We start from the raw sequence: 42587 nt of genomic DNA on the forward strand, positions 1-42587 counted from the left end.
AAAGCGGCCGTCGCCTGAGATGTTGACCGCCCAGACGGTACCAGGGACCGCGCGGGCCCAAAGTTCGGTGCCGTCCTGATCGAAGGCACGGAGCAACCAAGAGGTGCCAAGGACAAAACTCTCGCCATCCGGGTGAATGGCAAGGCTGCGGGAGGTCTCGTAGCGTTCAAGTGGCAAAACGGTGCCGTTCAGACTGGGAGCATAACTGTTCAACCAATTCTCAACGGGCAGGCTGTCTTGCTCCGGAGGAAGAACGCGTCCGTCCTGATCCGGGGGAAGCATCTTGAGAGCGGCGATGTCAAAACGGCGGCGGTCTGTCTGACCAAAGATATGCGGGCCGAATTCCACCACCATGCCATCCTCGGAGACGGCGAAGTTGCCCATCTGACCGCGTGGATCAATCTGGCGGGGCTTGACCTGCCAGCGCGCAGATCCATCCGCTGCAATCACACCGAGCCAGGGGTCTTGAGAGGCCGTCAGCACGGCGCCTTCGGGCAGGGGCTTGAGGCTCATGATCGTACCTTTCCCCGCATTCAGCACCCGGCGCGGCCCCATGCCGCCGTCGCCCCAGGTAACAATTGCCCCCCCGCTACCATTGTTATAGCGCCCGCCCGCATAAAGCGTGCTGCCATCCGCCGACCAGGTGACAAAGGCGATATTCCCACCGCTGAGACCGCTCGTCTCTAGCGCTGGGAGCACCGCCAGTGTGGTGCCATCATAGAACCGCAGCTCTGGTGTATCGTTGAACCCAACCGCGACACGGCCATCTACGGGATGAAACGCCAGGCCAAATGGGCGCGGCAGATTCGTCTTCATCGCCTGCAACAGCGTCCCATCCGCTGCGTACAACCGGAGCTTGCCGTCATAGCTGGTTGTGGCCACGCGACCACCCGGCCCGAAGGCCACGCCATGGCTTCGATCTCCATAGTCCTGATCGCTCCAGGCCAGGTCCCAGGTCCCGCCCACTGCCTTGTCGTAGACCCGAATGCCGTTTCCCCCTCCCAGCGATGCCGCCAATCGTTTGCCATTAGGCGAAAAGGCCAGGTGAAGGACCACCTGCGGCAACCCAACCAGCCGATGGATCATGGCGCCGTCCTTCCGGTTGAAGAGGTAAATGTGTTGGTCGCCGGTTCTCATCCACCCCCCGGCGGCGATGGTCTGCCCATCCGGGCTGAGCGCCACCGCATAGACCTTGCCCACTTGACCTGGACCGACAGGCATACGAATGACACGCTCCAGCGCGCCATCCTCTAGCGACCAGACCCGCACCGTCTTGTCATGCGATCCGGTCACCGCATATTGCCCCCCTGCATCCACATCGGCCCGAATGATTGGCGCCACATGATGCCCCGGATCCAGGACCAGCACCGGGCGGTTGTAAAGCCCCGCTCCCTCGGCAAGCACCCCCGACATAGGACAGAGGACGCAGAAGAGAGCCGTGAGACCGATCAGGGTTGAATGGAGCCAAAGGCGGGCCATTTCGTGTCCTCCAACGCATTGCGGATGTTTTCACGACGGGTGTCGTCCTGATCCTCTTTCTTACTCCAGATCGACACAGCTGCCTCAATCAAGCTGCCGATTGTGCCTCCAATGACATCACCAATACCGCCCTTGGTTCCGTCTTCGTCGGCCGGTAACAGCTTCTCTGCTTTAGCGCAGTAGACGCGCCGCGCGGTCGTCGCTTCAGCGATCCGCTCCACGACGGTCTGCATGGCCAGGTCTTCCTCATCCTCAATCAAGGCCACCTGCAGATTTACAACAAGCCCATTATGTGAGGCACGCGCCGCCTCATACTCCCGCTCGGCCGCGATCAAGGCCGCCGTGTCGTCCGCCGGGGTGAGCTGTTTAATCACACGTGTGCAGGCCTCTGCCGTGAGCCTTTCGCGGGTAAGCAACTCGGTCGCTTCGGGCCATGCCATCTCGTTTTCTGTCTGGGCATTGAGCGGCGTGCTTGCCAGTGCGAGGGCAAGAATGATTGCGATGCGATTCATATACGGTCCTTTCACATGCCGCTTGCGAAGATGTCTCCGGTGAAGCGAGTTTCGATGGTGGGGGTTTGAAGACCGCTCGTCATCGCATGCAGGCGGCGGCCAACATAGTCGGTGAGTTCACCGATGCTCAGCATACCATTTCCATCGTCGTCACCCTCCTGGAACGCTTCGAGCACGGCTTCGGTGAAAGCGCCGTTTTCCCATTCCGAAGACTCACGGGAGACTTGTGTGGCGTCCGACGAGGCCAGCACGGTGACGTTGCGCCGGGCCAACTTCTGCAATACGCCGTGCGGGGTGCCCAGTGACTGACCGGCGCCCGTAGCTGCGCCTGAGCTGCAGGTGTCGAGCAGGAGCAGCACCCGTCCAACCTTGGACAGGGTCATGATCTTGGTCTGAAGTTCCGTGCCCGAGATCGCGCTACGTGACAGCCGGTTTGGCGTGGCGATGTCAACGCCGTGGGGCAGGAGGTAATATTCCTCACCGATAACAACACCGTGGCCCGAGAAGGCAATGACGGCAATATCATTGCCGTCTGGTGCCGACGCCATGCGCCGTGCAATTGCATCAAGCTGATCCAGGATCGTGACGGCCGTTGCCTCTTCATCGCGCAGTGTCACCTGATGGCCTTGTCGATAGGGCCAGTCGCCTTGGCCCTTGAGGGCGGCGGCAATATCCGCCGCATCGTCATCGGCCCAGTTGAGGTTGATCTGCGTGGCTTTCTCTCCATAGTCCGCGATCCCGACCGAGAGCACATGCAGTTGTGCGCCCGGGGCAAACCCGCCGGTGAGCTTGCGGAAATCCTCGATCCGTTTGGCTTGATTTGCCGCGTGCACCGCATCGGGCGTGCCGCCCAGCGGCAGGACGCGCCGGATTACATCGGGCACGAAACTGTCTCTGATATCACCAGCCTCCAACACCTGAGGCACCTGATCCCAGCCGAGATTGACCACCCAGCGCAAAGCATGACGGGCCCGCAGGGTCGAGGCATAGCGGCCCTCAGGCTCCCAGACGACCCAGTTCTCGCCATCGGGATACGGGAAAAGCGCAAGCAGCTCGATCCCGTCCTCCATCCGGTGCCAGCGGATCGTTCCATCGCCATAAGCAGCAATGACAAAACGACCATCACCTGAGATGTTAACCGCCCAGGCGACGCTAGGGCCTGGGCGGGCCCAAAGTTCGGTACCGTCCTGATCGAACATGCGGAGAGTCCAATCGGCGCCAAGGACAAAGCGCGCGCCATCGGGATGGATGGCAAGGCTGCGGGAGAACTCGTAGGGCTCAAGCAGCAGGATGGCGCCGTTCAGACTGGGCGTACGTCTGTCCTCCCAATTCTCGACCAGCAGGCTGTCTTGATCCGGAGGGTGAACGCGCCCATCCTGATCCGGGGGAAGCATCTTGAGAGCGGCGATGTCAAAACGGCGGCGGTCTGTTTCGCCCCAATATTCCGGCCCAAATTCCACAACCATACCGTCCTCGGAGACCGCAAAGTTGCTCATCTGCCCACGCGGATCGAACGTTTCGGGAACCATTTGCCAGCGCATAGACCCATCCGCTGCGATCACGCCAAGCCATGGATCGGCCGAGGCCGCCAGAACGGCGCCATCGGGCATGGGCTTGAGGCTCATGACTGTATTGTCCCCAGCCGACAATACCTGGCGCGAACCCATGCCGCCATGGCCCCAGGCCAGGACAGGACTCCCGCCGCCATCATCATAGCGCCCGCCCGCATAAAGTGTGCTGCCATCCGCAGACCAAGAGACTTCCGAAATGTCCCCAAAGTCGAGGTCGCTTGTGTCTGGCGCAGGCAATTTCTCCAGTGTTTCACCATCATAGATTCGCAGCTCTGTTGAGCCGCTGAACCCAACCGCGATGCGGCCGTCCATCGGGTGAAACGCCAAGCTAAAGGGTTCGGGCAGATCCGCCTCGATCGAGTTCAACAGCGTCCCATCCGCCGTGTAGAGCCGGAGCTTGCCGTCATAGCTGGTTGTGGCCACGCGACCACCCGGCCCGAAGGCCACGCCATTGCTTCGATCTCCATAGTCCTGATCGCTCCAGGCCAGGTCCCAGGTCCCGTCCACTGCCTTGTCGTAGACCCGAATGCCGTTTCCCCCTCCCAGCGATGCCGCCAATCGTTTGCCATTAGGCGCAAAGGCTAGATGATTGATCACATTCGGCTGCCCATCCAGTCGTTGGATCATGGCGCCGTCTTTCCGGTTGAAGAGGTAGATGTGTTGGTCACCGGTTCTCATCCAACCCCCGGCCGCGATGGTCTGCCCATCCGGGCTGAGCGCAACGGCATAGACCTTGCCAACATCCCCCGGTCCGACCGGCATGCGAATGACCCGCTCCAGCGTGTCATCAACCAGCGACCAGACCCGCACCGTCTTGTCATACGATCCGGTCACCGCATAGCGCCCCGCCGCATCCACGTCCGCGCGTCTGATCGGCGCCACATGATGCCCCGGATCCAGGACCAGCACCGGGCGGTTGTAAAGCCCCGCCTCCTGCGCTAGTGCCCCTGATAGGGGGCTGAGGGAGACCACGAGAACAATGCAATGTATAAATTTGCGCATCTCAAAACTCGTCAAACGTAATAATAATGGCGATAGACTAGCATAAATGCGGTATGAACGCTATTCATTGCGCCCTTAAGCCGACATGACGGAGGCCATGAAACTGAACAACTGTTTCAAAGACTGAAGGTCTGTCGGCGCAGCTTTTATTTCTCGAAATGCCGGAAGTGTTGAACCGCGCTTTCCTAAACTCCGCGCTCAGTGTGGGTATGAATCATTATGGTACGAAAAAGTGTTACCAGGCCTCAATTGTCGACCTGCGCTCATAAGATCGCGTCTGTGGGAACGACTACCATTTTGAGGGTTTGTGGCTGCTGGATACGCGCCATTCAGTTGCGACTAGGCGGTCAGAAGCACTGGCGGCGCAAAACTCGCTGTGCGCTCGCTGAGAGGCCGGCAGCAGGTGTCATCGGGCTGTGCAGCGAGTTAGAGGCCCGAAGACTTCGTAGCCGCTGAGAGGCGCTTACATCGCCTCTCCCGGAGTGGCATTTGCGCTTACGTTGGAGTTTGCCGCCGGCCCTGCTGAACCATCTGGCACATCATTGCTCTTTCCAAGCCTATTCTCCTCGGGGTATTCACCCATGAACGACACATGCGTGAAACTGAGTGTTCCGCACTCAAGTTCAGGTAATCAAAAAAATTAAAAAAGTTCTTTCCTCGGGACGACCGGCTCTGCTCGGCTGTGCCAACCTGTGCTCATCACCAACTGACTGAGTATGAAAATGACCCGACCTGCCGACAAGACACCAGCAACTTGCACATGCGGGGCAGAGCTGCCCGAGTACGCGGATCGCCAGACCTTGGCCAGAATTGTGTCGTCGCGCTACTTCCCAGTAACTGCGCGTACGATCCGTACATGGCCATTGACGGTTTGGCGCCCCAACAAGAAGGCCGTACACAAAGTCGCGGAAGTCTTGGCGCACGCTGAGCAGAAGATGAGAGAAGCTCCTGTATCGCGCCAAGGGCGCTAAATACAGGGCGTCAAAAAAACGCACGAGAGGCCGTTCAGCTATGCGTTGGACGGCCTTTTCACGTCACACTAGGCATCGCCCAACTCGGCCACCAGTTCTTCCAATGACGTTTGCTGGAGCATCGCGTTGGGATTGCCCGAGACCAAGGTTTCAAGATCATATCGCGTCAGTTCCGTCAGTTGGCGTTCTTTCGGGGCCTGAACTGATTCTGGGCGCTTGGGCGCGACCCAGCCCAGCCGGTCGAGGACGTCACGGGCAGCCTGCAGTCTGACTGACGCTGGGGCGGTTTCTGACATCATAACATCGCGCAAGACGCCCACGGCACTGGGGCCAAGGGCTTTGATCTGATCGTCCATGGCCGCGCGGATCATTTCCACAACGCCCACGTCGCGCAGCCATCTATAGCCCATGCTATGAGCCGACGACTTGGGAACACCGGCCATCAGCGCGGCTTGGGTGGCATTGCCACTTTGGACATATGCTTGTGCAAACGCCTGCCTCTTACCCCAATCAACTTTTGCCACGTTAGCCCCTATTCCTTGTTCTCACGTGGACTAAGCCTAAACCACCTAGTCGGCATGTTCGTCCCAGACTTGGTCTTCAATCCTCAACCTCGATCATAGTCTAGGGCGCTTCGCGTAGCTCCAACGGAGCGGAGCGCCCGTTCGGCTCCACGTCGCATATTGATGATGGCCAAGCCTTTGCCCCAGTCACCCATTTGAATATCGTAGTACCGTTGAAACCAGAGGCTACATGGCCGCGCATTCTACGCCGCTCCCTATTGTGACGGTCGAGTCGTGTAACCCTACTACCAAAGGCAGATGTGTGGACGCGCAAGTTGAGCCTTGCAAACGCATCGACATGGAAGGTGTGGCTTTCGCGGTTCAACCTTATTAAATCAACATATAGTGCATTGATAACCTTGACGTACTAAAAATGAGTAGTTACGCCTGACGTCGGCGTCGAGGACGCAAGACGGACGAACGACTTAGTTGAGGACGACTTGAGGCCGAAGCTGCGATGTAGCGCCTGCGGCGCTACGCAGCAGACGATGACCTATGATTGAATAGGTCATCGGTAAGCCGACGTCAGGCGTTTACAGAAATTTTTTAAATTCCTCCCCTTGTGAGACTGTGCGCCTTGGCACCCATGGTGTCCGATGCTTCCACCGTTGCCTACTCTGCTGTAGCAATCTCTGATTGCCCGTAGTCTGAAAAACCTGCCGCTCATCGTCCTCGCGTCGGGGAGGTAGACTATTCTGCGGGAGTCCCTTGGGCGGGGCGACCACCCCCCCCCCCGGGGGGGCATTAGAGAAATGCACCTTTTGACGCTGTCACTGGCATCAGGTCATCGCCAGCAGCAGTATGCTCCAAGTACCGCAACACATTGCTATCGCTTATCTCACATTACGAGGCTGAGCATTCATCCGGAAATACTCCGTAAAACCTCACTTTCCGCGCAGTCGTGCAGAATTTGCGCGGGTTAATCTGATGTTTTAATTGAAAAAAGTGGTGAGCCGTGCAGGATTCGAACCTGCGACCCACTGATTAAAAGTCAGTTGCTCTACCAACTGAGCTAACGGCCCACTCTTTTGTTGGATCTCTTCGACCCGCAGCGCTCTCTAGACCAAATTCCCGACTGGGTTCAAGGCCCTTTTCTGCGCCTCGTTTCGCCTTAGCCCGAAAGTTTCCGGCGACCCGATAGGCGGCCTAATTAGGGAGAGCCGCCGAAGGGGTCAACCCCTTTTTTGAGGAATCTTCGGGACAGGGTGGATTCATTCGAAGCGCGGCGCTATATGCCCGCCATGCAACGCTTTCGCGAAACCGGTTTGCCCTTCATGAAGATGCATGGGCTGGGCAATGACTTTGTCATTGTCGATGCACGCGCGCAATCCGTCGATGTCACGCCGGCTCTGGCGCAGGCAATTGGGCATCGGCAATTCGGGGTTGGGTTCGATCAGCTGGCGATCATCACGAACGGTGACGCTGATGCGCATCTGGTGTTCTATAATTCTGACGGTTCAACCTCTGCCGCCTGTGGAAATGCAACACGCTGCATTGCCCGTCATCTGATGGATGAGGCAGGTAAGTCCAGCCTCACGCTGTCGACGGAACGCGGCATCCTGTTTGCCGAAGACGCCGGAGAGGGGCTGACGTCCGTCAACATGGGCCAGCCTCAGCTTGTTTGGCGGGAAATCCCACTGGCCGAAGACGTGGAAACGCTGGAACTGCCAATCGAAGGCGCTCCTACGGCAACCGGGATGGGAAACCCGCACTGCACATTTTTTGTCGAAGACGCCGAATCGGTCCCGCTGGAGCAGTTTGGCGCGCGCTATGAATATCATCCGCTGTATCCCGAACGTACCAACGTGCAGGTGGCGCAGATCATCGGCCCGGACCACATCCGTATGCGTGTCTGGGAGCGCGGCGTGGGCGTTACCCTTGCCTCAGGGTCTTCATCCTGCGCGACGGCGGTTGCAGCGGCCCGGCGCGGCCTGACGGGGCGCAAAGTTCAGATCGAACTTGATGGCGGGACGATCTGGATCGACTGGCGCGAGGACGGTGTCTGGATGACCGGCCCGACATGTCATGTGTTCAGCGGAACTCTGACACCTGAATTTCTGGGGGCAGGGGAATGAAGCCTCCGAAATTCACCACGCTTGGATGTCGCCTGAACGCTTATGAGACCGAGGCGATGAAGGAACTGTCGCAACAGGCGGGTCTTAGCGATGCGGTGATCGTAAACACCTGCGCGGTGACGTCCGAAGCGGTCCGTAAGGCCCGCCAGGAAATCCGCAAGCTTCGGCGTGAGAATCCGGACGCGCGCCTGATCGTCACCGGTTGCGCGGCGCAAACCGAACCCGAGACCTTTGCGCAAATGGACGAGGTGGACGCGGTCATCGGCAATTCCGAGAAGATGCGACCCGAGACGTGGAAAGGCATGGCCGCAGATTTCATAGGTGAGACCGAGGCGGTGCAAGTTGACGATATCATGTCCGTCACCGAAACCGCAGGTCATCTGATCGACGGCTTCGGCACTCGCTCGCGCGCCTATGTTCAGGTTCAGAACGGATGTGATCACCGCTGTACCTTCTGCATCATTCCTTATGGCCGTGGGAACTCTCGCAGTGTTCCGGCAGGGATCGTCGTGGATCAGATCAAACGCCTTGTGGAAAAAGGGTATAACGAGGTTGTGCTGACCGGGGTTGACCTGACCTCGTGGGGGGCCGACCTGCCTGCGCAGCCCAAACTTGGCGATCTGGTTATGCGAATTTTGAAACTGGTTCCGGACCTGCCGCGTCTGCGCATCAGCTCGATCGATTCGATCGAAGTGGATGAGAACCTGATGCGGGCGATTGCCACCGAACCCCGCCTGATGCCACATCTGCACCTGTCGCTGCAGCATGGCGACGATCTGATCCTGAAACGGATGAAGCGCCGCCACCTGCGCGACGACGCGATCCGCTTTACAGAAGAGGCGCGCAAGCTGCGCCCCGATATGACTTTTGGGGCCGACATCATCGCAGGCTTCCCGACGGAATCCGATGCGCATTTCGAAAATTCCCTCAAGCTTGTCACCGACTGCGATCTGACCTGGCTGCATGTGTTTCCCTATTCCAAACGCGAAGGCACGCCTGCTGCACGCATTCCCCAGCAAGTGAACGGCAATATCATCAAGGAACGCGCTGCCAGGCTGCGGGACGCGGGTGCAGCGCAGGTTGAGAGGCATTTGGCGGCACAGGTTGGCAGAACCCACAGCATCCTGATGGAAAACCCGCATATGGGCCGGACAGAGCAGTTTACCGAAGTGGAATTCAACAATCCCCGGGTCGAAGGTTCAGTGATTTCGGCAACTATAACAGGTGTGTCTGGCGAGCGCCTGTGCGGAGAATAAGCACTCTGTACCACCGGAATTCCACTGACCCGGACCATCCGCCAGATTTATTGCTCTGCCTCAAACATTGACTCGGAAACTCTGCGCGCCTTACGATTTCAGACGTTTTTCCGAGTGAGGTAGTTATGAAACCAAGTAAATTTGCGCTCGTCGCGATACTTTGCGTCTTTTCCAGTACAGCGTTTGCAGAAGGGCTTCCGGCAGGTGTCTGGAAGACAAAAGTAAGCTCCAAGAACCCGTTCACACTGACGATGAACGTCACAAATGGTCAGGTCACGATTCCGGATGGCAAGGTGGGAACCAGCACGGCCACCAAGGTTTCCACGCTCAAATCGACTGCCTCGTCGATGGTGGTCAAAATCGAATTCACCGGGGGAAATTGTGGCAAGAACTCACACGGCACCCTCAACCTCGACAAAAACAATAAGGGCAAGTGGCGCGGTAAATGGAAAGGGTTGTGCGCAAGTCGCGGCGTGAACTTCAACGCCAGCGCAAATGCCAAGCCGCCCGCAGGAAGCTGAGCCCAAAAACAAAGGCTCCGCAGACCAGCTGCGGAGCCTCCAATTCCAAGCGTTTGGCCGCTTAGCTTAGCTTCTTGCCCTTGACGGGTGCCCACAGGCGCTTGTTGGTCAGGTACAGCAGTACAGACAGCCCGATCAGGAACAGCACACCAACAAATCCGGCATTCTTGCGAGCCATCATTTTGGGTTCTGCGGTCCACATCAGAAAGGCCGCGACATCCTCGGACATCGCTTCGACGGTGTTTTCATGACCATCGGCAAACTCGACCTGCTCGTCCGACAGCGGCGGTGCCATCGAAATCCAGCCGCCGGGGAAGGCGGTGTTTTCGTACAGGATGGTGCCTGCTTCTTCCTTTTCCTCGCCGGTATAGCCGTCCAGCAGCGAGGCGATGTATTCCGCACCGCCCATGCCCTTGAACAGCTGGTTGATCCCCAGACCGTAAGGGCCGTGGAACCCGGCGCGGGCCTTGGCCATCAGGCTTAGGTCGGGTGCGCCAACACCATCGTTGACCGGGAAGTGATCGGTTGGCAGTGCCGGACGGAAATCGTCAAGCTCGGGGTCGAACACCTCAAAGTTCTGGGCCGCATAGGCGCGGACCGCTTCTTCGCTCAGGCCAACGCCGTCCTCATCGGACAGCGTGCGCAAGGGCACATAGCGCAGGCCGTGGCAGGCCGCGCAGACCTCGGTATAGATCTGCAGGCCGCGTTGCAGCTGATGCTGATCGTAGGTGCCGAACGGACCTTCGAACGAGAACGCAAAGTCCTCGATGTGCTGCTCACCGCCACCTGCCGCAAAGGTCGAGGCGGGCGCAAGGGCCAGAGCTGCAGCAGCGCCGATTGCAAGTTTCTTGAACATGATTTCCAGTCCCTCTTACTCGGCGGGCGTGGCGTCGGCGTCAGCCTTGCCATAGTGCGCGTTGAAGTCTTCTTCGATGGTGTCCGGCTGCGCCTCGGGCTTCTCGATCACACCCAGGATCGGCAGGATCACGAAGAAGTAGGCGAACCAGTAGGCGGACGCGATCAGCGAGAAGGTCGCATAGGGCTCCTCGGCGGGCATCGCACCCAGCCACATCAGGGCGAAGAAGTCGATGACCAGCAGGTAGAACCACCACTTGAACATCGGACGGTATTTGCCCGAACGTACGCTCGATGTGTCCAGCCAGGGCGCCAGCGCCATCGCGAGGATCGCACCGAACATCGCAATCACACCAAAGAACTTGGCGTCGATGATGCCACCGGTGATGAAGCTTGCGAACTGAACGACCCAGACTTCACCGGTAAAGGCGCGCAGGATCGCGTAGAACGGCAGGAAGTACCATTCAGGCACGATGTGTGCAGGCGTAACCAGCGGGTTGGCTTCGATATAGTTGTCAGGGTGGCCCAGGTAGTTCGGCATGTAACCGACGATGGCCCAGAAGATCACCAGAACAATCGCCAGTGCGAACAGGTCCTTGATCACGAAATACGGCCAGAACGGCAGCGTATCCTTCTCGGCCTCGGCCTTGGATCCGCGGCGAACCTCAACACCCGTGGGGTTGTTGTTGCCGGTGGTGTGGAAGGCCCAGATATGCACCACAACCAGTGCCGCGATAACGAACGGCAGCAGGTAATGCAGCGAGAAGAAGCGGTTCAGCGTGGCGTTGTCCACCGCCGGTCCGCCCAGCAGCCAGGTCTGGATCGCGTCACCCACAAACGGGATCGCGCCAAACAGGCCGGTGATCACGGTCGCACCCCAGAAGGACATCTGACCCCAGGGCAGAACATAGCCCATGAACGCAGTGCCCATCATGCAGAGGTAGATCAGCATCCCGATGATCCATGTCACCTCACGCGGCGCCTTGTAGGATCCATAGAAAAGGCCGCGGAAGATGTGAATGTAGACCGCAACAAAGAACAGCGACGCGCCGTTCATGTGCAGATAGCGCAGCATATAGCCGCCATTCACGTTGCGCATGATGTGCTCGACGCTGGCAAAGGCCAGATCGACATGCGGGGTGTAGTGCATCACCAGAACGATGCCGGTGACGATTTGCAACGCAAGGCAGAATGCCAGAACGATGCCCCAGATCCACCACCAGTTCAGGTTCTTGGGGGTGGGAATCATGAGGGTGTCATACAAAAGGCCTACGATGGGCAGGCGGCTGTTCAGCCACTTTTCGCCATTCGTCTTCGGCTCATAATGATCGTGCGGAATACCGGACATAGGCGCGTCTCCTTATCCCAGCTTGATGGTGGTTTCGTCGACGAACTCGGCGACAGGCACATGCAGGTTCTCGGGCGCGGGGCCCTTGCGGATACGTCCGGACGTATCATAGTGCGAACCGTGGCAGGGACAGAACCAGCCGTGATAATCACCGGCGCCGTCACCCAGAGGCACACAGCCAAGGTGCGTACACACACCCATCATCACCAGCCACTCACCCGCTTCGTCCATCGAACGGTTCTCGTCGGCCGCATCCAGACCGGGCTTGTTGGCGTTGCGGTCGTCCTGGTCAGGCAGTTCCGAGATTTCGACGGCGCGTGCTTCGTCAATCTCTTCCTGCGTCCGGCGACGGATGAAAACCGGTTTACCCAGCCATTTCACGGTGATCTGGGTTCCGATCTCGACACCGCTCACATCCACGCGGATTGAGGACAGCGCCTGAACGTCAGCCGAAGGGTTCATTTGGTTGACCAGAGGCCAGACAACGGCCCCCGTGGCTACGACACCTGCGCCGCCAGCGACGTAGTAGAGGAAATCTCTGCGGGTGCCTTCGTGGTCTTCTGCGTGGGACACGAGGTTTTCTCCGAATTCCAGCGCCCGGGCTTAACGGGCAAACATGCATCAGTACCGCATCAAAGCGGCATCTCATCGCGGCTATCTATCCGGGAGAAAACGGTTCGTCCAGCGGTCATAGGCGCGCACTACGCCGCATCTGGTCTTTCATGTCGCAACGCGGACACATAATTTCAAGAATATCCCCTAAAAACACGCGGACTAACGCCTGTTTCAGTGCGACATGAAAACCCTGTCCCGGCGTTTCCGGCTGATTCGTTTGCCCGAGGCCAGATTGGGACCGGCCATCTAAAATTTTGTCCTTGTCAGTTGCAGTTTTCACTCTGGAAAAACCGCCTGATCCTGACGCATTCTCCACGTACCCAAGATGCTAGATAAAGTGTTATTTTAAATAGATATTTTCGCAGGCGCAGTTTGCCAAATTCCCTGTTGCACTTTTAGCGTGAAACCCCATAACGCGAATCGCGCGAACGCCAGTTGGGGACACCAAAATGATTACAAAAACTCTAACCGCAATTTTGCTCGTGCTGACAAGCGGCGCACCGGCTCTGGCTGCTGGTGACCCTGCAAAAGGTGAAAAACTGTATAACCGGTGCTCGTCCTGCCATGCGATCATCAAGGATGGCGAAGTTCTGGTGAAAGGCGGAATTACCGGGCCGAATCTGTATGGCGTCATCGGTCGCGTTGCCGGAGCCGAGCCCGATTACCGCTATGGCAGTGAGCGTTTGCCAGTGGGTATGTTTACCGACGACATGATCCGCGCAGGCGAACAGGGCCTTGTCTGGACCGAGGAAAACATTGCGACCTACGCCAAGGATCCGATCGGTTTCATCCGTGAATATCTGGACGACGACACCGCCCGCCCGAACATGAGCGTCAAGCTGAAGAAAGGCGCCGAGGATATCTCGGCATATATCGCGACATTCAGCAGTCACTGACAATCAGGAACTTGCGTGCTTCTGTTTCACTCCCGTGTTTGGCTTGTCCAAACTGGAACGTTTGTGGGGGGAGAGTTAGCGGTATAGCAGCCGCTTATGAATTGACCGGCGAGTGCCGAGGAGGGGTCGCCGGTCATTGTTGTGTGTCGCCATCGGTATCACAGCATAGATTTGTTCAAAACAGTCTCTAATAAGGGGATTCAATCACCACATCCCCAATGGGAATGCTCAGGCCAATCGACGAGATACCTGCCCAGACCATTACGCTGTTCTCTGGGACATGCGCTCAGCCGTCCCCGATATTCGTCATTGGGCAACCCATTGAAACAGGCTTGCTTCATGAAGGTTTCATGATCCCGTTGCGGCAGGGGTTGCACCTGTCGCAGCATTCGGGAAAGTTGAGCCATGGAAAATGCATCCTTCCCAAGTTGGCCCGATGTCGCCCCGCGTCTGATCGCCGTCGCAGCAGGACGTGAGCCTGCGGATCTGGTGATCCGCAATGGAATTTGGATCAATGTCCATTCCAGAGAGGCACTTACCGGGTATTCCGTCGCAATAGCCGAGGGGCGGGTGGCTTTTGTCGGCCCGGACGCCTCGCACTGCACAGGGTCGGAAACCCGGATCATCGAGGCGAACGGGCGGTATATGATACCCGGTCTGTGTGACGCGCATATGCACATCGAATCCGGGATGCTGACACCGGCGGAATTCGCCAGAGCCGTTATCCCGCATGGCACAACGTCGATGTTCACTGACCCCCACGAGATTGCCAACGTTCTGGGCCTTGATGGCGTTCGGATGATGCATGACGAGGCGCTGATGCAACCGGTGAACATCTTTACCCAGATGCCTTCGTGTGCACCATCCGCGCCCGGGCTGGAGACAACCGGGTACGAGATCACGCCCGAAGATGTTGCCGAAGCGATGACATGGCCCGGCATTATCGGCCTGGGCGAGATGATGAATTTTCCCGGCGTCTCCAACGCAGACCCCAAGATGCTGGCCGAGATTGCCGCGACACAACGCGCTGGCAAGACTGTTGGTGGCCATTATGCCTCGCCCGATCTGGGGCCGAATTTTGCCGCATATGTCGCGGGTGGCCCGGCCGATGATCACGAGGGGACCTGCGAAGCCGACGCAATCGCGCGTGTACGTCAGGGGATGCGGTCGATGATGCGACTGGGCTCGGCCTGGTATGACGTCGAAAGCCAGATTACGGCGGTGACGCAAAAGGGGTTGGACCCGCGCAACTTCATCCTGTGCACGGATGATTGCCATTCGGGCACTCTGGTCAATGAGGGCCATATGAACCGCGTCGTGCGCCACGCTATTGCCTGTGGATGCGATCCGCTGGTGGCGCTGCAGATGGCGACGATCAATACCGCAACCCATTTCGGGCTGGAACGCGAGATCGGCTCGATCACGCCGGGGCGGCGGGCGGATATCATCCTAAGTTCCGATTTGCGCGAACTGCCTGTCGAATTGGTGATCGCACGCGGGCAGGTTGTCGCGGAAAACGGCTCTATTACGGTGGATTGTCCGCATCTTGACTGGCCGGACTCGGCGCGGAACACAGTTCACCTTGGGCATACATTGCGAGCCGAAGACTTTGAAATCCAAGCATCAGAAGGTGCCAACAGGGTCCGGGCCAATGTTATCGGTGTCGTGGAAAATCAGGCCCCGACCAAAGCGCTGAAGAAGGAACTGCCGGTGATTGGTGGTCTGGTTGAAGGCGAGGGCGACACCTGCCAGATCGCGCTGGTGGAACGTCACCGCGCCACTGGCGGGGTAACCAATGCCTTCGTGTCAGGCTTTGGGTATCAGGGCCGAATGGCCATGGCCTCGACCGTGGCGCATGACAGCCACCACATGATCGTCGTCGGCACGGATCGCGAACAAATGGCACTGGCCGCCAACCGGCTGGCCGAGGTCGGTGGCGGCATCACCATTTTCCGGGACGGCAAGGAACTGGCGCTTGTGGAACTGCCGATCGCCGGATTGATGTCTGACAGCCCCGCAACCGAAGTCGCGGCCAAAGCGCAGGCGATGGTTGACGCAATGCAGGCGTGTGGTTGTGACCTGAACAATGCGTATATGCAGCATTCCCTGCTGGCCCTGGTCGTGATTCCGGAACTCAGAATTTCCGACCTTGGGCTGGTGGATGTGCGCACCTTCGAAAAGATCGACCTTTTGGAACCGCTTGCATGACAACAATAAGAACACCGGAAACCGCTGACGCCGAAAGCTTTACCGACCCCGTTGCTGCAGTCGCGCGTCTGGAGGAATTGTATGAAAGAGCTATCAGCTTTTTATGCGACGGGTTTTCCGAAGCGATCGAAAACGGAGCACCAGTTGGGCGGTACAGAGCCTACTACCCGGAAATTCGCATAAAAACGCTGTCCTATGCGCAAGTCGACAGTCGACTGAGCTTTGGTCATGTCTCGGAACCCGGCACGCATGCCACAACAGTAACGCGGCCAGATTTGTTTCGGTCCTATCTGACTCAGCAGATTGCATTGTTGATAAAGAACCACGACCAACCGGTCGTGATCGGTCCCTCAAAGACACCAATTCCTGTGCATTTCGCCGTTGCAAACAACCCCGATCTGGTGGTGCCGCATCAGGGGGCCGCAGGGTTTACCCTGCGCGATGTTTTTGACGTGCCCGATCTGACCACAACAAATGACGACATCGTCAACGGCGTCCACGAACCGGACAACGGTGTCGGGCCGCTGGCATTGTTCACTGCCCAGCGCATCGATTATTCTCTGGCGCGTCTTGCGCATTATACGGCTACGGACGCGCATCATTTCCAGAATCACGTTCTGTTCACCAACTATCAGTTCTATGTTTCAGAGTTCGAGAGCTACGCCAGATCGCAACTCGCTGATCCGGCCAGCGGCTACACCAGTTTTGTCTCGACCGGTAATATTGAGATCACCGATGCCGACACCCCGGTCGAGCTTCCGCTGAAACTGCCCCAGATGCCCACCTATCACCTCAAGCGTGAGGATGGGTCAGGGATCACTCTGGTCAATATCGGTGTCGGTCCGTCAAACGCCAAAACCGCAACCGATCATATTGCCGTTCTGCGCCCACATGCCTGGCTGATGGTCGGGCACTGTGCCGGGCTGCGCAATACGCAGGCCCTTGGGGATTTTGTTCTGGCCCATGCCTATCTTCGCGAAGACAAGGTGCTGGATGATGATTTGCCGGTTTGGGTGCCCATTCCGCCTTTGGCGGAAATCCAGATCGCGCTTGAACAGGCGGTGGCTGAGGTTACCGAGCTGGAAGGGTATGAGCTGAAGCGGATCATGCGAACCGGAACCGTGGCCTCTGTCGACAACCGGAACTGGGAACTGCGTGAACATACCGGACCGGTTCAACGGCTCAGCCAGTCGCGCGCAATTGCGCTGGACATGGAAAGCGCGACCATCGCCGCAAACGGCTACCGATTCAGGGTGCCCTACGGCACATTGCTTTGCGTTTCGGACAAGCCCCTGCACGGCGAATTAAAGCTTCCGGGCATGGCATCCGCCTTTTATAACACGCAGGTAAGCCGTCATCTGGCCATCGGAATTCGTGCGATGGAGCGGCTGCGCGGTATGCCTCTGGAGCGTTTACACAGCCGGAAATTGCGTTCTTTTGACGAAACGGCCTTCCTCTGAAGCAAAAAAGCAACGAAATCCCCATATTTTTGGGGTTTTCTACGCTACTATTCGTTGTGTTCCACCACAATATCCCGTTAGAGTTACGCGGTGAGGCCCTATGGATCGGGCACTGTAAGGAGACCAAGAAATGGCAAAGCCTATGACCAAAACTCAGCTGGTTACTGCTCTCGCTGAGGAAATGGGAACTGACAAGAAATCCGCAAACGCCGCGCTGGAAGCAATCACCGGCCTGATCACCCGCGAAGTATCCGCTGGTGGCGCCGTGACCCTGCCCGGTGTTGGCAAGATCTATTGCCGTGAGCGCCCCGAGCGCCAGGTGCGCAACCCGGCCACCGGCGAGACCTTTACCAAAGAAGCCGACAAAGTGGTGAAGATGACCATCGCCAAGGCTCTGAAAGACAGCGTGAACGGCTGATTCAAGCTCAAAGACGCCAGATCAAGGGTCGCCTACGGGCGGCCCTTTTTCTTTGTCACACAGCGAACCGGTTGTCTGAAAGTAATCACAAGGCCCATGACAATTTTATCCGAACGCAGCGCCCGCGTCGGATACAGTCAGGCCTTGATAACCGACTTGGAAAATGGAGTGGTGGCATGAACCGATTCACAGGTGGCTGCGTTTGCGGCAATGTGCGCTTTACTGCGTCGGGAAACCCGGACCGGGTTGGAATCTGCCATTGCCTGGATTGCCGCAAACACCACGGTGCTTTGTTTTACGCGGCTGCGATATACCCGATTGGCGCAGTCGAAGTCGAAGGTGAGACCAGTGATTACCTCGGGCGGCACTTTTGCCCGCATTGCGGCTCATCTGTTTTTGCCCGCAGTGGTGATGAGATCGAACTGCATCTCGGCTCTCTCGATGCACCCAGCCAACTAAAGCCCGAATACGAATGCTGGAGCGTCCGTCGCGAGGATTGGTTGCCCCCGTTTCCAGACATGAAACGCTTTGAACGTGATCGGGACGATGCTGATCGCCCCAACCGATAATCCTTTGCCCGGGAATTAGGATCACCCGTGTCATCGGGTGCTTGCGGCCAGCCCTGAAATAAGGAACAGTTCCGGCGTTCAGAGGGGGGAGCGTTGTGGATATCCGTGCCATAGCCATGGGGCTGGCCTTTGCCTTTATCTGGTCTTCTGCATTCACGTCGGCACGGATCATCGTGGTCGACGCCTCACCTCTGTTTTCCCTTGCCGTGCGATTTCTGATCTCCGGTATCCTGGGTGTCGCGATTGCAAGGGCGATGGGGCAAAGCTGGCATATGACACGTTCCCAATGGCGCGCGACAATACTGTTCGGAATTTGCCAGAATGCCCTTTATCTGGGTCTGAATTTCTACGCCATGCAGACGATCGAAGCCTCAGTTGCGGCGATCATTGCCTCGACAATGCCCTTGCTCGTCGCGCTGGCGAGCTGGTTGTTCTTCAAAGAAAATCTGCGCCCGCTTGGCGTGATCGGCCTGTTTGCCGGATTTGCAGGTGTCGCCCTGATCATGAGCAGCCGGATCGGCGCCGGAATAGACATGTTTGGCGTCACCTTGTGCTGCATAGGTGCGTTGGCGCTGACCTTTGCAACCCTGGCCGTGCGCGGAGCCACATCCGGCGGGAACTTCATGATGGTCGTTGGACTGCAGATGTTTGTCGGCTCTGCCGTGCTGTTCGTGGCCGCCCCGTTTTTTGAGACAATTTTCGTACACCCAACCGTGCCGCTGGCACTGGCCTTCGTGTATACGACACTGTTTCCGGGTTTGGTCGCAACTCTGATCTGGTTCCTCCTGCTGAACCGGATTGGCGCCGTTCGCGCCGCAACCTTTCACTTTCTCAACCCCGTATTCGGAGTCACAATTGCCGCGATATTACTGGGTGAGAAACTGGGGCCACTGGATGCAGTCGGGGTGGCGGTGACGACTTTGGGCATTCTGGCGGTTCAGCTGTCCCGGCAACCGGCTGTCAAAACGGCCTGAATTGCGCACGACTGCGCGAGGGGCGTGAAACATGCCTTTGCTTTCCACGCCTGAACCCCATTTACTGCGACAGAACCTGAAAGACGGAGGAGCAATGACCCGATACACCAAAGACCCCGACGCCATCGCTGCCCTCTCGGCCGAGGAATATCACGTCACGCAACGCAGCGGCACCGAACGCCCCGGTACGGGTAAATATCTGAGTAACAAGGAACCGGGCATTTACGTGGACATCGTCTCGGGCGAGCCCCTGTTTGCCTCAAGCCACAAATACGAATCCGGTTGCGGCTGGCCAAGTTTTACCAAGCCGATCATCCACGAGCATGTGCAGGAGTTCGAGGATCGCACTTTGGGCATGATCCGGACTGAGGTACGGTCAAAACACGGCGACAGCCATCTGGGCCATGTGTTTCCGGACGGTCCACGGGAACATGGTGGGCTGCGCTATTGCATAAATTCTGCCGCCCTTCGGTTCATTCACCGTGACGACATGGAAACCGAAGGATATGCAGAATATCTGATCCACGTGGAGGACATCACATGAGCGAACAACGCGCCGTTCTCGCCGGAGGCTGCTTCTGGGGTATGCAGGACTTGATCCGCAAACTGCCGGGGGTTACCCGCACGCGTGTCGGCTATACCGGCGGCGACGTGCCAAACGCGACCTACCGCAACCACGGCACACACGCCGAAGGGATCGAGATCTGGTTTAACCCCGCGCAAACCTCTTATCGTGAGTTGCTAGAGTTCTTCTTTCAGATCCACGACCCGACGACGGTGAACCGTCAGGGCAACGATGTCGGAATGAGCTACCGGTCAGCCATCTATTTCGTCGATGACGCACAGAAACAAACGGCTTTGGACACGATTGCCGATGTGGATGCCAGCGGCTTGTGGCCGGGCAAGGTTGTGACGGAAATTGAACCGGTCGGTGACTTTTGGGAAGCCGAACCGGAACATCAGGATTATCTGGTGCGTATTCCAAACGGCTACACCTGCCATTTCCCACGTCAGGACTGGGTGCTGCCGAAACGCACGGATGCGGCGGAATAAGTCAGATCGGGCAATGCCCCTTCTCGGCGGAAGGGGCATTTAGCCGATAGCGACCCGAGGCCGTCCGCTTGCCTCGACGGTCAGGGTGCCCTCTACAAAAACGTCGCGCCCCTCGACGCTGACCGTGCGGATATCCCGATCCACCAGAACCCTGATATCCTCGGCGCCTGCATCTCGCGCAGCACCCTCTGCTTCTGTGCGCAAAACAGTCTCTAACAAGGCCAAAGCTTCGTCGGTCTCGCCAAAATCCTGCGGTCCGCTTTCCAGATGAACCCTGTAGCGGCCTTCCGAGGGCGAGGTGACGGTTCCGGCGCGCTTGAACGTGACACGGCCAACAACAGCGCCGATCGCATTCGCTACGCCCGCATGTTTCGGCAGGATCATGTCACAGTGCAGTCGCTCGCCAACGGCCGGGTAATAGCTGGGTGCCGAGGCACCCAATCCAACCACGGCGACATTCAATCCCGCATCCAATGCCAACAACCCGCGATGTCTGGCCAGCCCCCTGTGCGTCAGAACATGCCGCGCTAGGTCCTGTGGTGGTATGCCGAACTCCTCGCGTTCCTCTGCGAAAGCAGTCTCTAACAAGGTCAATGCGGTCTGTTCCGTTAGTTGATCGACGATCATTTGCGCCAGAACGTCTGGTGACTTTGCCAGCAGATCGCCTGACCCAACACGCTTGCGCGCAAAAAGCTCCAACGCCTTTCGCGCCGCGTCCCGGTCCCACTCATTCAAGCGGCCAAGCACATGACTTGCATCCGATGGCGTAACGCCCGAAATCTGAATGACGCCCCGATCCACGAGGCGCGTCAGCGCCCCGTGCTCCATTCGGGTACGCAGCAGCGCGCTCAGTGGCAGAACCTGATCGCCCAGACGCTGCAACAGGGCGTCCTCACGCTGGCCGACACCATCCGCGCGAATTCCCGGCACACGCCGCGCAAATCGCGTATCGTGTTCGCCAACCGTCGTTGCCCGCAATTGCTCGTCCAATACGGCGTGCACAACATCGGGTGCTTCCATCGCGATCAGTGAAACGGGCAGGACCCGGCGCGGACCCAGAAAAACACCGCCCGATAGGCCTTGGGTGACTACGTGCACCTGGCTGTCCCCTCCCAGCCCGTGCGTGCGCATTGCCACCGCTTCGACCATGGTTCGAAACCCGCCAACCTGAGCCCCTGCTGGGTCGATGGCGGGTTTGCCATCCCTGATCAGCGCCACATCCGTAGTCGTGCCGCCAATATCGGACACCAGTGCATTTTCAGCACCGGTCAACCATCGCGCGCCTACAATTGACGCGGCAGGACCGCTGAGAATGGTCTCAATCGGGCGTTCCCGTGCCTGCTCAGCACTCATCAGAGCCCCGTCGCCCCGCACGACCATCATGGGCGCATCAATTCCAAGGGTGCGTAATGTGTCCTGCGCGCGACCGATCAACCCATCAATCATACCGATCAGGCGGGCGTTCAATACTGCCGTAACCGCCCGCTTGGGGCCGTTAAGCTTGGCTGATAGTTGGTGCGAACACGTCACCGGTGCGCCGGTACGTTCCATGATGATCTTAGCGGCTTGCAATTCTTGCGCCGGATTACGGGTCGCAAACTGGGCTGCGATAGCGAACCCCGAAATACCGTCGTGGGTATCCAGAAACTTTTCCAGCGCCGCGATATCAAGGGGGGCAACCTCCCCCCCGGCATGGTTATGCCCGCCAGAGATCACCACAGCCGGATCGCCCTTCAGAGCGTCTTTCAGCCCGTGCTTATCCAGATCGGCTTCGCGAAAGCCAATGTAGATCAGGGCAACGCGCCCGCCTTGACCTTCGACCAATGCGTTGGTGGCCAACGTCGTAGACAACGATGCCAGCGAAATCTGGTCGGGCCGAACCGAGGCCTCGGTCATCACTGCAGAAATCGCCTTGCCCACACCAATTGCCAGATCCGCCCGGGTGGTGAGGGACTTGGCCGAGGCGATAACCTCTTTCTCGTCCCGGATCAGCACCGCATCCGTGTAGGTTCCGCCCGTATCAACACCCAAAGCCAAAGCCATCGGCGCCCTCCATCTGTTCGCTGAGAGAGAGGTGTAGCGGCTGAGAACGGCGCGTCCAGTCTGTTTGCGGCATTATGACAATTGATTAACCGCCCATCGTGCCGCGTCGGAAACAGTGGGATCGGGATCATCGGTAAGCGCAGCGGCGACGGGCAACAACCCAGCACTGCCTGAATTGCCAATCGCATAAAGAACATTACGCACAAACCGGTCTCGTCCGATCCGTTTTATGGGCGAGCCTGAGAACTTCGTCCTGAACGCTGCATCGTCCAGAACAGCCAGTTCCGCCAGATCAGGCGCCATCAGATCGTCTCGCGCGGAATAGCGCATGTCACTGGCTTCAACCGCAAACTTGTTCCACGGGCAGGCCGCCAGACAATCATCGCACCCGTATATCCGATTGCCCAGTTTCGCCCGCAATCCCTCGTCCACCGGGCCTTTGTGTTCAATTGTAAGGTAAGAAATGCAGCGTCGCGCATCCAGTTGATATGGCGCCGGAAAAGCGTCGGTCGGGCAACTGTCCAGACAGGCCCGGCATGAGCCGCAGCGATCCATCTCAGCCGGATCGGCAGGTAGTTCCAAAGTGGTAAAAACAGAGCCTAAAAAGGCCCAATTCCCCCAATCCCGGCTGACCAGATTGGTGTGTTTGCCCTGCCACCCCAACCCCGCTGCCTGCCCCAGCGCTTTTTCCGGTACCGGAGCGGTGTCCACAAACACCTTAACCTCACCTCCGCCTTCCGCGATCAGCCAGCGGGCAAGCCGCTTGAGTCGCTTCTTGACCAGGTCATGATAATCCTTGTTTTGCGCATAGACCGATATTGCTCCGGCCTCGGGGTCATTCAGAATCCGGGTCGGGTCGTGCTCCGGCGTATAGCTTTCTGCCAGCATGATCACGGATCGCGCCTCGGGCCATAGTGCCGACGGATCACCGCGCCAATGGGTGCGTTCGGACATCCAGGCCATCTGCCCGTGAAACCCGGCCTCCAGAAACGCGTCCAACCGCCCGGGTACCAGCGGCACATCCCACGGGCGGCAGATCCGACAGGATACAAACCCCTCAGACACGGCCTGCGCCACCAACTTTTCCTTCAGTTCCAATCCGTCCTTCATCTGGCAAAAAATACTCTCGGGGGTCCGGGGGCAGACGGCCCCCGGTTCCGCACCTGAATATCAGAAATCCAGATCGGCGTAATGGGTCGGCGGACGGAAGCCCGGTACTTGATCCGCCAGAATTGATCGGAATGCCGGGCGCGACTTGATCTTGGCATACCAGTCCCTGACCACCTGAGACCGGTTCCAGTCCACATCCGAGATGTAGTCCAGTGCCGACAGATGCGCGGCAGCCGCAAAATCCGCAAGCGTCATCTGATCCCCTGCCAGCCAGCGGCGATGATCCAGCAGCCAGGCCATATAATCCAGATGGTATTTGATGGCGCGCGCGCCTTCCTTCACGTTCTTGCTGTCCGGATACCCCGCGCCGGTCACCTTCTTGTTGACCCGCTCGTACAACAGTTTCGATGTCACTTCGTGATGAAACTTGTCGTCAAACCAGCCAACCAGACGGCGGACCTCGTATCGCGCTTCGGGCGTTTTGGGCATCAATGGCGGTTCGGGGCGTGTTTCTTCGATATACTCGCAGATTGCGGCGCTTTCCGACATGATCGTGCCATCCAGCCGAAGAACCGGAACCTTGCCAGCCGGATTCCGCCGCAAAAAGTCAGGATCGCGTTCCCAATACCGCTCTTCGATTAGTTCAACTTCGATCTTCTTTTCCGCAAGTGACAGTCTGACCTTGCGGCAAAACGGGGACAGGGGAACGTGAAACAGACGCGCCATGGGCTTCCAATCGAACCAGTTAGTACCCCAAAGCAATAGCCTTGCAAGGGTATGGGTTTCAATCCTCGAAACAATCCGCGCGACCATCTGCGCGGATGGTGGCCGCCCCATCCAGAATTTTCGCCGCCCGCCTGCGGGTTCTGACTGAGGGGTCTGTGACCGACCGGTTTCTTGGGGACGGCAGGATCGCCGCAATCCGGGCTGCCTGAGTGGGCGTCAGTGCATCCGCACCCACCCCGAAATTGCTTTGCGCGGCGGCTTCTACCCCAAATACCCCGGTTCCGGTTTCCGCAACATTCAGATAAACCTCCAGTATCCGCTGTTTGGTCCAAAACAGCTCGACCACCGGAGTCATCGATGTCTCCAGCGCCTTTCGGACCCAGCTGCGCCCCTGCCAGAGAAACACATTCTTGACGACCTGCTGTGTAATCGTCGAGGCACCGCGGCTACCGCCCCCTTCAATCGCTTCGCGGATCGCTTCGACGTCAAACCCCCAATGCAGACAGAAATTGGCATCCTCGGCTGCCACTGCCGCCCGTACCATGACCGGTGAGATTTCCTCGATCCGAACCCATTCGCGTTCAACCCGACCCAGCCGCCGCCACTCGGACCAGATCGTGTGGGTGACCGGAGGATTTATAAACGAATAGAGCAAAATCAAACCGACTACAGCAGCAGCCGCGATCACACCGGCCCGCACCAACCAGCGCCCGATCCTGCGAGGAAGCCGAAGCGTAGAATTCGTTTTTGCCTGTTTCCTTGTGGTGCCGCCTTTTTTGCGTGCTGCTTTCTTTGCCATGTTCCTGCTATACGAGGCCAATGCAGCCGAAGGAAAGGCCTATTTCGCGATCACCTGCCCCTCGCGCGATATGCAGCTTTATTTTCGGCACAGCTCCCGATCTTTCAATTTCGGCTCCGTTTCAGCAAACAGACCCGGTATTTTTGCGAGAATTTTCGCGCTCACCCACAAAAAAACCACGCGCCCAATGGACGCGTGGCTCAATCGTGAAAGACGGCTGTATTATTCCGCCGGAACCGCGGCCGCTTCGAGGCTCAGAGGGTGCTCCAGTTTATCAAGCATCTCTTTCGGGCAGACCTGAAGGAAGTTGCCCTTTTCGCTTTCCCAGTGCTGAAGAATGTCAGCGGCCTTGCGGCTGTTTGTCTCGCTGGCGTGCTGTTCGACCAGCCCCTTTAGCTGGTCCTCCCAATGGCTTACCTCAACCGGGCACACCACCAGAGTTTCCATATTCATCAGCAGCTTGGCCTTGTTTTCCGGGTCATAGAGATAGGCCATTCCGCCAGTCATCCCGGCCCCGAAATTGGCGCCGATCTCACCCAGAATAACGGCGGTGCCTCCGGTCATGTACTCACACCCGTTGGATCCGCAGCCTTCCACAACCACTGTCGCGCCCGAATTGCGAACGGCAAAACGTTCACCCGCGCGGCCTGCGGCGAACAAATAGCCATCGGTTGCGCCATACAGAACGGTATTGCCGATAATGGTGTTCTCGTCGGCTTTCAGCGGGCTGACCTGTGGTGGACGAACCACAATCATCCCACCCGACAGGCCCTTGCCGACATAATCATTCGCGTCACCCGATACTTCCAGCTTTAGGCCCGGCGCCGCAAAAGCACCGAGCGATTGCCCGGCGGACCCCTGCAGCTTTACGTGCAGATGGTCGGACTGGAACGTGTTGCGCATCCCGAAGTTCTTGACGATGTGGCTGGAGGTCCGGGTGCCCACGGTCCTGTGCGTGTTCTGGATCGCATAGGATAGCTGCATCTTTTCACCGTCCTGAAGGAACCGGGCCGCATCGCGAACGATTTCGGCGTCCAGCGTATCCGGAACCGCGTTGCGGTCTCTGTCACGGTTGTAGACGATGTTGGCCGAACCATCGACCGTGATCAGCAGCGGGTTGAGGTCCAGATCGTCCAGATGCGCCGACCCACGGCTGACCTGCGCCAGCAGATCGGCCCGCCCGATGATCTCGTCAATCGACCGTGCTCCGATGGAGGCGAGGATTTCCCGCACCTCCTGCGCATAGAAGGTGATCAGGTTCACCACTTTGTCTGCATTGCCTGTGAACTTGGCACGCAGGGATTCGTCCTGTGTACAGACGCCGACGGGGCAGGTGTTCGACTGGCACTGGCGCACCATGATGCAACCCATCGCGATCAGGGCGGCGGTGCCGATGCCGTATTCCTCGGCCCCCATCATCGCGGCCATGACGATGTCGCGCCCGGTCCGCAGGCCGCCATCGGTCCGCAGGGTTACGCGATCACGCAGATTGTTCATTGCCAGAACCTGATGCGCCTCGGTCAGGCCCATTTCCCACGGCAGGCCGGCGTATTTGATGCTGGTCGCCGGAGAGGCACCAGTACCACCATTATGGCCCGAGATCAGGATCACATCCGCCTTGGCCTTGGCGACACCGGCGGCAATCGTGCCAACACCGGAAGACGCCACCAGCTTGACCGTCACCTTACAGCGCGGGTTGATCTGTTTTAGATCATAGATCAACTGTGCCAGATCCTCGATCGAGTAGATATCGTGATGTGGCGGCGGCGAGATCAGCGTCACGCCCTTGGTCGAATGGCGCAGGCGCGCGATCAGGTCGGTGACCTTCATGCCTGGAAGCTGGCCACCCTCACCGGGTTTTGCGCCCTGCGCGACCTTGATCTCCAGCTCTTCACACTGGTTCAGATACTCGGCGGTTACACCGAACCGACCACTGGCCACCTGTTTGATCTTGGCCGACGGGTTGTCGCCGTTGGGTTCCGGCACGAAATGCGCCGGATCTTCGCCACCTTCACCCGAGTCGGACTTCGCACCGATCCGGTTCATCGCCACGTTCAGCGTCTTGTGCGCCTCAGGGCTCAGCGCGCCCAGCGACATGCCCGGAGTGACGAACCGCTTACGGATCGAGGTGATCGATTCCACCTCTTCCAGCGGGATCGCATTGCCCAGCGGTTTGAAGTCCATCAAGTCGCGCAGGTGGATAGGCGGGTTCGACTGCATCTTGGCCGAATATTGCTTCCACAACTCAAAAGAGGCGCGGTTGCAGGCCATCTGCATCATGTGCATCGAGGTCGCTTCCCACGCGTGGGTCTCACCCGACTTGCGTGCCTTGTAGAAACCGCCGATCGGCAGAACGTCCAGACCGCTGTCCCAGCCTTTGGCGTGGATTTCCTCGGCCTTGACTCGGATACCGTGGATACCGATGCCCGAGATACGGCTGGTCATGCCCGGGAAATACTCGGCCACCATTGCGCGGCTAAGGCCAACGGCTTCGAAATTCAGTCCACCGCGATAAGACGAAACCACCGAAATACCCATCTTGGCCATGATCTTGAGCAAGCCCTGATCGATGGCCTCGCGGAAACGCGCCACATTCTCGGTCAGCGTGCCATCCAGTAGCCCGCGTTCGATCCGGTCGGCCAGCGAGTCCTCGGCCAGATAGGCGTTCACCACGGTTGCACCACAGCCGATCAGCACAGCGAAATAGTGCGGGTCGATACATTCGGCCGAACGCACGTTGAGCGAGCAGAAAGTGCGCAGACCTTTTCGGGTCAGGTGGCTGTGTACCGCGCTTGTGGCCAAAATCATCGGCATCGCGACTTTGCCCGGTCCCGAGTGCTGGTCCGACAGAACCAGATGGCCTGAACCCGAGCGCACGGCCTCTTCCGCTTCGGCTCTGATACGGGTCAAAGCGGCATCCAGCGCGCCTTCGCCCGGTTCAAAGGTGCAATCAATTTCGGCCAGTGGCGAATTGAAGTTCTCGACCAGCTTTTCCCACTGCGCGTTGCCCACGAAAGGGCTTTCCAGAACGATGATCTCGGTCTGACTGCTATCTTCGTCCAGCACGTTCTTGAGGTTACCGAACCGCGTCTTCAGCGACATCACCCGGTATTCCCGCAGACTGTCGATGGGCGGGTTGGTTACCTGGCTGAAGTTCTGGCGGAAGAAATGGCTGAGCGGGCGGTACTGTTTCGACAGAACCGCAGATGGCGTGTCATCGCCCATGGATGCCAGCGCCTCTTTGCCATCTTCAGCCATTGGCGCCAGAATCTGTTCCAGTTCCTCAACCGAATATCCGGCGGCGATCTGGCGCTTGCGCAGCTCTTCCCCGGAGAACAGGGGTTGTTCAGTCACTCCGGCCAATGTTGCGTCCAGATCATTGATCTTGCCGACCCAGTCGCCAAAAGGAAGCGCGGCGGCCAGCTTGTTCTTGATCTGGGTATCGCGGAACAGTTTGCCTTTTTTCATGTCCACGGCCAGCATTTGGCCCGGACCCAGCGCGCCTTTTTCGGTAACGCTGGCCTCGTCAATCGGTACCATCCCGGCCTCGGACCCTGCGATGACCAGACCATCACCCGTCACCACATACCGCATCGGGCGCAGACCGTTGCGGTCCAGACCGGCACAGACCCAGCGGCCATCCGTCATGGCCAGCGCCGCGGGGCCGTCCCACGGCTCCATCACCGAGTTGCAGTAGGAATACATGTCACGCCATGCCTGCGGCAACTCCACCGCCTGCTTGGACCAGCTTTCCGGCACCAGCATGGTTTTTGCCATCGGGGCCGAGCGCCCAGCGCGCACCAGAACCTCAAAAACCGAGTCTAATGCGGCCGAATCCGACGAACCGCCTGCGATGATCGGCTTGATATCCTCGGCATAGTCGCCAAAGGTGCCACTGGCCATGCGGATCTCATGGCTTTTCATCCAGTTGACGTTACCCTTCAGCGTGTTGATCTCACCGTTATGGGCCAGCATGCGGAAAGGCTGCGCTAGCCACCATTGCGGGAAGGTGTTGGTTGAATAACGCTGATGATAAAGGGCAAAGGCGCTTTCGAACCTTTCATCCATCAGGTCGGGATAGAACACGGCCACCTGTTCGGCCAGCATCATGCCCTTGTAGATGATCGAGCGGCAGGACAGCGATGCGATGTACAGCCCGTTGACACCGGCGGCCAGAGCCGCCTTTTCGATCCGGCGGCGGATCACATAAAGCTCACGCTCAAAGGTATCCTCATCCACGCCCTTGGAGTTCGAGATCAGAATCTGCTCGATTTCCGGCCGGGTCGCGTTTGCCTTTTCACCAAGGCAGGTGACATCCACCGGCACGTGCCGCCAGCCATAGATGTAATACCCCATGCGCAGGACTTCGGTCTCGACGATGGTTCGGCAGGTTTCCTGAGCACCAAAATCGGTACGCGGCAGAAACACCTGACCAACCGCAACCAGTTCATTCATGCGCGGCTCGTGGCCGGTGCGGCGGATCTGATCGTAAAAGAACGGGGCCGGAATCTGTACGTGAATGCCCGCGCCGTCGCCGGTTTTGCCGTCGGCGTCGACGGCACCACGGTGCCAGATAGCCTTCAGCGCGTCGATACCGGCCTCTACGACCTTGCGGCTTTTCTTGCCGTCAATGGAAACAACAAGGCCCACACCGCACGAAGAATGCTCTTCTTCCTCGGAATAGAGACCGTTTTCGGCCATCCACTTGCGCTTGGTTTCCTCGGCCCGGACCCAATCGGCGTCATATTTCGTCATTGATTGTCTCCTTCTTCCGATGGGGCATACATGGCCATGACCTCGGCTTCGGTCATCTGCCTGCGTTCACCTGCGAACGCGTAACCCTCGGGCTTTTTGTCGATGTAAAGTTCCAGTTTCAGCGGGTTGCCACCGGCGTTTTCAAACAGGCCGGCGGCTATCTGTGTTTGTCCGTGCATCTCACCGGGAAGGGTGATCCGGTACCAAAGGTTCGAGCCGCATTCCTCACAGAATGCGCGTTCCGCCCAATCCGAAGATGTATAGGTTCGAACTGGCCCCAGCGCCGCATATCCGGGTTCGGCCGGGAAACTGACATAGGCTCCGCTGCTCCACCGGCGACACATGTCGCAATGGCACGCCCCCAGAGCTTCCCGCGCAGGTGTGGCGGTGACTGTAACTGCGCCACACATACATTGGCCTTGCAATTCCTGCATCTCCGTCTCTCCTATTGCGTGCAGCCGTATTCGGACATCGTTGCCAGAAAACCGGGATCACCCTCGAAACGGATCGAACGCGGGGTATGATCAATCGGAACCGGTTCCCGTCCTTCGGGTTTGTTTATCACTGCCCCTTCGATGAACAGATCCAGCTCTTCTGAAACCAGAATGTCGAATTCGAACTCCAGACGACTTCCTTCGACACCTTCCCGTTCGAACGCGCGGTTTAATTTACCCTGTCGGAAGGTGTGGCCATCCAAAGTAACCTCTTCGCCGGTCAGTTCGAACGCGCCCTCAAGCACAAATTCACGGTCCTTCACGACCCGCGAGGAAAACAGAAGGATTCCGCTTTCAGCATCCTTTTCTTCCGCAAGCAGGTCCTTCAGCTTTAGCATCGCACCCGAATTCGGCTTGACGTCAAACCGGGTTTGTTCGTTTGCCTGATACAAGAACCCGCGAAGACCCCAGTTGGCATCGTATTGATGCACCTGACTGGGTTTTCCCTTGTGAAAGGAAAGGACCTGTTTTCCAACACCGCAATCAAACAGAGTGGAAACCGTGCATCCGTTCTTGTGGACAGTCGCAAGAGGTTTGCAGCCCTCGGGAACCGGTACCAGTTCCTGGGCCATGACTGGTCCGCTCAGGGCCCAGACAAGTGCAGCGAGCGTTACGTGTCTGATCATCAACGCTGTCCTTCTGGCTGGCGGGCCGTTCACGTTGGCCCCGTTGGCGTAAAAAGATGAAGCCCGAATAAGGGCAATAGGCGATTTATTCGGCTGCGATGGCGTTCTTGGCGTTCAAGCGTTCGACAATCGCATCGGCACAGTCGCGCCCGTCCCGGATCGCCCAGACAACCAGCGATGCGCCGCGCACGATGTCGCCGACCGCATAAACGCCTTCCATCTCGGTTTCGCCGGTTTGGAATGCCGCCTTGATCGTGCCCCAACGGGTCACCGGCAGATCGGGCTGACCGAACAGGGTCGGCAGGTCTTCGGGTTCAAAACCCAGTGCCTTGATGACCAGATCGGCCTCTTCGACATAATCCGCGCCTTCAATCACTTCCGGTGACTGGCGGCCAGTTGCGTCAGGCTGACCCAGACGCATTTTCTGTACCATCACACCGTTAACCTGATCGTCGCCGGTGAAACCTTTGGGTGCACTCAGCCATTCGAAGATGACGCCCTCTTCTTCGGCATTCTGCACTTCGCGCTGTGAACCCGGCATGTTTGCCCGGTCGCGGCGATAAAGGCATTTCACAGAAGTGGCGCCCTGACGGATCGACGTGCGCACACAATCCATTGCGGTGTCACCGCCGCCGATGACAACGACGCGTTTGCCTTCGGCATTCAACTGGCCGCTGTCGAATTCCTGAACCTCATCCCCAAAGCTTTTGCGGTTCGAGGCGGTCAGAAAATCGATGGCTTTTTCGATACCGTTCAGGCCGCTGCCCGGCATGGCCAGATCGCGAGAATTGTAAACACCGGTGGCGATGATGACGGCATCATGCTTGTCGCGGATTTCCGCAAATTTTCCCGCATCCACATCGCAGTTCAAAACGAATTCGACACCACCGTCCTGCAGCAGCTGATTGCGGCGCATGACGACGTCTTTTTCCAGTTTGAAGCCCGGAATGCCATAGGTGAGCAGCCCGCCCGCCCGATCGTAGCGGTCATAAACCGTGACCTGAACACCGGCCTTGCGCAGCATGTCCGCTGCGGCCAGTCCACCCGGCCCCGCGCCGATGATGCCAACACTTTCACCACGCTCGGCAGTCGGAATAACCGGCTTGACCCAACCTTTTTCCCACGCGGTATCCGTGATGTATTTCTCGATCGTGCCGATGGTAACGGTCCCGTGCCCTGATTGTTCGATGACGCAGTTGCCTTCGCACAAACGGTCCTGCGGGCAAATCCGGCCGCAAATCTCGGGGAAGGTATTGGTAGCCTGGCTAGTCTGATAAGCCTCTTGCAGACGCCCTGTGGCGGTCAGGCGCAGCCAGTCGGGGATGTTGTTGTGCAGCGGGCAGTGAGACTGGCAATAGGGCACACCGCACTGGCTGCAACGGCTGGCCTGCTCGGTGGCTTTTTCGGCGGCGTATTCCGCATAGATCTCGTCGAAGTCTTCCTTGCGTACATGGGCGGCACGCTTTTCCGGCATGTCACGATCGATCTGCACAAATTTCAGCATCGGTTGCTTGGCCACGGGTCAGACTCCATGAATTGGCTTGGTCGAGCCTCCTTACGGGAACGCAAAGGGGATTAAAAGTCAATTGTACTGACCTATTTTTATTTTTTTCGGGCGGAGGAAGTCGGGTATTGAAAATTTATATGTTTTTTAGGTCCGATTCGGACCAATTTGTGTGCTTTTCTTTTCCTCAAGTCACTTATACCCATGGAAAACAACAACACATGACGGCAGCGCGGCAGGGCAGATGAGTCTCTTTCAACTGATTCTCGTGGCAGTAATTCAGGGTATCACCGAATTTCTGCCGGTTTCGTCCTCGGGTCACCTGATCCTGCTTCCCAGCCTGACAGGGCTGGATGATCAGGGTCAGATTATCGATGTAGCCGTCCATGTCGGAACGCTGGGTGCGGTTATCCTTTATTTCTGGTCCGACGTGAAACAAGCCCTGATCGGATTGCCCCGTGCGCTGAGCGGACGACTTGATACCACCCAGTCCCGACTTGCGATGGGTTTGATCATCGCCACCATCCCTACGGTTATCGCTGGTGCCATACTCCACTTTACCGGGCTGAGCGACGCCATGCGGTCCATCAAGGTCATCGGCTGGACGATGCTGGTGTTCGGGCTTGTCCTCTATTGGGCGGATCAGAAAGGCCCGCAAACAAAACAGGCGGGTGATTGGGGGCCAAAAGACGCATTTATCATGGGGCTGTGGCAGATTCTGGCATTGATCCCCGGTACATCCCGCTCAGGCATAACGATTACCGGAGCCCGTCAGCTGGGCTACAACCGCGAAGACGGCGCACGGCTGGCGATGCTGATGTCCATTCCGACGATTCTGGCATCCGGCGTGTTGCTCGGGGCCGATGTTGCAGTCAACGCGAATACCGAAGTGGCTCGTGACGGCGCTATCGCCGCCATGTTCTCGTTTATCTCGGCATTGCTGGCACTCAGCCTGATGATGCGCCTGCTGCGAAGCGTCAGCTTTACGCCCTATGTGATATACCGTGTGATCCTGGGCATTGTTCTGCTGGCAATTGCCTACAGTTGATCAGATCCGCAGGTTGCCAGCCGAATTCTGAATGTCGTCGTACTGACCGGCAGGACGGAACTTCCAAAGGTATTCTGGCAGTATGGATTCCATCGTCGCAGGTTCGATCCCCAGTTCGGCAAACCCAGCTGCGCCTTCGGATACAACATTGTCATTGCGCAGATTTTTCAACTGATCCCGGGTCAGGATGTTGTTCGGGAAAAGCTGAAAGCTGACGAACTTGGCGATATCCAGCACACTCGCCATGATCCGCGCCACCCAGAAGGGAAGCCCGATGACAACCCGGCGGCGGTGGATCACCTCAAGCATCTGATTCATCAGCGCCCGAAAGGATTTGACCTCGGGGCCGCCCAGTTCATAAATACCGGGTGCCGCGTTACCCTGAACACCCTTGACCGCCGCCCGGGCGACATCGTCCACGAAAACCGGTTGGAACTTCGTCTCCGCTCCGACTACAGGCAAAAACGGTCCAAAGCGCGTCATACCGGCAAAGCGATTGAAAAACTGATCCTCGGTTCCAAAAATGACCGACGGACGCAGGATCACGGCATCGGGCATATAGTTGCGTACTGCTGCCTCACCCCCGGCTTTCGTGCGGGCATAGTCACTTGCCGCATCGACATCAGCGCCGATTGCCGAGATATGGACCATCCGCTTGATGCCCTGTTCGGACGCAAGTCTTGCGATCCTTTCGGCCCCGTCGGTCTGCACCTCATCAAACCCGTTCTTGCCAAGTTCGTTGAGGACGCCGACACAATTGACCACCGCATCCGCTTCCTGCATCGCCAACGCGACCGAAGCATCATCACGGATATTGCACAAAACGGGTTCGACCTGGCCAACAACACCGTACGTCTTGACGAACATCGCCTCATTGGGGCGCCGAACCGCAACCCGAACGCGCCACCCTTCGTTTGCCAACCGCCTTGCGATATAGCGGCCAACGAATCCCGATCCACCATAAATCGTGACCAGTTTGGACATGAGAAGGGCTCCTGCTTTCTGGGTCTCGGTACGATGTACCGTTCAAGCGAGGCCCGAACAAGGCGCAATAACGCCGCGCATCCCTCAATCGCATGCATTTTCCGGCAGGATTCCATGGCCTTCCAGGGCAGGTCGCCGAGGTCATCGAAAAACTTTCAAAAAACATTCCGAATCTGGTTGACGCCCCCCGCCCATAGGCTTAAACGCCCCTCCACGACACCTGCCCAGGTGGCGGAATTGGTAGACGCGCTAGCTTCAGGTGCTAGTGTCCGTATGGACGTGGAGGTTCGAGTCCTCTCCTGGGCACCAAATCTTTCCCTAAGATGCTGAAAAACAAACGGTTTTCTACCGACCTTTCTGCATCCCCCGTTTTTTCGTTGATACCCGGCCTGTTCAGGCCCCGTTGATACTTACCTTGCCGACATACGGCAGAAACCAACAAAAAGGTCTGTGCCCGTCAGTTCTGCAACACCAGCCTTCTACTTATTTGGAAGAAAGTTCTGACTTGCTTCTTGGCGTCTGGGGGCTGCTACCTGATCCAAAAGAAAGCCCCCGAGCCCTGCGCGGGCCGGTCCTCAAATTGAGGCTGTCTAGCGCTTTCACCTGCATCCAGCCGAAGCCAACGGGAAGTCCGGCTTGTTTCCCGCATAACGTATAGGGGAGCAAGTAGGCATAGCATTTAGGCGCAGTGTTGATTTGGAGAAATATTTAGCAACTCTCAGGTGAAACCCTGACCCATTTGTTCGCGCAAATTGGCGCGTTCTTGACAAAACATAGGGCAATATTCACAATTTCACTTGATGCTATTACGCGTCGTTAGGGGGGGACATGAATTTTAAGAGTACAGTTTCTGCAGCCTTAATTGCAGTTGGGTTAATAGTATTTTCATCCGGAACCGCGAGAGCTTTGACGTTTCATTTTACGGCCACTGTCAGCAACCTAAATGATGGAATTGGACAGCTTGGATCGATTGGTCTTGGAGTTGGATCACTGGTCAGCGGTCATTTCACTTACGATCCTACCGAATTGCCAAGTTCAACCACTGCAACTGTCGGAAACTATCAGTCAGCCGTGACAAACCTGACCGCTTCGTTTGGTGGGGTAACCATGTCTTCCCCCGGAAACAATATTCAGACATATAATGATGTTGCTGGTACCGGGGACGGTTTCAATTTGGTTGTTAATACATCAGCGACTGGCAATGGAGACGCGGGCACCGGACTTAATTACGGTATTGTCGAATCTCAGGTTTTTCTCACTAGCTCAAACCTCTCTCTCTACAATTCCACAAGTTTGCCTAATAGTTTGACGCTATCTGATTTTGACAACAATGCGTTTTTTTACTTTGCTGGCCGGGCTACAGGTAGCATCATACCAACTGACCATTTTGTTGCACAGCTAACTTCGCTGTCTCAAGTCGCCCCTGTACCACTTCCTAGTACGGTATTTTTGCTGCTGGGCGCGCTTGGAGTTTTGGGAGTTGCTAGGCGAAAGAAAATGCAGAGGTGCGATTACGTGTCTGCTTAGCGCTTCCTGCACATCTTTGTTTCACGGCACAACCACAGAATACCGCGCAGCGCATTGCGAAATGAAATATCTTTGGGGTTTTGAACTGGGTACAGACGATGGCCGCAAGCTGGAGGAATAAGGGCGAAATGACTCGCCCTGTTAAACCAAGCGTGGCCCCCCTTATACGACAACCTCGATAGGAACCTGGCTGCCCACGCCAAAAACACGCTTATAGCGTTCGATTTCACCTTCCGGCCCCATTGCCTTTTCCGGGTTGTCAGACAGCTTTACTGTAGGCCGCCCATTGGCCGAGATGGCTTTGCAGACGAGGGAAAACGGTGCAAGACGGTCTTCAGGAACAAGCCCACGAAAATCATTTGTCAGAAGCGTTCCCCAACCAAAAGACACCTTGGTTCGATGTGCGAATTGGGTGTGAAGCTCTTTTATCTTGTCCACATCAAGCCCGTCCGAGAAGATGATGCGCTTTTGTTTCGGGTCTTCACCGCGGGACTTCCACCAGTCGATGGCGATCTCGGCGCCAGTCGCCGGGTCGCCGCTATCCACACGGATGCCGGTCCAGCCAGCCAGCCAGTCCGGCGCGCGATCCAGAAAACCCCGTGTGCCATAGGTATCCGGCAGGATGATGCGCAGATTGCCGTCATGTTCCTCGTGCCAGTCGCTCAGCACGTCATAAGGGGCCTGGGCGAGCTCCGCGTCGGTTTCGGCCAGTGCTGAATAGACCATGGGCAGCTCGTGTGCATTGGTGCCGATCGCCTCAACCTCGCGCCGCATGGCGATCAGGCAATTCGAGGTTCCGGTGAAAGACGTTCCCAATCCCTCGATCATCGCCTGTACACACCAGTCCTGCCACAGAAAGGAATGCCGCCGCCGGGTGCCGAAATCCGCGATGCCAAGTCCTTCAACCGAGCGGAGGTTTTCGATCTTTTCCCAGACGCGGGTCATGGCCCGGGCATAAAGCACCTGCAACTCGAAGCGCCGCATTTCGTTCAGCACGGCCCGCGACCGCAGTTCCATCAGGACCGCCAGCGCCGGGATTTCCCACAACATGACCTCGTGCCATTTGCCCTCAAAGGTCAGTTCGTACTGATTGCCTTTGCGTTCAAGGTGATACGGCGGCAGGCGCAGGTTTTCGAACCACTCCATGAAATCAGGCCGAAACATCTGGCGCTTGCCGTAGAACGTATTGCCACGCAGCCACGTGCTTTCACCGCGGCTGAGGCTGAGCGAACGGATATGATCCAGTTGCTCGCGCAATTCGCCTTCATCGATCAATTCCGCCAATGGAATGTGATTCGAGCGGTTAATCAGTGAAAAAACCACGTCCGTTTGGGGTTTATTTCGAAACACTGACTGGCACATGAGGAGTTTGTAGAAATCCGTGTCGATTAAAGACCGGACAATAGGGTCGATCTTCCATTTGTGGTTGTAGACACGCGTCGCAATGTCGACCATGTGAAGCTCCTGCCATTTCCGTTGTTAGATCAATCGCGACGATGAATGGCAAGAGTGGCCGATTTGGTGACAATGCCGTTGTCACGACACAATACCGGCATAATGAGTTAAGATTTCACCTCTAGTTGAGGTGGTGGGATGGAATAGAATGTTGAGTTGGTGAATGGGTCTCAAGTACGACTTTGATATAGTAACGATTGCACCTGACGACACATACGAAGGCAATGAAGGCGCGGATATCGCAAAGGAAAACGTGCCTGCAAAAACAGCTGAAGGTGTGCCGACTGCATTGTTCCGCGATGTTAAGACCGCGGATGCGTTGCGTGCTGCGTCTCCGAATATCCGGCAGATTTTCCTTGATGCCGGTTTCAGGCTGAATACCTCTGGCAGCGGGGTTCCTTGCGGGTTCTTTCCGGCGGATGACGCGCCTGAACGCATCCGGATCCTCCGCAGGCTGTTTGCAAATATCAGGAAAACGCAGTTGCGGGGTGAATATTGCGGGGAGTTCGACTTTGCAGAGCTGTTCCGCAATATCAAGGAAACAAGGCCGCTGACCGCTGCGTTGCCTGATCTGGCGACACCGCAACAGCTACCTGAAAAGGCTCAGCCGGAACGGCCTACCGTCGTCTGGAGGATCGGGTTCGCCCTTGGATTGGCCGTGGTCCTATTTGTTCTGATCAAGTTCCTTGTGTCGGCAGGCATCCTGTGACCGCTGTTCAAGCCAGATGAACACCTGCGGCCTGCATTGCCTCTGTTGCCGCCGCAAGCGAACCGTCCAGATCAATCGCCCGGCATGCATCCGTTTTCACGGTGACGTCAAACCCCAATCTAGCGGCGTCCACCGCCGAGAAGTGGACGCAGAAATCGGTGGCCAGCCCGACAAGCGTCAGTCGGTCTATTCCCCGCGTGCGCAGGTACCCCTCCAATCCGGTTGGCGTGGTCCGGTCATTTTCGAAAAACGCCGAATAGCTGTCGATGCCGCTGCGAAAGCCCTTGCGAATTATCAGGTCGCCATCGGTTCGCAGACCCGAATGCAGCGCCGCACCGGTTGATCCCTGAACGCAGTGGTCGGGCCACAGAACCTGCGGGCCATAAGGCATCTGAACCTGATCGAACGGGTTTTTACCTGCATGAGAGCTGGCAAAAGAAGAATGCCCTGCCGGGTGCCAGTCCTGCGTCAGGATCACGGCGTCGAACCCGTCCATCATGGCGTTGATTGTGTCGACGATCTCGTCTCCGCCGGGCACGGCCAGCGCACCGCCGGGGCAAAAATCGTTCTGAACGTCGATCACAAGCAGGGCGTGGGTCATGGCGGTCTCCTGTATCTTGCCTTATCGGTAGGGCGGACCGCCAACCGCGTCAATCGTGTCCCTTGCGACTCTGCCCGCCTGACGCTAGATCGCGCGCATGTATACTATTGCCGCTCTCTATCACTTCACCCGTTTCGAAGATCCCGCTGCGCTGAAACCTGCTCTGCTTGCTTTGTGCGCCGAGAATTCGGTTAAAGGCACCCTTCTGCTGGCGCATGAGGGGGTCAACGGCACGATTGCGGGACCGCGTATCGGGATTGATGCGGTACTTGCCCACATCCGCGCATTGCCGGGCTGTGCGGATCTGGAATGGAAAGAAGCGACCTCGGATCATCCCCCTTTCGGCAAAATGAAAGTGCGGCTGAAAAAAGAGATCGTGACGATGGGCCAGCCGGATGTCGATCCGCGCGCGAGCGTGGGGCACTATGTCGAGCCGCAGGACTGGAACGAACTTATCCGTTCGGACGATGTTGTGGTCATCGATACGCGCAACGATTACGAGGTTGCGATCGGCACGTTCGAGGATGCAATAGACCCTAAAACAGAGAGTTTTCGGGAATTTCCCGCCTGGTGGGAGGAAAACAAGGACCGCTTTCACAACAAGCGCGTTGCAATGTTCTGCACAGGCGGAATCCGCTGCGAGAAATCCACCAACTTCCTGCTGGGTCAGGGGGTCGAGGATGTCTATCACCTCAAAGGCGGTATTCTGAGATACCTCGAAGAGATGCCCGCCGAGGAAAGCACTTGGCAAGGCGAGTGTTTTGTTTTCGACAACCGGGTTTCGGTCGGCCACGGATTGGTCGAAGGCCCGCATGAGCTGTGCCATGGCTGCCGTCGCCCGATCCTGCCCGAAGACAAATTGAAACCGGAATACGAGCATGGCGTTTCGTGCCATCTGTGCGTTCACGAAACCTCGGAGCAGGACAAAATGCGCTTCCGTGAGCGTCAAAAGCAGATCGGCCTTTCGCGCGCCCGTGGCGAAGAGCATCTGGGCAGTCAATAAGCGCGTCTTCATAAGGGGTTGCGGCACGGGCTTCAGCATTGGATGATCGGGGCCAGCCGCAGCTTTTGGGAACGAACATGCCACAGGATCCGACAACGCTCGAAGAATGGAAGTCGACCTTGCTGGCCGCGCTCGGCCTCGTTCTGGTCAGTTTTCTGGCCTATTACGCGCTGTCCCACCTAAGTGAGGCTGCTGCGGGTGATACCGTTGGCGCCATTGCAACGATCGGGCTGACGATCTGGTTGTTTTCACAGACCTGGTATTACATGACGCAGGTCAGGTCGCCCAAACGGCAACTGCTGCTGATGGGAATATCCTTTATTCAGGTCGTCCCGTTTCTGTTTGCGGCAGTCTACGGATCATACGGTTACTCCGATATCTGCGTCGTAGGGGCCAAAGGTCCGATGGATGTTCTGTACTTTTCGTACGTGACCTTCACCACCGTGGGATTTGGTGATTTGCGGCCATTGGGCCTATGCCGTGCCCTTGCGGTTGCCGAGGCGATCACAGGGTACATTCTGCTTGGCCTGTTTGTGGCTGCTGCCGTTGGGCTTTACGGTCGCACGCACCGCCAATCCTGACGACAGTCGCGCGTTATTTGTTGCGGTCGATCCACTCGGACATCAGGTGCTTGTCGCGGAAACACTCTGACGGAACCGGGCGGCGTTTGATGCGCGCGATACGTTCGGCAAAGGCAACCTGCCTGCCGGTTGGGTAGTTGGCAAAGGGCGATGTGTCCTGCGGCTTGTGGGCCGATATCCAGCTGGACAAAGCTCTGCGATCCCGCTGCGCTTCAACCGGGATTTCAAGCGCCGATTTTTCGGCTATCGCGCGGGCATAGCGCATCTGCTTTTCGGTCACGGGAAGCAAGTGGTAATCATTGCTGGGACCGTTCAAGGCCGATCTGTTTAAGGAGTGGGTCATCATATGTTTCTCCGCTCGTTGAGAACATATGTAGAACATTTGAGTAAAATTTTCAAGAGAACCACTAGTGTTCATGGCGGATTATCGCTGCCAATACGGCTTTATTGACTAGTCAATCAATAATCGATACGCACAAATTGACGGTACAAAACCGGCCGGATGCGGCCGTATTCAAGGAAAAGGAACCGGCATGAAGTTTCAGCCCAGCGGAAGCCATTTCATCGACGGAGAATATGTCGAAGATACCGGCGGTCAGCCGATTGACGTGATCTTTCCCGCAACCGGAGAGGTCATCGCGCGCCTGCATTCCGCGACACCGAAGATTGTTAAACAGGCTCTAACAAGTGCGAAAACAGCTCAGGCCGAATGGGCGGCGATGTCGGGAACGGAACGTGGTCGCATCCTGCGACGGGCTGCCGACATCATGCGCGTACGCAATCGCGAACTGTCGATCATCGAAACACACGACACCGGAAAGCCGCTTCAGGAAACGCTGGTGGCGGACGCAACAAGCGGGGCCGATGCGCTGGAATATTTCGGCGGGCTGGCTGCATCGCTGACAGGAGAACACATTCCGCTGGGCGGCGGTGATTTTGTTTACACCGTCCGCGAGGCGCTGGGTGTTTGCGTCGGGATCGGGGCGTGGAATTATCCGACCCAGATTGCCTGCTGGAAAGGCGCCCCGGCGCTGGCCTGCGGCAATACGATGGTGTTCAAGCCGTCTGAAACCACACCCCTCTCCGCGTTGCAGGTGGCAGAGATCCTGATTGAGGCTGGCGCGCCCAAAGGCGTCTACAACGTGGTTCAGGGCTATGGCGATGTCGGTGCCTCGCTGGTAACCGATCCGCGTGTGGCCAAGGTTTCACTGACAGGCTCAGTGCCCACAGGCCGCAAGGTCTATGCCGCCGCCGCAGATGGCATGAAGCACGTCACCATGGAACTGGGCGGCAAATCCCCGATGATCGTCTTTGACGATGCCGATATCGAAAACGCCGTGTCGGGCGCGATATTGGGCAATTTCTATTCTTCGGGGCAGGTCTGTTCGAACGGGACCCGCGTGTTTGTACAGAAAGGCATCAAAGAGGCGTTCCTGAACCGCCTGTCCGAACGTCTGGCAACCGCAAAAATAGGCGATCCTCTGGACGAAGAGGTCAATTTTGGGCCGATGGTCAGCGAAAACCAGATGAATATCGCGCTGGGCTATGTCGAAAAGGGCAAGGCCGAAGGCGCACGGCTGGTCTATGGCGGTGAACGGATCGAAGGTGATGGGTTCTACATGCAGCCAACCGTTTTTGCCGATGTAACCGATGATATGACCATCGCCCGCGAAGAAATCTTTGGCCCTGTCATGTCGGTTCTGGATTTCGATACCGAAGAAGAAGTCATAGCCCGTGCCAATGACACAGAATTCGGGCTGGCTGCCGGGGTGTTCACCAATGACCTGACCCGCGCGCACCGCATCGTGGCCGGGTTCGAGGCGGGCACCTGCTATATCAACACCTACAATCTCGCCCCGGTCGAGGCACCGTTCGGTGGCTCGAAAATGTCGGGTGTCGGGCGCGAAAACTCGAAGCTGGCGATCAACCACTTCAGCGAGATGAAGACAGTCTATGTCTCGATGAACGACGTCGAAGCGCCTTACTAAGTGAAACGCGCGCTGGCCGGATGAAAGTCAATTCCGGCCAGTTGCGATCCATTCCCGACATTTCGCGTCGGGAACAGAGCATAAGCTGACCCCAACCTGTGGCTGAATTTCCTGCAACGGGCGGTAACCGGACCGCGCCCAGATTTTCAGGAGTAAAGCCCAATGAAGACCCATGCACAGGCCGTTGTTATCGGAGGTGGTCTTGTCGGTTGTTCGATTCTCTACCATCTTGCCAAGCTTGGCTGGACCGACGTTGTTCTGCTGGAGCGGGACGAGCTGACCAGTGGT

General features: G+C 57.6%; 38 protein-coding genes and 2 tRNA genes (1 of these 40 running past the window's edge). 19 read left to right on the top strand and 21 right to left on the bottom strand.

Annotated elements, in window-relative coordinates; genetic code table 11:
• The 5 genes from ACR0NW_RS19370 to ACR0NW_RS19390 form a co-directional block, all read right to left on the bottom strand.
• Positions 1-1479, bottom strand: partial view of a caspase family protein gene (locus ACR0NW_RS19370; RefSeq protein WP_480452496.1) — the 5' portion only. Its footprint begins 1101 nt before the window's first position; 1479 of the gene's 2580 nt are visible here — the first part of the coding sequence; it begins with the start codon at positions 1477-1479; its stop codon lies beyond the left edge, outside the window.
• Complete coding sequence (locus ACR0NW_RS19375; RefSeq protein WP_480452495.1) at positions 1449-1991, bottom strand: hypothetical protein; 543 nt, start codon at positions 1989-1991, stop codon at positions 1449-1451. The genes ACR0NW_RS19370 and ACR0NW_RS19375 overlap by 31 nt, the downstream gene beginning before the upstream one ends.
• A gap of 11 nt (positions 1992-2002) precedes the next feature.
• Positions 2003-4564: a caspase family protein gene (locus ACR0NW_RS19380; protein WP_480452494.1), complete on the bottom strand. Its 2562-nt coding sequence runs from the start codon at positions 4562-4564 to the stop codon at positions 2003-2005.
• A 1039-nt stretch (positions 4565-5603) separates the two neighbouring features.
• On the bottom strand, positions 5604-6059 hold the full coding sequence (locus tag ACR0NW_RS19385; RefSeq protein ID WP_480452492.1) for a terminase small subunit: 456 nt from the start codon (positions 6057-6059) through the stop codon (positions 5604-5606).
• A 985-nt stretch (positions 6060-7044) separates the two neighbouring features.
• Positions 7045-7120, bottom strand: a tRNA-Lys gene (locus ACR0NW_RS19390).
• A 210-nt stretch (positions 7121-7330) separates the two neighbouring features.
• Between ACR0NW_RS19390 and dapF the strand changes: the two genes are divergently transcribed.
• The 3 genes from dapF (at position 7331) to ACR0NW_RS19405 (ending at position 9950) form a co-directional block, all read left to right on the top strand.
• Complete coding sequence (dapF, locus tag ACR0NW_RS19395) at positions 7331-8173, top strand: diaminopimelate epimerase (protein ID WP_480452623.1); 843 nt, start codon at positions 7331-7333, stop codon at positions 8171-8173.
• Positions 8170-9429 (top strand): tRNA (N(6)-L-threonylcarbamoyladenosine(37)-C(2))-methylthiotransferase MtaB, encoded by a 1260-nt coding sequence (gene mtaB, locus ACR0NW_RS19400; RefSeq protein WP_480452491.1) that lies wholly within the window; start codon positions 8170-8172, stop codon positions 9427-9429. Before dapF ends, mtaB begins: the two co-directional genes overlap by 4 nt.
• A 125-nt stretch (positions 9430-9554) precedes the next feature.
• Entirely contained in the window at positions 9555-9950 is a 396-nt protein-coding gene (locus tag ACR0NW_RS19405; protein WP_480452489.1) for a hypothetical protein, read from the top strand.
• A 61-nt stretch (positions 9951-10011) separates the two neighbouring features.
• Here the strand turns inward: ACR0NW_RS19405 and ACR0NW_RS19410 are convergent, their stop codons facing one another.
• Genes ACR0NW_RS19410 through petA form a run of 3 tightly spaced genes read right to left on the bottom strand, consistent with a single transcriptional unit; the run spans position 10012 to position 12726 of the window.
• Positions 10012-10806, bottom strand: coding sequence for a cytochrome c1 (locus ACR0NW_RS19410; protein WP_170655003.1), 795 nt, complete (start codon positions 10804-10806; stop codon positions 10012-10014).
• 15 nt (positions 10807-10821) lie between these two features.
• Positions 10822-12153 carry a cytochrome b gene (gene petB, locus ACR0NW_RS19415; RefSeq protein WP_170655000.1) on the bottom strand — a complete coding sequence of 444 codons (1332 nt, stop codon included), beginning with the start codon at positions 12151-12153 and terminating at the stop codon, positions 10822-10824.
• A 12-nt stretch (positions 12154-12165) separates the two neighbouring features.
• Complete coding sequence (petA, locus tag ACR0NW_RS19420; RefSeq protein WP_170654997.1) at positions 12166-12726, bottom strand: ubiquinol-cytochrome c reductase iron-sulfur subunit; 561 nt, start codon at positions 12724-12726, stop codon at positions 12166-12168.
• Between the two features lie 491 nt (positions 12727-13217).
• Between petA and ACR0NW_RS19425 the strand changes: the two genes are divergently transcribed.
• Positions 13218-13664 (top strand): cytochrome c family protein, encoded by a 447-nt coding sequence (locus ACR0NW_RS19425; RefSeq protein ID WP_170654994.1) that lies wholly within the window; start codon positions 13218-13220, stop codon positions 13662-13664.
• Positions 13665-13864: 200 nt separating this feature from the next.
• Here ACR0NW_RS19425 and ACR0NW_RS19430 read toward each other — a convergent pair whose 3' ends face one another.
• A complete protein-coding gene (locus tag ACR0NW_RS19430; RefSeq protein WP_480452487.1) occupies positions 13865-14071 on the bottom strand; it encodes a hypothetical protein in 207 nt (68 codons plus the stop codon).
• Between ACR0NW_RS19430 and ade the strand changes: the two genes are divergently transcribed.
• From ade to msrA, 7 genes are all read left to right on the top strand, one after another.
• The gene (gene ade, locus ACR0NW_RS19435; RefSeq protein WP_480452485.1) at positions 14070-15872 is read left to right on the top strand and encodes an adenine deaminase; all 1803 of its coding nucleotides are present in this window, start codon (positions 14070-14072) and stop codon (positions 15870-15872) included. The genes ACR0NW_RS19430 and ade overlap by 2 nt on opposite strands.
• Positions 15869-17332 carry an AMP nucleosidase gene (locus ACR0NW_RS19440; protein WP_170654985.1) on the top strand — a complete coding sequence of 488 codons (1464 nt, stop codon included), beginning with the start codon at positions 15869-15871 and terminating at the stop codon, positions 17330-17332. Before ade ends, ACR0NW_RS19440 begins: the two co-directional genes overlap by 4 nt.
• A gap of 130 nt (positions 17333-17462) precedes the next feature.
• Positions 17463-17750 (top strand): HU family DNA-binding protein, encoded by a 288-nt coding sequence (locus tag ACR0NW_RS19445; protein WP_170654983.1) that lies wholly within the window; start codon positions 17463-17465, stop codon positions 17748-17750.
• 176 nt (positions 17751-17926) lie between these two features.
• Positions 17927-18319 carry a GFA family protein gene (locus ACR0NW_RS19450; RefSeq protein WP_480452483.1) on the top strand — a complete coding sequence of 131 codons (393 nt, stop codon included), beginning with the start codon at positions 17927-17929 and terminating at the stop codon, positions 18317-18319.
• A gap of 95 nt (positions 18320-18414) precedes the next feature.
• Entirely contained in the window at positions 18415-19293 is an 879-nt protein-coding gene (locus tag ACR0NW_RS19455; RefSeq protein ID WP_170654977.1) for a DMT family transporter, read from the top strand.
• Positions 19294-19387: 94 nt separating this feature from the next.
• Positions 19388-19837 (top strand): peptide-methionine (R)-S-oxide reductase MsrB, encoded by a 450-nt coding sequence (gene msrB / locus ACR0NW_RS19460; RefSeq protein ID WP_170654974.1) that lies wholly within the window; start codon positions 19388-19390, stop codon positions 19835-19837.
• A complete protein-coding gene (msrA, locus tag ACR0NW_RS19465; protein WP_480452481.1) occupies positions 19834-20346 on the top strand; it encodes a peptide-methionine (S)-S-oxide reductase MsrA in 513 nt (170 codons plus the stop codon). The genes msrB and msrA overlap by 4 nt, the downstream gene beginning before the upstream one ends.
• Positions 20347-20385: 39 nt before the next feature.
• Here the strand turns inward: msrA and ACR0NW_RS19470 are convergent, their stop codons facing one another.
• The 8 genes from ACR0NW_RS19470 to ACR0NW_RS19505 all read right to left on the bottom strand — a co-directional run bounded on the left by ACR0NW_RS19470 (position 20386) and on the right by ACR0NW_RS19505 (position 32418).
• A complete protein-coding gene (locus tag ACR0NW_RS19470) occupies positions 20386-22389 on the bottom strand; it encodes a hydantoinase/oxoprolinase family protein (protein WP_480452479.1) in 2004 nt (667 codons plus the stop codon).
• Positions 22390-22461: 72 nt separating this feature from the next.
• Positions 22462-23499, bottom strand: coding sequence for a tRNA epoxyqueuosine(34) reductase QueG (gene queG / locus ACR0NW_RS19475; RefSeq protein WP_480452477.1), 1038 nt, complete (start codon positions 23497-23499; stop codon positions 22462-22464).
• A 60-nt stretch (positions 23500-23559) separates the two neighbouring features.
• The gene (fzlA, locus tag ACR0NW_RS19480) at positions 23560-24225 is read right to left on the bottom strand and encodes an FtsZ-binding protein FzlA (RefSeq protein ID WP_170654964.1); all 666 of its coding nucleotides are present in this window, start codon (positions 24223-24225) and stop codon (positions 23560-23562) included.
• A gap of 58 nt (positions 24226-24283) precedes the next feature.
• Complete coding sequence (gene mtgA, locus ACR0NW_RS19485) at positions 24284-25024, bottom strand: monofunctional biosynthetic peptidoglycan transglycosylase (RefSeq protein ID WP_480452475.1); 741 nt, start codon at positions 25022-25024, stop codon at positions 24284-24286.
• Positions 25025-25246: 222 nt separating this feature from the next.
• Complete coding sequence (gene gltB / locus ACR0NW_RS19490; protein WP_480452474.1) at positions 25247-29779, bottom strand: glutamate synthase large subunit; 4533 nt, start codon at positions 29777-29779, stop codon at positions 25247-25249.
• Complete coding sequence (locus ACR0NW_RS19495) at positions 29776-30213, bottom strand: GFA family protein (RefSeq protein WP_170654955.1); 438 nt, start codon at positions 30211-30213, stop codon at positions 29776-29778. The genes gltB and ACR0NW_RS19495 overlap by 4 nt, the downstream gene beginning before the upstream one ends.
• 11 nt (positions 30214-30224) lie before the next feature.
• On the bottom strand, positions 30225-30899 hold the full coding sequence (locus ACR0NW_RS19500; RefSeq protein WP_480452472.1) for a hypothetical protein: 675 nt from the start codon (positions 30897-30899) through the stop codon (positions 30225-30227).
• Positions 30900-30984: 85 nt separating this feature from the next.
• The gene (locus tag ACR0NW_RS19505; RefSeq protein WP_480452471.1) at positions 30985-32418 is read right to left on the bottom strand and encodes an NAD(P)-dependent oxidoreductase; all 1434 of its coding nucleotides are present in this window, start codon (positions 32416-32418) and stop codon (positions 30985-30987) included.
• 229 nt (positions 32419-32647) lie between these two features.
• Between ACR0NW_RS19505 and ACR0NW_RS19510 the strand changes: the two genes are divergently transcribed.
• The gene (locus tag ACR0NW_RS19510) at positions 32648-33451 is read left to right on the top strand and encodes an undecaprenyl-diphosphate phosphatase (RefSeq protein WP_480452470.1); all 804 of its coding nucleotides are present in this window, start codon (positions 32648-32650) and stop codon (positions 33449-33451) included.
• On the opposite strand, the gene ACR0NW_RS19515 is transcribed toward ACR0NW_RS19510, so the two are convergent.
• On the bottom strand, positions 33452-34435 hold the full coding sequence (locus ACR0NW_RS19515; protein ID WP_480452468.1) for a complex I NDUFA9 subunit family protein: 984 nt from the start codon (positions 34433-34435) through the stop codon (positions 33452-33454).
• A gap of 222 nt (positions 34436-34657) precedes the next feature.
• On the opposite strand from ACR0NW_RS19515, the gene ACR0NW_RS19520 reads away from it, so the two are divergent.
• Positions 34658-34744, top strand: a tRNA-Leu gene (locus ACR0NW_RS19520).
• 519 nt (positions 34745-35263) lie between these two features.
• Entirely contained in the window at positions 35264-35962 is a 699-nt protein-coding gene (locus ACR0NW_RS19525; RefSeq protein WP_480452467.1) for a VPLPA-CTERM sorting domain-containing protein, read from the top strand.
• A gap of 162 nt (positions 35963-36124) precedes the next feature.
• Here the strand turns inward: ACR0NW_RS19525 and pncB are convergent, their stop codons facing one another.
• Positions 36125-37417, bottom strand: coding sequence for a nicotinate phosphoribosyltransferase (pncB, locus tag ACR0NW_RS19530; protein WP_480452465.1), 1293 nt, complete (start codon positions 37415-37417; stop codon positions 36125-36127).
• Positions 37418-37580: 163 nt separating this feature from the next.
• On the opposite strand from pncB, the gene ACR0NW_RS19535 reads away from it, so the two are divergent.
• A complete protein-coding gene (locus ACR0NW_RS19535) occupies positions 37581-38126 on the top strand; it encodes a hypothetical protein (RefSeq protein ID WP_480452463.1) in 546 nt (181 codons plus the stop codon).
• A 7-nt stretch (positions 38127-38133) separates the two neighbouring features.
• Here ACR0NW_RS19535 and pncA read toward each other — a convergent pair whose 3' ends face one another.
• A complete protein-coding gene (gene pncA, locus ACR0NW_RS19540; RefSeq protein WP_480452462.1) occupies positions 38134-38727 on the bottom strand; it encodes a bifunctional nicotinamidase/pyrazinamidase in 594 nt (197 codons plus the stop codon).
• Positions 38728-38824: 97 nt separating this feature from the next.
• Here pncA and trhO point away from each other — a divergent pair, with 97 nt between their 5' ends.
• A complete protein-coding gene (gene trhO / locus ACR0NW_RS19545) occupies positions 38825-39730 on the top strand; it encodes an oxygen-dependent tRNA uridine(34) hydroxylase TrhO (RefSeq protein WP_480452461.1) in 906 nt (301 codons plus the stop codon).
• Between the two features lie 77 nt (positions 39731-39807).
• Positions 39808-40311, top strand: a complete 504-nt coding sequence (locus tag ACR0NW_RS19550; RefSeq protein WP_170654925.1) for a potassium channel family protein — start codon at positions 39808-39810, stop codon at positions 40309-40311.
• Between the two features lie 13 nt (positions 40312-40324).
• Here ACR0NW_RS19550 and ACR0NW_RS19555 read toward each other — a convergent pair whose 3' ends face one another.
• Positions 40325-40654: a hypothetical protein gene (locus ACR0NW_RS19555; RefSeq protein WP_170654922.1), complete on the bottom strand. Its 330-nt coding sequence runs from the start codon at positions 40652-40654 to the stop codon at positions 40325-40327.
• A 190-nt stretch (positions 40655-40844) separates the two neighbouring features.
• Between ACR0NW_RS19555 and betB the strand changes: the two genes are divergently transcribed.
• Both betB and ACR0NW_RS19565 read left to right on the top strand, forming a co-directional pair.
• A complete protein-coding gene (gene betB / locus ACR0NW_RS19560; protein ID WP_480452460.1) occupies positions 40845-42299 on the top strand; it encodes a betaine-aldehyde dehydrogenase in 1455 nt (484 codons plus the stop codon).
• Positions 42300-42461: 162 nt separating this feature from the next.
• Positions 42462-42587: FAD-dependent oxidoreductase (locus tag ACR0NW_RS19565; RefSeq protein WP_480791896.1), on the top strand; the 126-nt coding region annotated here is incomplete at its 3' end.

The organism is Ruegeria sp. CF5, from assembly GCF_056537325.1.

Bases quoted from the DNA above. Each gene is read 5' to 3' on its own strand.
- ACR0NW_RS19450 (WP_480452483.1), top strand. From the start codon at position 17,927: ATGAACCGATTCACAGGTGGCTGCGTTTGCGGCAATGTGCGCTTTACT.
- ACR0NW_RS19410 (WP_170655003.1), bottom strand. From the start codon at position 10,806: ATGTTCAAGAAACTTGCAATCGGCGCTGCTGCAGCTCTGGCCCTTGCG.
- ACR0NW_RS19405 (WP_480452489.1), top strand. From the start codon at position 9,555: ATGAAACCAAGTAAATTTGCGCTCGTCGCGATACTTTGCGTCTTTTCC.
- ACR0NW_RS19380 (WP_480452494.1), bottom strand. From the start codon at position 4,564: ATGCGCAAATTTATACATTGCATTGTTCTCGTGGTCTCCCTCAGCCCC.
- ACR0NW_RS19500 (WP_480452472.1), bottom strand. From the start codon at position 30,899: ATGATCAGACACGTAACGCTCGCTGCACTTGTCTGGGCCCTGAGCGGA.
- ACR0NW_RS19375 (WP_480452495.1), bottom strand. From the start codon at position 1,991: ATGAATCGCATCGCAATCATTCTTGCCCTCGCACTGGCAAGCACGCCG.
- ACR0NW_RS19425 (WP_170654994.1), top strand. From the start codon at position 13,218: ATGATTACAAAAACTCTAACCGCAATTTTGCTCGTGCTGACAAGCGGC.
- gltB (WP_480452474.1), bottom strand. From the start codon at position 29,779: ATGACGAAATATGACGCCGATTGGGTCCGGGCCGAGGAAACCAAGCGC.
- ACR0NW_RS19555 (WP_170654922.1), bottom strand. From the start codon at position 40,654: ATGACCCACTCCTTAAACAGATCGGCCTTGAACGGTCCCAGCAATGAT.
- ACR0NW_RS19495 (WP_170654955.1), bottom strand. From the start codon at position 30,213: ATGCAGGAATTGCAAGGCCAATGTATGTGTGGCGCAGTTACAGTCACC.
- fzlA (WP_170654964.1), bottom strand. From the start codon at position 24,225: ATGGCGCGTCTGTTTCACGTTCCCCTGTCCCCGTTTTGCCGCAAGGTC.
- ACR0NW_RS19525 (WP_480452467.1), top strand. From the start codon at position 35,264: ATGAATTTTAAGAGTACAGTTTCTGCAGCCTTAATTGCAGTTGGGTTA.
- queG (WP_480452477.1), bottom strand. From the start codon at position 23,499: ATGAAGGACGGATTGGAACTGAAGGAAAAGTTGGTGGCGCAGGCCGTG.
- ACR0NW_RS19430 (WP_480452487.1), bottom strand. From the start codon at position 14,071: ATGGCTCAACTTTCCCGAATGCTGCGACAGGTGCAACCCCTGCCGCAA.
- ACR0NW_RS19515 (WP_480452468.1), bottom strand. From the start codon at position 34,435: ATGTCCAAACTGGTCACGATTTATGGTGGATCGGGATTCGTTGGCCGC.
- ACR0NW_RS19550 (WP_170654925.1), top strand. From the start codon at position 39,808: ATGCCACAGGATCCGACAACGCTCGAAGAATGGAAGTCGACCTTGCTG.
- mtaB (WP_480452491.1), top strand. From the start codon at position 8,170: ATGAAGCCTCCGAAATTCACCACGCTTGGATGTCGCCTGAACGCTTAT.
- trhO (WP_480452461.1), top strand. From the start codon at position 38,825: ATGTATACTATTGCCGCTCTCTATCACTTCACCCGTTTCGAAGATCCC.
- ade (WP_480452485.1), top strand. From the start codon at position 14,070: ATGGAAAATGCATCCTTCCCAAGTTGGCCCGATGTCGCCCCGCGTCTG.
- ACR0NW_RS19445 (WP_170654983.1), top strand. From the start codon at position 17,463: ATGGCAAAGCCTATGACCAAAACTCAGCTGGTTACTGCTCTCGCTGAG.
- msrA (WP_480452481.1), top strand. From the start codon at position 19,834: ATGAGCGAACAACGCGCCGTTCTCGCCGGAGGCTGCTTCTGGGGTATG.
- msrB (WP_170654974.1), top strand. From the start codon at position 19,388: ATGACCCGATACACCAAAGACCCCGACGCCATCGCTGCCCTCTCGGCC.
- pncA (WP_480452462.1), bottom strand. From the start codon at position 38,727: ATGACCCACGCCCTGCTTGTGATCGACGTTCAGAACGATTTTTGCCCC.
- ACR0NW_RS19440 (WP_170654985.1), top strand. From the start codon at position 15,869: ATGACAACAATAAGAACACCGGAAACCGCTGACGCCGAAAGCTTTACC.
- pncB (WP_480452465.1), bottom strand. From the start codon at position 37,417: ATGGTCGACATTGCGACGCGTGTCTACAACCACAAATGGAAGATCGAC.
- mtgA (WP_480452475.1), bottom strand. From the start codon at position 25,024: ATGGCAAAGAAAGCAGCACGCAAAAAAGGCGGCACCACAAGGAAACAG.
- ACR0NW_RS19510 (WP_480452470.1), top strand. From the start codon at position 32,648: ATGAGTCTCTTTCAACTGATTCTCGTGGCAGTAATTCAGGGTATCACC.
- betB (WP_480452460.1), top strand. From the start codon at position 40,845: ATGAAGTTTCAGCCCAGCGGAAGCCATTTCATCGACGGAGAATATGTC.
- dapF (WP_480452623.1), top strand. From the start codon at position 7,331: ATGCCCGCCATGCAACGCTTTCGCGAAACCGGTTTGCCCTTCATGAAG.
- ACR0NW_RS19470 (WP_480452479.1), bottom strand. From the start codon at position 22,389: ATGGCTTTGGCTTTGGGTGTTGATACGGGCGGAACCTACACGGATGCG.
- ACR0NW_RS19535 (WP_480452463.1), top strand. From the start codon at position 37,581: ATGGGTCTCAAGTACGACTTTGATATAGTAACGATTGCACCTGACGAC.
- petB (WP_170655000.1), bottom strand. From the start codon at position 12,153: ATGTCCGGTATTCCGCACGATCATTATGAGCCGAAGACGAATGGCGAA.